At 49.7% G+C, this 57,397-nt stretch carries 50 protein-coding genes and 16 pseudogenes (2 of these 66 cut by a window edge); 39 read left to right on the forward strand and 27 right to left on the reverse strand.

The features are described 5' to 3' along the window. The 4 genes from SYMBAF_RS17055 to SYMBAF_RS17070 form a co-directional block, all read right to left on the reverse strand. Window positions 1-108, reverse strand: the start of a protein-coding gene (locus tag SYMBAF_RS17055; protein ID WP_040264789.1) for a hypothetical protein. Its footprint begins 207 nt before the window's first position; 108 of the gene's 315 nt are visible here — the first part of the coding sequence; its start codon is at window positions 106-108; its stop codon lies off the left edge, out of view. Between the two features lie 707 nt (window positions 109-815). Then, window positions 816-1,106, reverse strand: coding sequence for a helix-turn-helix domain-containing protein (locus SYMBAF_RS17060; protein WP_040264788.1), 291 nt, complete (start codon window positions 1,104-1,106; stop codon window positions 816-818). Further along, a complete protein-coding gene (locus tag SYMBAF_RS17065; protein WP_040264787.1) occupies window positions 1,103-1,435 on the reverse strand; it encodes a type II toxin-antitoxin system RelE/ParE family toxin in 333 nt (110 codons plus the stop codon). The genes SYMBAF_RS17060 and SYMBAF_RS17065 overlap by 4 nt, the downstream gene beginning before the upstream one ends. Before the next feature lie 195 nt (window positions 1,436-1,630). Further along, window positions 1,631-1,822: a plasmid SOS inhibition protein A gene (locus SYMBAF_RS17070; RefSeq protein WP_040264786.1), complete on the reverse strand. Its 192-nt coding sequence runs from the start codon at window positions 1,820-1,822 to the stop codon at window positions 1,631-1,633. 116 nt (window positions 1,823-1,938) lie between these two features. Here SYMBAF_RS17070 and SYMBAF_RS18635 point away from each other — a divergent pair, with 116 nt between their 5' ends. The 3 genes from SYMBAF_RS18635 (at window position 1,939) to SYMBAF_RS17080 (ending at window position 3,295) form a co-directional block, all read left to right on the forward strand. Then, window positions 1,939-2,019, forward strand: a complete 81-nt coding sequence (locus SYMBAF_RS18635; protein WP_419789513.1) for a helix-turn-helix domain-containing protein — start codon at window positions 1,939-1,941, stop codon at window positions 2,017-2,019. Between the two features lie 290 nt (window positions 2,020-2,309). Beyond that, entirely contained in the window at window positions 2,310-2,963 is a 654-nt protein-coding gene (locus SYMBAF_RS17075; RefSeq protein WP_040264785.1) for an AAA family ATPase, read from the forward strand. Window positions 2,964-3,010: 47 nt separating this feature from the next. Next, on the forward strand, window positions 3,011-3,295 hold the full coding sequence (locus tag SYMBAF_RS17080) for a ribbon-helix-helix protein, CopG family (RefSeq protein ID WP_040264784.1): 285 nt from the start codon (window positions 3,011-3,013) through the stop codon (window positions 3,293-3,295). Window positions 3,296-3,892: 597 nt separating this feature from the next. Here SYMBAF_RS17080 and SYMBAF_RS17085 read toward each other — a convergent pair. After that, window positions 3,893-4,068, reverse strand: a pseudogene (locus SYMBAF_RS17085) (ATP-binding protein); the annotation flags it as partial. Window positions 4,069-4,218: 150 nt separating this feature from the next. Here SYMBAF_RS17085 and SYMBAF_RS17090 point away from each other — a divergent pair. The 4 genes and pseudogenes from SYMBAF_RS17090 to SYMBAF_RS17105 all read left to right on the forward strand — a co-directional run. Continuing rightward, complete coding sequence (locus SYMBAF_RS17090; protein ID WP_040264782.1) at window positions 4,219-4,800, forward strand: recombinase family protein; 582 nt, start codon at window positions 4,219-4,221, stop codon at window positions 4,798-4,800. Window positions 4,801-4,858: 58 nt separating this feature from the next. Continuing rightward, a pseudogene (locus SYMBAF_RS17095) lies at window positions 4,859-5,083 on the forward strand (ATP-binding protein); the annotation flags it as partial. Window positions 5,084-5,342: 259 nt separating this feature from the next. Further along, window positions 5,343-5,855 (forward strand): hypothetical protein, encoded by a 513-nt coding sequence (locus SYMBAF_RS17100; protein WP_040264780.1) that lies wholly within the window; start codon window positions 5,343-5,345, stop codon window positions 5,853-5,855. A gap of 861 nt (window positions 5,856-6,716) precedes the next feature. Then, window positions 6,717-7,805, forward strand: a pseudogene (locus tag SYMBAF_RS17105) (TerB N-terminal domain-containing protein); the annotation flags it as partial. Between the two features lie 43 nt (window positions 7,806-7,848). Here SYMBAF_RS17105 and SYMBAF_RS17110 read toward each other — a convergent pair. Continuing rightward, window positions 7,849-8,463 carry a recombinase family protein gene (locus SYMBAF_RS17110; protein ID WP_040264779.1) on the reverse strand — a complete coding sequence of 205 codons (615 nt, stop codon included), beginning with the start codon at window positions 8,461-8,463 and terminating at the stop codon, window positions 7,849-7,851. Between the two features lie 159 nt (window positions 8,464-8,622). Between SYMBAF_RS17110 and SYMBAF_RS17115 the strand changes: the two genes are divergently transcribed. Both SYMBAF_RS17115 and ltrA read left to right on the forward strand, forming a co-directional pair. Next, the gene (locus SYMBAF_RS17115; RefSeq protein WP_040264778.1) at window positions 8,623-11,652 is read left to right on the forward strand and encodes a Tn3 family transposase; all 3,030 of its coding nucleotides are present in this window, start codon (window positions 8,623-8,625) and stop codon (window positions 11,650-11,652) included. A 563-nt stretch (window positions 11,653-12,215) separates the two neighbouring features. Beyond that, the gene (ltrA, locus tag SYMBAF_RS17120; RefSeq protein WP_052447675.1) at window positions 12,216-13,478 is read left to right on the forward strand and encodes a group II intron reverse transcriptase/maturase; all 1,263 of its coding nucleotides are present in this window, start codon (window positions 12,216-12,218) and stop codon (window positions 13,476-13,478) included. A 109-nt stretch (window positions 13,479-13,587) separates the two neighbouring features. Here ltrA and SYMBAF_RS17125 read toward each other — a convergent pair whose 3' ends face one another. Together SYMBAF_RS17125 and SYMBAF_RS17130 are read right to left on the reverse strand one after the other, a co-directional pair. Then, window positions 13,588-16,092: a fimbria/pilus outer membrane usher protein gene (locus SYMBAF_RS17125; protein WP_040264777.1), complete on the reverse strand. Its 2,505-nt coding sequence runs from the start codon at window positions 16,090-16,092 to the stop codon at window positions 13,588-13,590. Window positions 16,093-16,104: 12 nt separating this feature from the next. Next, complete coding sequence (locus tag SYMBAF_RS17130) at window positions 16,105-16,878, reverse strand: fimbria/pilus periplasmic chaperone (protein ID WP_052447716.1); 774 nt, start codon at window positions 16,876-16,878, stop codon at window positions 16,105-16,107. A gap of 156 nt (window positions 16,879-17,034) precedes the next feature. Between SYMBAF_RS17130 and SYMBAF_RS17135 the strand changes: the two are divergent. From SYMBAF_RS17135 to SYMBAF_RS17145, 3 genes and pseudogenes are all read left to right on the forward strand, one after another. Continuing rightward, window positions 17,035-17,568 (forward strand): annotated as a pseudogene (locus tag SYMBAF_RS17135) (IS6 family transposase); the annotation flags it as partial. A 57-nt stretch (window positions 17,569-17,625) separates the two neighbouring features. After that, a protein-coding gene (locus SYMBAF_RS17140; RefSeq protein WP_152609084.1) for an IS1 family transposase occupies window positions 17,626-18,317 on the forward strand; the annotation gives its coding sequence in 2 pieces (ribosomal slippage) (window positions 17,626-17,872 and window positions 17,872-18,317; 693 coding nt in all). Between the two features lie 13 nt (window positions 18,318-18,330). Next, window positions 18,331-18,504: pseudogene (locus SYMBAF_RS17145) on the forward strand (IS6 family transposase); the annotation flags it as partial. A gap of 130 nt (window positions 18,505-18,634) precedes the next feature. Here the strand turns inward: SYMBAF_RS17145 and SYMBAF_RS17150 are convergent. Beyond that, complete coding sequence (locus tag SYMBAF_RS17150) at window positions 18,635-19,153, reverse strand: hypothetical protein (protein ID WP_040264772.1); 519 nt, start codon at window positions 19,151-19,153, stop codon at window positions 18,635-18,637. 327 nt (window positions 19,154-19,480) lie between these two features. Between SYMBAF_RS17150 and SYMBAF_RS18645 the strand changes: the two are divergent. Further along, window positions 19,481-19,555 (forward strand): annotated as a pseudogene (locus SYMBAF_RS18645) (IS6 family transposase); the annotation flags it as partial. A 529-nt stretch (window positions 19,556-20,084) separates the two neighbouring features. Here the strand turns inward: SYMBAF_RS18645 and SYMBAF_RS17155 are convergent. Then, window positions 20,085-21,107 (reverse strand): IS110 family RNA-guided transposase, encoded by a 1,023-nt coding sequence (locus SYMBAF_RS17155; RefSeq protein ID WP_040264770.1) that lies wholly within the window; start codon window positions 21,105-21,107, stop codon window positions 20,085-20,087. Window positions 21,108-21,621: 514 nt separating this feature from the next. Between SYMBAF_RS17155 and SYMBAF_RS17160 the strand changes: the two genes are divergently transcribed. Beyond that, window positions 21,622-22,635 (forward strand): SIR2 family protein, encoded by a 1,014-nt coding sequence (locus SYMBAF_RS17160; RefSeq protein ID WP_040264769.1) that lies wholly within the window; start codon window positions 21,622-21,624, stop codon window positions 22,633-22,635. Between the two features lie 8 nt (window positions 22,636-22,643). Continuing rightward, window positions 22,644-23,078, forward strand: a pseudogene (locus SYMBAF_RS17165) (ATP-binding protein); the annotation flags it as partial. A 7-nt stretch (window positions 23,079-23,085) separates the two neighbouring features. Here the strand turns inward: SYMBAF_RS17165 and SYMBAF_RS17170 are convergent. The 7 genes and pseudogenes from SYMBAF_RS17170 to SYMBAF_RS17200 all read right to left on the reverse strand — a co-directional run bounded on the left by SYMBAF_RS17170 (window position 23,086) and on the right by SYMBAF_RS17200 (window position 30,199). Then, window positions 23,086-24,254 (reverse strand): IS3 family transposase gene (locus tag SYMBAF_RS17170; protein ID WP_152609001.1). Its coding sequence is split into 2 segments (ribosomal slippage): window positions 23,086-24,005 and window positions 24,005-24,254, totalling 1,170 coding nucleotides; the frame shifts between segments, so codons are not numbered across the junction. 204 nt (window positions 24,255-24,458) lie between these two features. After that, a complete protein-coding gene (locus SYMBAF_RS17175) occupies window positions 24,459-25,442 on the reverse strand; it encodes a fimbrial protein (protein WP_082026904.1) in 984 nt (327 codons plus the stop codon). A gap of 553 nt (window positions 25,443-25,995) precedes the next feature. Next, window positions 25,996-26,730 carry a fimbria/pilus periplasmic chaperone gene (locus tag SYMBAF_RS17180; protein ID WP_052447722.1) on the reverse strand — a complete coding sequence of 245 codons (735 nt, stop codon included), beginning with the start codon at window positions 26,728-26,730 and terminating at the stop codon, window positions 25,996-25,998. 100 nt (window positions 26,731-26,830) lie between these two features. Continuing rightward, window positions 26,831-27,609: pseudogene (locus tag SYMBAF_RS17185) on the reverse strand (fimbria/pilus outer membrane usher protein); the annotation flags it as partial. Between the two features lie 33 nt (window positions 27,610-27,642). Next, complete coding sequence (locus SYMBAF_RS17190) at window positions 27,643-27,885, reverse strand: hypothetical protein (RefSeq protein ID WP_152609081.1); 243 nt, start codon at window positions 27,883-27,885, stop codon at window positions 27,643-27,645. A gap of 157 nt (window positions 27,886-28,042) precedes the next feature. Beyond that, the gene (locus SYMBAF_RS17195) at window positions 28,043-28,603 is read right to left on the reverse strand and encodes a fimbrial protein (RefSeq protein ID WP_040264764.1); all 561 of its coding nucleotides are present in this window, start codon (window positions 28,601-28,603) and stop codon (window positions 28,043-28,045) included. A gap of 693 nt (window positions 28,604-29,296) precedes the next feature. Next, window positions 29,297-30,199, reverse strand: a complete 903-nt coding sequence (locus SYMBAF_RS17200; protein ID WP_040264763.1) for an IS110 family RNA-guided transposase — start codon at window positions 30,197-30,199, stop codon at window positions 29,297-29,299. A 752-nt stretch (window positions 30,200-30,951) separates the two neighbouring features. Here SYMBAF_RS17200 and SYMBAF_RS17205 point away from each other — a divergent pair. The 8 genes from SYMBAF_RS17205 to SYMBAF_RS17230 all read left to right on the forward strand — a co-directional run bounded on the left by SYMBAF_RS17205 (window position 30,952) and on the right by SYMBAF_RS17230 (window position 35,468). Continuing rightward, the gene (locus SYMBAF_RS17205; protein ID WP_082026903.1) at window positions 30,952-31,803 is read left to right on the forward strand and encodes a ParA family protein; all 852 of its coding nucleotides are present in this window, start codon (window positions 30,952-30,954) and stop codon (window positions 31,801-31,803) included. Beyond that, window positions 31,804-32,097 (forward strand): hypothetical protein, encoded by a 294-nt coding sequence (locus SYMBAF_RS17210; RefSeq protein WP_082026902.1) that lies wholly within the window; start codon window positions 31,804-31,806, stop codon window positions 32,095-32,097. Between the two features lie 102 nt (window positions 32,098-32,199). Further along, window positions 32,200-32,301, forward strand: coding sequence for a hypothetical protein (locus tag SYMBAF_RS18725; RefSeq protein WP_473967809.1), 102 nt, complete (start codon window positions 32,200-32,202; stop codon window positions 32,299-32,301). Then, window positions 32,298-32,363: a DUF7706 family protein gene (locus tag SYMBAF_RS18655; protein ID WP_419789514.1), complete on the forward strand. Its 66-nt coding sequence runs from the start codon at window positions 32,298-32,300 to the stop codon at window positions 32,361-32,363. The genes SYMBAF_RS18725 and SYMBAF_RS18655 overlap by 4 nt, the downstream gene beginning before the upstream one ends. A 170-nt stretch (window positions 32,364-32,533) precedes the next feature. Then, complete coding sequence (locus SYMBAF_RS17215) at window positions 32,534-32,878, forward strand: hypothetical protein (protein ID WP_040264762.1); 345 nt, start codon at window positions 32,534-32,536, stop codon at window positions 32,876-32,878. An 11-nt stretch (window positions 32,879-32,889) separates the two neighbouring features. Beyond that, a complete protein-coding gene (locus SYMBAF_RS17220) occupies window positions 32,890-33,333 on the forward strand; it encodes a hypothetical protein (RefSeq protein ID WP_185899944.1) in 444 nt (147 codons plus the stop codon). Window positions 33,334-34,024: 691 nt separating this feature from the next. After that, the gene (locus SYMBAF_RS17225) at window positions 34,025-34,735 is read left to right on the forward strand and encodes a tyrosine-type recombinase/integrase (protein WP_040264760.1); all 711 of its coding nucleotides are present in this window, start codon (window positions 34,025-34,027) and stop codon (window positions 34,733-34,735) included. A gap of 196 nt (window positions 34,736-34,931) precedes the next feature. Further along, a complete protein-coding gene (locus SYMBAF_RS17230; protein ID WP_052447714.1) occupies window positions 34,932-35,468 on the forward strand; it encodes a stationary phase growth adaptation protein in 537 nt (178 codons plus the stop codon). 277 nt (window positions 35,469-35,745) lie between these two features. On the opposite strand, the gene SYMBAF_RS17235 is transcribed toward SYMBAF_RS17230, so the two are convergent. Continuing rightward, window positions 35,746-35,925: a hypothetical protein gene (locus SYMBAF_RS17235; protein WP_152609079.1), complete on the reverse strand. Its 180-nt coding sequence runs from the start codon at window positions 35,923-35,925 to the stop codon at window positions 35,746-35,748. A 160-nt stretch (window positions 35,926-36,085) separates the two neighbouring features. Here SYMBAF_RS17235 and SYMBAF_RS17240 point away from each other — a divergent pair, with 160 nt between their 5' ends. The 4 genes from SYMBAF_RS17240 (at window position 36,086) to SYMBAF_RS17255 (ending at window position 38,428) form a co-directional block, all read left to right on the forward strand. Then, entirely contained in the window at window positions 36,086-36,730 is a 645-nt protein-coding gene (locus tag SYMBAF_RS17240; RefSeq protein WP_040264759.1) for a DNA methyltransferase, read from the forward strand. A 16-nt stretch (window positions 36,731-36,746) separates the two neighbouring features. Further along, window positions 36,747-36,968 (forward strand): hypothetical protein, encoded by a 222-nt coding sequence (locus SYMBAF_RS17245; protein ID WP_040264758.1) that lies wholly within the window; start codon window positions 36,747-36,749, stop codon window positions 36,966-36,968. A gap of 196 nt (window positions 36,969-37,164) precedes the next feature. After that, a complete protein-coding gene (locus SYMBAF_RS17250; RefSeq protein ID WP_040264757.1) occupies window positions 37,165-37,590 on the forward strand; it encodes an antirestriction protein in 426 nt (141 codons plus the stop codon). A 610-nt stretch (window positions 37,591-38,200) separates the two neighbouring features. Next, window positions 38,201-38,428 carry a hypothetical protein gene (locus SYMBAF_RS17255; RefSeq protein WP_082026901.1) on the forward strand — a complete coding sequence of 76 codons (228 nt, stop codon included), beginning with the start codon at window positions 38,201-38,203 and terminating at the stop codon, window positions 38,426-38,428. A gap of 440 nt (window positions 38,429-38,868) precedes the next feature. On the opposite strand, the pseudogene SYMBAF_RS18035 reads toward SYMBAF_RS17255, so the two are convergent. The 3 genes and pseudogenes from SYMBAF_RS18035 to SYMBAF_RS17270 form a co-directional block, all read right to left on the reverse strand. Then, window positions 38,869-39,114 (reverse strand): annotated as a pseudogene (locus SYMBAF_RS18035) (Tn3 family transposase); the annotation flags it as partial. Between the two features lie 80 nt (window positions 39,115-39,194). After that, complete coding sequence (locus SYMBAF_RS17265; protein ID WP_040263633.1) at window positions 39,195-40,514, reverse strand: IS4 family transposase; 1,320 nt, start codon at window positions 40,512-40,514, stop codon at window positions 39,195-39,197. 120 nt (window positions 40,515-40,634) lie between these two features. Continuing rightward, window positions 40,635-40,799, reverse strand: a complete 165-nt coding sequence (locus tag SYMBAF_RS17270) for a hypothetical protein (protein WP_160289787.1) — start codon at window positions 40,797-40,799, stop codon at window positions 40,635-40,637. Between the two features lie 218 nt (window positions 40,800-41,017). Here SYMBAF_RS17270 and SYMBAF_RS17275 point away from each other — a divergent pair. The 3 genes and pseudogenes from SYMBAF_RS17275 to SYMBAF_RS18660 all read left to right on the forward strand — a co-directional run. Beyond that, window positions 41,018-41,119, forward strand: a pseudogene (locus SYMBAF_RS17275) (IS5/IS1182 family transposase); the annotation flags it as partial. Between the two features lie 337 nt (window positions 41,120-41,456). After that, window positions 41,457-41,555, forward strand: a pseudogene (locus SYMBAF_RS18040) (IS5/IS1182 family transposase); the annotation flags it as partial. Between the two features lie 29 nt (window positions 41,556-41,584). Beyond that, entirely contained in the window at window positions 41,585-41,773 is a 189-nt protein-coding gene (locus SYMBAF_RS18660) for a hypothetical protein (protein WP_419789510.1), read from the forward strand. 100 nt (window positions 41,774-41,873) lie between these two features. Here the strand turns inward: SYMBAF_RS18660 and SYMBAF_RS17285 are convergent, their stop codons facing one another. The 4 genes from SYMBAF_RS17285 to SYMBAF_RS17300 are packed head-to-tail and all read right to left on the reverse strand — an operon-like array spanning window position 41,874 to window position 44,568. Beyond that, entirely contained in the window at window positions 41,874-42,815 is a 942-nt protein-coding gene (locus tag SYMBAF_RS17285) for an RnfABCDGE type electron transport complex subunit D (RefSeq protein ID WP_040264756.1), read from the reverse strand. 46 nt (window positions 42,816-42,861) lie between these two features. After that, window positions 42,862-43,383 carry an iron transporter gene (locus SYMBAF_RS17290; protein WP_040264819.1) on the reverse strand — a complete coding sequence of 174 codons (522 nt, stop codon included), beginning with the start codon at window positions 43,381-43,383 and terminating at the stop codon, window positions 42,862-42,864. Between the two features lie 26 nt (window positions 43,384-43,409). Then, a complete protein-coding gene (locus SYMBAF_RS17295; protein ID WP_040264755.1) occupies window positions 43,410-44,222 on the reverse strand; it encodes an FTR1 family iron permease in 813 nt (270 codons plus the stop codon). A gap of 4 nt (window positions 44,223-44,226) precedes the next feature. Then, entirely contained in the window at window positions 44,227-44,568 is a 342-nt protein-coding gene (locus SYMBAF_RS17300; protein ID WP_052447713.1) for a cupredoxin domain-containing protein, read from the reverse strand. A 355-nt stretch (window positions 44,569-44,923) separates the two neighbouring features. Here SYMBAF_RS17300 and SYMBAF_RS17305 point away from each other — a divergent pair. The 5 genes and pseudogenes from SYMBAF_RS17305 to SYMBAF_RS17325 all read left to right on the forward strand — a co-directional run. Beyond that, a pseudogene (locus SYMBAF_RS17305) lies at window positions 44,924-45,010 on the forward strand (IS6 family transposase); the annotation flags it as partial. Window positions 45,011-45,206: 196 nt separating this feature from the next. Further along, complete coding sequence (locus SYMBAF_RS17310) at window positions 45,207-45,830, forward strand: recombinase family protein (RefSeq protein ID WP_040264753.1); 624 nt, start codon at window positions 45,207-45,209, stop codon at window positions 45,828-45,830. A gap of 191 nt (window positions 45,831-46,021) precedes the next feature. Further along, a protein-coding gene (locus SYMBAF_RS17315) for an IS3 family transposase (protein ID WP_152609001.1) occupies window positions 46,022-47,190 on the forward strand; the annotation gives its coding sequence in 2 pieces (ribosomal slippage) (window positions 46,022-46,271 and window positions 46,271-47,190; 1,170 coding nt in all). A gap of 12 nt (window positions 47,191-47,202) precedes the next feature. Beyond that, window positions 47,203-47,557 (forward strand): annotated as a pseudogene (locus SYMBAF_RS17320) (transposase); the annotation flags it as partial. Window positions 47,558-47,708: 151 nt separating this feature from the next. Next, complete coding sequence (locus tag SYMBAF_RS17325) at window positions 47,709-47,864, forward strand: hypothetical protein (protein WP_160289786.1); 156 nt, start codon at window positions 47,709-47,711, stop codon at window positions 47,862-47,864. Between the two features lie 95 nt (window positions 47,865-47,959). Here SYMBAF_RS17325 and SYMBAF_RS17330 read toward each other — a convergent pair whose 3' ends face one another. Further along, window positions 47,960-50,260 (reverse strand): autotransporter outer membrane beta-barrel domain-containing protein, encoded by a 2,301-nt coding sequence (locus tag SYMBAF_RS17330; protein WP_152609078.1) that lies wholly within the window; start codon window positions 50,258-50,260, stop codon window positions 47,960-47,962. Window positions 50,261-50,794: 534 nt separating this feature from the next. Here SYMBAF_RS17330 and SYMBAF_RS17335 point away from each other — a divergent pair. From SYMBAF_RS17335 to SYMBAF_RS17345, 4 genes and pseudogenes are all read left to right on the forward strand, one after another. Then, window positions 50,795-51,715: pseudogene (locus tag SYMBAF_RS17335) on the forward strand (IS5 family transposase). Between the two features lie 169 nt (window positions 51,716-51,884). Continuing rightward, window positions 51,885-52,013, forward strand: a pseudogene (locus SYMBAF_RS18045) (recombinase family protein); the annotation flags it as partial. A gap of 288 nt (window positions 52,014-52,301) precedes the next feature. After that, window positions 52,302-56,015 (forward strand): S6 family peptidase, encoded by a 3,714-nt coding sequence (locus SYMBAF_RS17340; protein ID WP_082026898.1) that lies wholly within the window; start codon window positions 52,302-52,304, stop codon window positions 56,013-56,015. A gap of 300 nt (window positions 56,016-56,315) precedes the next feature. Further along, window positions 56,316-56,576: pseudogene (locus tag SYMBAF_RS17345) on the forward strand (IS481 family transposase); the annotation flags it as partial. A gap of 396 nt (window positions 56,577-56,972) precedes the next feature. Here SYMBAF_RS17345 and SYMBAF_RS17350 read toward each other — a convergent pair. Further along, window positions 56,973-57,397, reverse strand: partial view of a UvrD-helicase domain-containing protein gene (locus SYMBAF_RS17350; protein ID WP_040264752.1) — the final stretch only. 1,531 nt of this gene lie beyond the right edge of the window; the window shows 425 of its 1,956 coding nt (coding positions 1,532-1,956); the start codon falls outside the window, past its right edge — the gene reads right to left on this strand; it ends in the stop codon at window positions 56,973-56,975.

Consider the following 57,397-nt stretch of genomic DNA (forward strand, 5'->3'; position numbering starts at 1 on the left):
ATACACCTGGTCATCAGACAACCCGCCGTTTTTGAGTGCTGTTTTTTTCCCATATCTTTCAGAGCGTTCCTGAGCGGCGGTGTTGACGTTGACGTTTTGTGTGTTCATGCTGGCACTCCTCTTAGTGGTTGATTTATCTCTCGTCGGAACCTTTCGCGGCGAAAAAGCTGACGTAGCGACGGCGAACGGGGGAACGCAAGGGCGCCGCTTGCGGCGTGCATTTCACCCTTGCGGGCACGCGGGCGACGGTGCTACAAAAGCGGCCGCGTAAGGGGCTGACGAGAGATAACCACCGGTGAAATGAGCATGAACACACCCGACACGGCGGCACGCCGGGGCGTCCTTGACGTTCGCCGGTTAGCCGGCGAACTGTGAAAAGCGGCGGCGGCACAGCCGCCTGCAAGCGTGCCTTTCGCGTCAGCGATGGACGCCCGCAGGGTGGCGACGGCTCGCCGGCGCCATGCGCAGCACGACAGCGCGCCCGGACGCACACCACCGCATAGTCTCGCCAAGCAAATCATTCAGAAGCAGCACATCCATGCCCAACTGTCGCCGTGACACCGTCAACAGGCGTCGCACCTCCTGTCGAAAGAAGAGGCATACCTGGCATAGGAAGCAGGGTACCCCCCAGGGGCAGACGCCCGGCGTGTACCCTGCCAGACGATGCATAACAGCAGATAACAGGGTGGAAGGAAGAAGATGAGAAAGAGGATGAGGGGTTAAACGGAGAACGTCGGGCAGAAGAGACTAAATCCGGTCCTTCAGCAGGAGAACTGCCGCGCCGCAGGCGCGGCAGTCCGTCCCTGAAACGCGGCTCAGGCGGCCACGGCCTCGCTGATTTCAATGGTGCCAATCTGCATACCGGCATGCGCCAGCATGTTAATCAGCTTATCCACGCTGAACAGCTGAATTTTTCCGCTGGCAAGCTCGGACACGCGCGGCTGGCTGACGCCCAGCAGGGCGGCAGCCTGGCGGGTATCCAGCCCGCGCTTTCCAATCAGCCCGTTCAGCGCCATCACCAGCTGAGAACGGACCTTCATGTTTTCTGCCTCTTCAGGCGTGGAGCTGATGGCATCCCACACGCTGTCAAATTTCTGGATTTTCATGCTTTACGCTCCTGAACAAGTTCTCTAAATCGTTTACAGGCCAGCTGGACGTCAGGCTGGCTGGTTGCCTGCGTTTTTTTCTGGAAGCAGTGCAGGACGTACACTGATTCTTCGAATTTCGCGACGTACATGGCGCGGTAGATGCCATCCGGACCCTTCACGCGGATTTCCCGCACCCCCTGCCCCACGGTACTGAACGGCTTCCAGTCGTCCGGATCAAGCCCCTGCTGGACCCTGTCCAGCTGGTGACCGATTTCGCTTTGCATCTCGCCCGGAAATTTTTTCAAATCCTCCAGGCTGCTGTCGATAAAACTGAGTGGCTTACGCATCCGCTGCCTTAATCACATTTACGTAATTGCGTATATTTTTATTTTACAGCACTGGCGGTAATCCGCCAGGACTATTTTTAGCCGGTACATAATCTGACGGGCAGCGCTCGCACCGCGTGCGGATAAGCACGTCCAGTGCGCGGAGATAATCGGCGGCGGCGGGGCCGTGCCGGTCTCTCGGCGAGTACTCGGGCATCACGCGGCGCAGGTGTTCTGAGCGGATTTTTTTGTGCCGCAGAAGTGGCGCAGAAAGGCGTTTGCCCAGGGGTGTTCACCGCAAAATGCCCTGCCCTGCTGGCGTTTTTCGACCTCTGCCGTGGCGGCAGCAATGGCCTGACGGTACGGGCAGGCCGGAACGAGTGAAAGATGGCGCGGAATGTGGCTCATGGTGGCTCCTTTATGAGAAGAAGCTGCCCCGCAGCCTGGTGTTATCAGGCGACGTCATGATCCCCGCCGAAAAATCGTCATAACCCGCCGTTTCCGCCTTATAAAGGACTTCAAACATGTCCATCCGCGCCATTGCCCGTCATTTACGTTGCTCTCGCCAGACCGTTCGGCGGTTTATCAGCTACCGTGTTGAGTAAAGAAAATATCGCTTTAGATTTCGGCGTACAGCCCCCTAAATGCTGTCAGCAGGCTGCCAGCAACAAAGTCCCCAGCACACCACGACTACGTCGCCCTAACGGGTTTAAAAGGGCATGCTTCCGTATGAATTTAAATTTCACTCTCACTATCATAGTGAAATCATTTTAATATTAAAGTAAAATCATATAGATATTATTATGATGTCAATATAATCCCGCCACCCACTTGACACAAGTGAGTTTTAGTTACTACTATTTTGAAGTTTTATTAATATTAAAAAGAGATTAAAATGATACTAACAATTGCAAATACGAAAGGGGGAGTAGGAAAATCTACTCTCGCGGTTAACATCGCAGTAGCAAGGGCTAGACAAGGCAGGAAGGTATGGTTAGTTGATGGTGATAAACAGGGCTCGTCACAAACAGCTATTTTGGTTCGTTCAGAAGACGGTGTTGAACCAGGCATCGCTTGTTCGCATTACCCTGAAGGCCCGGTGTTAAGGAGTCAAGTTCTACAACAGAAAGATAACTTTGACGATATCATCATTGAATGTGGAGGCCGAGATTCCACTGCTATGAGGGCTGCTCTGACAATCACAGACGTCCTTTTAGTTCCTTCAGCACCGGGAAGTTTCGAAGCTTGGGCAATGGATGCCAACGCCGATCTAATCAAAGAAGCGAGGAGCATTAGAGATGGGTTGGTCTGTTATTCGCTTTTGAACAAAGCGGATACTCAAGCTAGATCCTCCGACAACAGAGATATGCTTGAAATGATGGAAGAGTACAAAGAGGATATCCCAATCCTCGACAAAATCATCTATCAAAGAAAAGTCTACGCCAATGCTGCAGGCAGTGGAAGAACCGTAAGTGAACTGAAACTACGTTCGCATGAAAAGATAGCAGTGCAAGAGTTAGACGCTCTCATATCAATACTGTTTAAATAGTTAAACGCAATCAAAATAATATTAAATTAATGTATAGGTGATATGAAATGGCGATCCAAAAGAAACCCAAAATGCAGCTACCTGATTCAAAGAATGAGGCAGTAGAGAAGTTCATAAATTCCGCCCCCGATGCAAAAATTCCCGCCACGAAGGGAGTCGTAAAAGGTAAAAAACAGCAGATCACGATCACGATGGACCCCGAGCTGATTCAGCGTATAGATGAAGCTGCTGCGGAGAACGGGCAATCGCGCGCTGCCTTCATCAATATGTCATGTATCAACATATTGGACTATGGTTTGCAAATTGCTGGTAAGAAAAAGATAAGCGAATAGGCAATATCATAACACAATGACTTTAGTCTTTATTTGATGTTGTTTTAATATCAAAACAACATCAAATGTATATTGTTTTAATCTAACTGTTAACTTAGCTGCTAGCTTTTAAGATTTTTTTTTAATCAATGCAACTGCCTCTGTCATTTTCAGAAGATGACTGCACGGAATGTCAGCAGTCAATAACGCTACGGATAACAGAGCGTCATCGTGTTCTTGCCGCATTCCAGAAGGCATGGCAAACCAACCGCAATCCTAGCCACCAAGCATAGATAGCCTCAATAGACTGGCAATCAGGACCAGCGGTAGCATTTGAACAAAGATTTACGGTTTCGCGCTATTGCTGGCCTGGTATACCCCCGATAAGAGGGTTGCGGTATCTTTTCTATCAAAACTCATGCAGGCCGGGACAATTGAGAATTTTGTTTTGAGAATGGATTTTGAGTATCGTAACATGTTGATATTACAATATGAACAGAGACGCAGTTTAGGTTCTCACAAATCCTCGTTTTAGTAGCGCCAATGGTTGGCAGTTATCGCAGTTACCCGGTCGTTACCCAAACCGTAAGTTTCTACGCTAATGCTCCCGCTGATCCTTTTACCAACGCCAGATGGGCCCAGGAACACGATGTTCTCCTGCCGTTCGATGAACGCCAGGCTGGCCAGTTCCTGTATCTGCGTCCGTGGAGCACCGCTGGCAAACTTGAAGTCAAACTGCTCCAGTGTCCTGACCGCCGGTAAACCGGAAGACGTAACAGAGTCTGGGGTCGGCGATCATCCCGGCAGTCAACCTCCAGCTTAGGTAGGTATCAAATATTATGATATTTGATACCTACCTAAAACAGTATAAAAGAAGGTTTCAAAAATCGCTTTTCGAGCATTATGATACCATGGAGTATCAAAAACGATAAGTGAGACTAAAAATGGCATTACTGGGGTACGCGCGGGTATCGACCAGCCATCAAAGGCTGACGCATCAAATTTCGGAGCTGAAAATTGCAGGGGTGCGGGAAGATCGTATTTTTACAGACATGATGACTGGTGCAACTGATGAGCGTGAAGGGTTGCAGCGACTGCTGGCCCGGGCAGAGAAAGACGACGTAATCATCTGCACAAAAATGGATCGCCTGGGGCGTAACACTGCTGACATGATCCGTGTTGTTGATGGCTGTTACAAAAAGGGTATTGCAATCCGATTCCTGGAGAATGGTCTCAGTACTGAAGGGACTATGGGAAAAATGGTTATCCAGATCCTTGCCGCCGTGGCTGAAGCAGAGCGTGAGCGTATCCTGGAGCGGACGAATGACGGCAGAATAGCTGCACTTGCTGCAGGTGTAAAATTTGGCAGAAAGATTCACCCCCGAACGCCAGTAGCGCTGACGCTTATCCTGCAAGGCGAAACACTGAGCAGTGTGACAGACAAAACAGGGATCTCCCGGGCGACGTACTTTCGGTTGAAAAGAAAAATAAAAAACGATGCTAAAAATGAGCATATTTCTCAATAACATTCAATATGATATCTAAATAAGGTGGGACTTTTGGAGGAAATGGGCGCGGAACCCCTTACTCCGTGAGCTGCCTTCATTGCCATCCCAACATGCAATACCGATGGGCTGGGCATCTGAACTTCCTGTTCTGGTTAAAATGAAAAATTTGACGAAAGAGCAGCAACCACATTCTGATGACCCTGACTTCTGGGATGTTTGGACAAGAAAGGATGCTGATGGGAAATCGGTTGAGAGAACTGTCGATTGGAAAACTGTTGTAAAGGAATGGCAACAAAATTGAGCTGGAGCAGAAAATGAAATCGGAAGGGCAGATCGGAATTTAAGGAACTTTATGCCATCAATCTACTTGGTATTGCGTTCCATTATTTGTAGATATAAAAACTAGATACTTAAAAGTTAATGAGGGGGTTAGGCCTTAACGTAGGTTTTCACCCCGTTGGCCCTCAAACCCCAATAAGCTTGAGAATGATCGCGATATTACTCCGCCACGATGAACGTGTGCTAGCATCCCTGGCAGTACGATTATCGAGGGTTTGAAAGTGCAAGGTAAAAGCTGGCGTGATGTGAATCTCAATGGGAAAACATACGACCTCAAACATCTACACCCATTCAGCTTTATGGCGGATATTAAGGGCGCTACGGTGAATATCTCCGTGGCGTTCTCTAACCACTGTTTCACAGACAAGAAGGGTGAGGGGAAAACGTTGATGAGCGGCCGCTATTTTTGCGAGTCACGCTATCAGCGAAGCCTGGAACTGCGGAAAATCTTAGTTGATCACGTAGTCAACGGCCATATCGTGCCGCACTTCGACCGTAATAGTAACGAGGTGTATTACTACGCGGCGGTTTACGATTACATAGTGTTCTTCGACCTGCGACCGGATGCAAGCAACCCTGGCGGGCTGATTATGTTCGTCACGTCTGCTTATGAGCTGGATCAGTGGGGAAAAGAAACTGTGCCGAAAGGTTCGCGCGTTCGCTTCGACCACATCGGCCAGCTGCGCCTCAACGGTCAAACATTCCTGTTGGGCAAGAAGCAAAAGGGGCGCTGATTGCTCAGCGCCCCTATGCGAAAGTAATATCGATTTTTACTCTCAAACGTTTCCGGCCTACACCTTTGGTTATCCCGCTCTAGGCTGGGGGTAATTAATTTCTTAATCACCGGTATCAATACCCCGATTTCTCGGTTCCGGTCAGTATCGACAACCCAATATTAGTTCAGTAATACCGGTATTGCAACCAGAATTGATACTTTGAAGTATCGGTGCATCACCGGTAAGCGAAGATCTTGTGGCAGCCCTGTCCGATAAGTGCCATTTTTCGATTAAAAGGACGTCATTTTCATGGCGTTTCATACGCCCACTATATCCTTATATATCAAATATTTAATTCACTGACGTGCGTTTTCGTACGATTTGGCTACAGACCTCGACATGGCGTTGCCATCCCAGCATCGCTGCATTTTCTGAAACTATTTTTGATAAAAGCTGGTTGTTTCCCGCAACTGACTCAAGGAACGAGATAGTCACAGATCATGATGGTGTATTCCTTGTACCTAAAAGGTACGTTGCCGATTATGTAGCAAAATTTCAACCTCAGTGTTTGCGGATTACAGCCAGTTCAGGCAAAGAGTTTCATCTTAACTTCATGAATTTTAAAATTTCCAGCAGATAGTGAACTAACATATAAACCGTTGAGTAGGGCAACATTCATTTTGGTGAATTTTAACTATATCAACGGATATGTTACGCATAAGAATCGGTATTGACTATTGAGGGATTTCCTTATAGGCGGTTCCGGCGTAGAATCCCTTCTAAAATAATTTTTAGGATTTAGTTTTAACTCTATGTATATAGAACTATTATCTTAGGTTTAATCAATCTGCATCACTAGTCACGGCACGGTCCTTGCTTATGGAGTTATGGGTATTAGTAGCGGCAATTTATTTAATTTATATATTTTTTTTTAAAAAGAAGAAACATAAATCCGGTGAGTCATATAAAGCTGTTAAAACGCCTACAAGAGGGTTGAAAACTGATACCAAGAACAATAAGAATATTGTCTCAAAAGATGACAGTGAAGATGATGCGCTCGCAACCTTTACGTTGACTTCAAGACGGACTGTCGAATACCGGATATCGGCTACTCCACGACAGGCTTCTTCAAAAAGTACAGGTGCCCTGGCTCAATGGGTACAGCCGGGTAATGAGATCTCTGCGGGAGGGGTGGTTATTGCTGGCGGTTACCTGTATTTCGGCCAGCGGATGAAGCCCCCTGGGCAAAGCCTGAGCGGATATTATAACGATGGTGGTGAAGCATCACTCATAGACGCCACGCTTAATGTACAACCCAGGCCCTATCACTACGAAGACGGCTCTCTAGGATACCGGCCTGATTATAGCTCGCTTTCCCCTGAGTCTCGCGGAGCATATCTCAGCTGGCTGGCAAGCGACAGAGGCGATGTATCATGCCCTATCGGTTACGTTTTTATCTACCTTTATGGCTTGGAAAGAAGGGCGCTTGTTGATAGCAGGGATGAAAATATCTCTGACGATGAATTTCGCTCGCTGTTTTCTGAGGTTGAACGGTTAAGGTTAGTATTCTTTGATAACCGCTCCTTCCGGCATTACACATCGCAACTGCTAGAAGCCATGACCATTTTACGCCTGGGTATGGAACTCTCCACTGATACCTGCAATGAGGTCGGTTTCAGTAATGGCATGATTTTTAAACTTTCCCTCTCAAAGGCGGTGGATGCAGGAATGCCCGTGTCAGCCGGTCAGGCTCTGACTTGGGTTAAACACCACGCGGAATATGCGCTACGTACCCCTGCCCGTCGCTGTGCGAAAGAGTTCGCGGTGCTTTTCAAGCAGCGTTATACCATTAAATACGGTGACGGGATGATAATTAAGCCAAACAAGACACGGTTGCGTCTGGATTATAGGCCAGCAAGTCCGAGCTTGCCCGGCGTTAGTCTCCCGGTTTCAGATCTCCCCGATCCTAGGGGTGCTACGCCGGAACCCCAGATTTTTCCGTCCGCCAAAATTATCCCCGGTTGAGCAGCTTTATACCGTCAGCGCGCAGTTGACCATCCGGGGATATGTGGCGGTACAGCGTTTGTCGGGTTATCCCCAGCTCCTGGCATAACGTACTGACTTTCGTCTCTGGCCGCCCCATTGATGCCATTGCCAGTCGCAATTTTATTGGCGTCATTTTGTAAGGCCGCCCGCCGTTCCTCCCGCGGGCTCTTGCTGAGGCAAGGCCTGCAGTCGTTCGCTCGGCAATCAGTTCGCGCTCAAACTCGGCCAGTGCGGCAAAGATCCCAAAAACAAGCTTGCCGGCAGCTGTCGTGGTATCGATAGTCGCTCCGTGACCGGTCAGTACCTTCAGGCCGATCCCGCGTTCGGTAAGGTCATGCACCGTATTAATGAGATGACGAAGGTCGCGACCGAGTCGATCCAGTTTCCAGACAATCAGGGTGTCATCTGGCCGTAGGGCTTTCAGACAGGCAATAAGTCCTGGGCGATCTTCTCGCTTGCCCGTTGCCCGGTCTTCATAAAGATGGGCAACATCAACGCCGGCTGCGATCAGCGCATCACGCTGTAAATCATTAGTCTGAGAACCATCTGCTTTTGACACCCGCATATAACCAATTAACATTTTATACCTGTCACATATACGTTCGATTATGTGACATTTTGGTTTTGGTGCTGATGTCTGTCAACAATAGTCACATTACCCGTCATTTAATTTATGACACGTAAAGGCTGAATTTTAATGATAATGTTACACTTGCGTATATAAGCATAAGGATCAGGGATGGCCAATAAAAATAAACTCCTCAGCATTCTTTCGGACGCCGAGCAGGAAGCGCTGTATGGCCTCCCGGATTTCGATGATGCTCAGCGACTGGAGTTTCTGGCGCTGGATGAATCTGAACTGGCGCTGGCCTGCAGCCGTAGGGGGCTTCACGCTCAGATTTATTGCATCATCCAGATCGCTTACTTTAAAGCCAAGCACCTGTTTTTCCGCTTCGGGTGGGATGATGTTCCGGACGACTGTAGCTTTGTCCTGAGCCGTTATTTCCCCGGGGAGTCACTTCCTGACAAATCACCCACTAAGCACGAGCGCTATGCTCAGCGGGAAAAAATCTGCGCGCTGTATGGTTACCGCCCCTGGTCATCAGCACTGTCTTCAGCGCTTGAACAACAGGCCGCCCACATTGTTCACCGCGATGTCACTCCCGGCTTTGTAGCCACAGAGTTGATCATCTGGCTCAACGCGCACAAAATCATCCGACCTGGCTATACCACGCTCCAGGAGCTGGTAAGCCGGACGCTTTCTGATGAAAGGCAGCGGCTGGGGCGTATCCTGATGGAGCGGCTTGATGATGCCACCATCGATGGTCTGAACACGCTGATTGAACGTGATGATACCCTTTCCCGGCTGGCGATCCTCAGGCAGGATGCACGTGATTTCGGCTGGCGTCAGATGGTCCAGGAGCGGGAAAAATGGGCCATACTGGCGCCATTGCACCGCAAAGCCTGCGACATCCTGCCGGCACTGAATATTTCTCAGCAGAATCTGCTTTACTACGCCAGCCTGGCAAATTTCTATACCGTTTATGATCTCCGTGAACTAAAGCCCGATCAGACCCGCCTTTACCTGCTGTGCTATGCATGGGTTCGTTACCGCCAGTTCAGCGATAACCTGGTGGATGCGATGTTTTTCCATATGAAACAGCTCGAGGATGAGAGCCGTAGCGTGGCCAAACAGCTTCTGGCTGACGTCCAGGAAAAACACCGGCGTGAAACGTCTAAAATCGGACGACTGTTATCGCTTTACGTTGATGACAGCGTTCCGGACCCCACCACCTTTGGCGAAGTCCGCCGGCGTGCATGGAAAATCATGCTGCGGGAGGCGCTGAAAACCACCGCACTGCGCATGAGTGTAAAACCTGTCAGTAAACTGGCGCTGCAGTGGCAGGCCGTGGACGGTATGACGGCATTAATCCGGCGTCACCTGCGGCCATTATATTTGTCACTCGATCTCACCAGCGTAGTCCACGACAGCCCGTGGGTTGAAGCGCTGAGCTGGCTCAGAATGGTGTTCAGCAAAAAGCAGACGCTTTCACAGCGGTCACTGGCGGAATGCCCGCCGGGTACATTACCGCAACGGCTGCGCCCTTATCTGCTGGAGTTCGGCGAGGATGGCGAGCCTACAGGCCTGAACGCCGGGCGGTATGAGTTCTGGCTCTACCGCCAGATAAGAAAGCGTTTTCAGACGGGTGAATTCCACCTCAATGACAGTCTCCGCCACCGCCATCTTTCTGATGAACTGGTACCGGAAGGGGAACAGGCCGCTGTCCTGGCTGAAATGAACATCCCGTTTTTGCAAAAGCCGGTTAAATCGCAGCTCAGGGCGCTGGAGTCCGAATTGCACCTGCAGTGGAAAGCCTTCAACCGCGAGCTTAAGCAGGGGAAGCTGAAACATCTGGAATACGATAAAGAAACGCAGAAACTGACCTGGCATAAATCCGGGGTCAGCCGTCATAAGGCGCAGGAGACGCGATTTTATGAGCAGTTGCCATTCTGCGATGTGACCGACGTCTTCCGGTTTGTTAACGGGCAGTGCCGGTTTCTTCATACCATGAAGCCGCTGCAACCCCGCTATGCCAAAAAGAATGCCGATGCAGACAGCCTAATGGCGGTCATCGTTGCCCAGGCGATGAATCACGGTAATCATGTAATGGCACGAACCAGCGATATCCCGTTCCATGTGCTGGAAACCACGTACGAACAGTACCTCCGCCTGGCGTCACTGGTCACGGCCAATGACTGCATCACCGATGCCATAGAGGCATTGCCGATTTTCCCGCACTATTCGTTTGATCCCGAAACGCTTTATGGTGCCGTTGACGGGCAGAAGTTTGGCGTCGAGCGACCGACAGTAAAGGCCCGACATTCGCGAAAATACTTCGGCCGTGGTAAAGGCATGGTCGCCTACACGCTGCTGTGTAACCACATCCCGATAAACGGCTACCTGATTGGCACAAACGACTATGAAGCCCACCATGTCTTTGATATCTGGTACCGCAATACCTCAGAGGTGAAACCCACGGCCATCACCGGCGACATGCACAGCATCAACAAAGCCAACTTTGCGATCCTGCACTGGTTTGGCCTGCGCTTTGAACCTCATTTTACGGACCTGAACAGGCAGTTGCAGGAGCTGTACTGTATCAGAGATCCGTCAGCCTATAAAAAAGGCCTGATCCAGCCCGCTGGACAGATTGACCGGGATCTTATCATCCGCGAGAAAAGCAATCTCGATCGCATCGTCGCCACGCTGGGGCTTAAAGAAATGACGCAGGGGACGCTGGTCCGCAAACTGTGCACGTACACCACGACCAATCCGACCCGGCAGGCCCTCTTTGAATATGACCGGTTGGTACGCAGCATCTACACGCTGAAGTATCTGCGCGATCCGCAGTTGGAACGCAACATCCGGCGTTCCCAGAACCGGATTGAATCTTATCACCAGCTGCGTGCCGCAGTGGCCAAGGTCGGCGGAAAGAAGGAGTTAACCGGGAAAAATGACATTGAAACAGACATCAGTAACCAGTGCGGGCGGCTGATTTCTAACGCGATCGTGTATTACAACTCGGCGATCCTGTCGCGATTGCTGGAGCGGCTGGAAGCGGAAGGTAATGCCAAGGGCATTGAGGCTCTGACCCGGATATCACCGGTGGCCTGGCAACACATTTTGTTGAACGGACATTATACCTTCCAGAGCAGCGATGAGATTATTGACCTGGATGCGCTAGTTTCCGGGCTGAAGCTGGGGTAACGGAAATTTCGGCGGTTCCGGCGTAGGTGTGCCACGAATGTACCCTATGGCAAATAAGGGTGCAATGCTGTGCGAGAGATGAGGGGCGGCCCCTCGGAGGCGGTGTCCAGATGCAGCCTTCAAACTACCCTGAGCTGCTGCCGTTAAGAGCGGTGGTGGTGAGCGTCAGGGAAAAGGCGCAGTCAGATGCGTCATGTATGTGTTGTGAAGATGAACGAGAGTGAACTGTAGATGCAGTGTCGAAAGGAACAAGATGATGTCAAAAACGCGCTTTCTAAGCGGTGCGTGATAAGTCCAGCGGTTATCTGGTTACTGGCTGGTCGGCATCCGGCATATAGACAGCATGAGCACAACACAGGCTCTGGCATGGAACGTGGGAACCTGTCGTCCCGATGCGAAGGGAGCGGCGTCGAGCAGAAACCCTGCGAGCGCCAGAGTACCAATGCGGGGCACAGGGGCAGATGGTTCCGTAGTAGTGATGAAGCGTCTGTAATGGACGTGGAGCGAAGGGGGCCAGTCGTTGGGGCTGTACTGCAGGCCAACCGCATAAGCGGGAGGAGCCTGTGAACCAGTCCAAACCGTTTGCGTTATCCAGACATGCCGTCTGGAGCGCGTACAAGAAAGTAAAAGCCAACAAAGGCAGTGCTGGGATCGATGGTCAGTCGATTGAGGAATTTGATAGGAACCTCGTGGGGAACTTGTACAAAATCTGGAACCGAATGGCCTCGGGCAGCTATATGCCGCCAGCGGTTCGGCGTGTTGATATACCCAAGGCGACGGGTGGAACGAGACCCCTGGGGATCCCCACAGTCTCGGATCGCATTGCGCAGATGGTTGTCAAAGACATGCTGGAGCCGATTCTGGAGGCACTGTTCCACAATGACTCTTATGGCTATCGCCCGCACAAATCTGCGCACGATGCCCTGAGGATGGCCCGGCATCGATGCTGGCGTACTGACTGGGTGCTGGACGTGGACATCAAGGGGTTCTTCGACAATATCGATCACGAACTCCTGATGAGAGCGGTGTGCAGGCATACGGACTGCAGATGGGTGAAACTCTACATTGAGCGATGGCTGACCGCATCGGTGTGTATGCCGGACGGAACGGTGCAGATGAGGGACAAGGGAACGCCTCAGGGCGGAGTCATTAGTCCATTACTTGCCAATCTGTTTCTGCATTATGCATTCGATATGTGGATGACGCGGGAATTCCCCGTCGTCCGGTTCGAGCGATACGCTGATGATGTAGTCATTCACTGCAAGAGTCATGCTCAGGCAATGATGCTGCGTGGCAGGCTCAGAAAACGGCTGGCTGAGTGTAAGCTGGAGATGAGTCCGGGCAAGACTAAAGTCGTTTACTGCAAGGACAGGGAAAGAACGGAAGCATATCCTGAAATCAGCTTCGACTTTGTGGGCTATACGTTCAGGCCAAGAAAGTCCTTCTCGAAAGAGGGAGAGCTGTCGGTGAATTTCCTGCCAGCAATGAGCGGCAGAGCTGCGAAGGCAATCCGGCAGACGGTACGGGGCTGGGATCTGAGCCACAAAACGCCGTTATCGCTGGAAGTCATGGCCCGTTGGCTCAACCCCATGTTACGGGGCTGGGTTAAGTACTATGGTCACTTTTATCGTTCAGCAATGAACTGTATAGCCACTCATGTAGATCTGCACCTTGCGAAATGGGTCGCCCGCAAATATAAGCGGGTCCACGGTAGTCTGGCTCAGGCATATGAATGGTTAAGACGGATACAGCGCGCCAGGCCCGGTCTGTTTGCACACTGGGAAATTTGTACGCGGCGTGAGTGGTCAACGACAAGAGCCGGATGACGGGAGACTGTCACGTCCGGTTCCGTGGGAGCGCAGGGGGGAAGTTCCCTTGCGCGACCCGATAACCCCTAAATCCGATTTATTCAACAAAGCCGTGGTATGACCGAGTTCAGCGGCACACCGCCTCCGTCATATAAAGTCCGGCCTCTGCCTTCACTCCCGGAAGGAGGTAGTCCGCACGGCACTGCTGCCCCTCTCCCCACTGGACCATCAGTTGCCCAGCATCCGGCAGCCCGGTCAGGTAAACCTGCCCGCCGTCACCCACGACACCGCTGGTTCCGCCGTCCTTACTACTCAGCGTGGCCAGCGCACCAAAGGAAAGCACCTGACCGTCCGGGCGTTTCAGTGAAATCAGTGCGCGCCCGCCTACATGCGTGGCAAATGCCGCCCGCGTGACGGCCCCTTTCGTCGGGATAACCTTCACGTCCGTCTGGGTGATTTCCGCATCCGCAGGCAGCCTCGTCGGGTCCAAGCTGACCGTATTTTGCTGATACGGGATGAGATAGGATAGGGTGGTATACCCCCGGTAATCCGTTTTCACCCCGGGCCAACCGTTCACCGGCACGCCGGAGGCACCGGGGGCGGCAACCAGTGCCACGCCGTTGTTCATATCCAGCGGTTGCGCCAGTGTCATGCCCTCGCTGCTGATAATTATCCCGCCCGCAGCATCCATACCCGTCTGGCTAGAGGTATCGCTGTAGCTGTAGCTGCCGCTCAGCTGACCGCAGTTGCCACTCCAACCTAGACGCGCCATACCGGTACTGTGGTTACTGCTGTTCTTAACGGAACGCCAGCTCTGGCTGACGTTCCAGTTAAGCTGCCGATCAAACGCCTGTCCGCTCAGCCCCACCTGCTGAGTACTGCCACCTGAAGACGGTGACGTCATCTGATAGTTTGCCCGCGTATTGCCACCTAGCCACCAGTCCAGCGGCACGCTGGCGCTGATGCTGAAAAGACTATTGTTTCTCTGCTGTTCACCGTGGCGACTGTGACTCTGTGTCCAGTTCAGCGACAGGGAGACGTTTTTAATTGTGGTGCCGTAGCTGCCTCCCCATGAATCCTTGTGGCCACTGTGGTTCCGGTAAGTTTCCCGGCTGCCGTTCAGGCCGATATATCCCGCGTCGCCCAGCGACTGGCTGAGGGTAACAGTACTGAGGCTTTTGCTGCGCTCACGCTGGTTGTCATTCCGTCCGCTGTGATAAACATCCAGCACATCAGACAGCGTATTATACCCGGCAGAGGAATATTGGTAGCTCTCCAGCGTAAACGCACTGTTCGTGGTCTCAACGGAATTGCTGTAGCGCAGCCGCCATGAGGCACCTGTCTCATTTTTACTATCGTTTCTTTTTTGGTCAGATTGTGTGCCGTCAAGCGACAGGGCGCCCCAACGTCCCAGCGATGCCCCCAGGCCTGTCGTCACGGCGCGGTAGTTTTCGGTGGCCTGGAGTCCGCCATACGCCGTCAGGCTCCGGGGCAGACCATACATCACCGTCACCTGCCCCACCGCAGGTGCCTCCCCCTCACTGTGGGATGACCGATACTGCCCTACCATCACGCTATAGCTGAGATAGCCAGTCTTTAAGGCAATGGCGGGCGTCTGCCAGGGAACGGTAAACACCTGTGGTTTGCCGTCGGTTTCCCAGACTGTGACCTCAAGTTCCCCACCCGAATTGCTCGCAGAAAGGTCAGTCAGCGCAAAAGCACCCGGGGCAACCACAGCATTATAAAGAGTGTAACCGTTCTGCTTTACCTCAACCCGGGCATGCGTCCGGGCAATACCGCGCACCACGGGCGCAAAAGCCCGCATACTCGCTGCCACCATGGTGTCATCAGAATGCAGCATCACGCCACGGAAGGGGAAGCTGTCAAAAACGTTTGAGGGAGTAAATTGCTCCCCAAGCGTCAGTCGGCTTTTCAGCCGATTGAGCCCCCGCTCAGCATAGGTGTAAGACTTCTGCCACCGGACAGGTTGCCCCTGACTCTTGTGCCAAGCCGTGTTATTCCTCAGCCGCCATGGGCCGATGTTTGCACCCGGTTCAAGCTGTACATACTGACTGCTATTACGACTGCGGTAGTTCCCCTTGTACTCAGTCTGTGTATTGCTGAACCGATAATTCATCAGAAACGCTGGCAACCCATCATCCCAGAGCGACTCCGGGGCTATCCCCCATACTATCGGGCGCATGGCCACTTGCGGAATGCTCAGCAGCAGTTGCTGACTACTGAACTGAAACTCTACCTGCGCTTGCGGAATGGCCGATAAGTCGGCACAGTTTTCGTCCGGGGTACCCGTTAGGCCGGGATGGTCTTCCACCTTCACGCCATAGCGGGACAGTTGTTCCACACTCAGGCAGGCTTCCAGCCCGCTCTTTCCCTGTTCTGTTTCACGCGAACGAAAAACAATATTCTCCGAGCCAACATGCTCGCGGTTAACCAACACATCAACGGTATAGGTGCCTGGCAACTGCCTGCCCTGATTAAACAACGCGATATCGGCATTGCTGACATTTTCTCCCAACTGGCTGGCATCAAAAACGTAGTTTTTTGCTACCGCACAGACCGGTAGCAAGGCTGACCATACAGTCAGAGCTATGAAAGAAATCCAGAAGCGCATCGTGATTCACTATCAGACGGAAGCGGACGACTGGAACACCCGGCTTTCACCACCGACATCAGTAATGATTTTCCATTCAACTTTTCCTGATGCCCCTTCCGGCAGGGTAAAGCTGCGTTCAGCAAAGGGAGCAACATAATCCAGGTCGTTTACAGGTTTTCCCCCAACGGTAACGGACAACAGATTCATGTAAAACGGCGAGCTGTTGTGCACAGAAATTTTATTTCCCCGCCGCCTCCAGGTTAGGTCAGCCGCCACATCAGTCGGCATGCCTTTCACACCACTGGGGCGAACGAGCAGCTTGATGCAGCTATGCACGCTAACACCCAGATTGACAGTAACTGGGGTGGAGGGTCTGGAATTATTGTTTTTTTCATCTTTTGCCCAGACGTCGACGTCTTTGGGGGGTATTCCGGCAACGCAGAGCCACTGCAGGCTCTCGCGGTCTAAAACATCCGCGCCGCCAGTATGGATGATGCGCATACGGCTCTGCTGTCCGGCCTCCAGCCGGAACAGAGGAGGAGTGACAATAAAAGGGGTGGTCGATTTTTTATCTTCGGCATAGACTTTGCCCTGAACCAGAATGGGATAGTCCTGCTCATTAATGACGGACAGCATTGCACCACTGGAGTTGGCGTGATAAATAACTCGCGAGGTACCCAACTTTAGCGTAAATTCTTTTGTGTTTGGCGTAAGAGAATAAGCCATAGAATATAACGGTATAGCTATAATGTTCATGCTTAGTAGAATTGTAATAGTAACCATTTTTTTTGAAAAAAAATACATCACTTAACCTTTATTAATTAAAATGTTAATGAAATTAAGGCTGGCGTATGGAACTTCCCCTCCCCGATAAACTATCTCTCCGTATAATATTAGACGGCTCTGTCGCATTAAGGCGTTGTTAGATAAAATGTTGTTTTTTGATATTATTACCTGCCCATGTCTCTCATTCGAAACGCTTTCAGTCGCCTGCATTATCCCGTCGATATTATGGCTCAGTGTGTCCGCTGGTACCTCGCCTATGCACTGAGTCTGCGAAACCTCGAAGAGATGATGGCGGAGCGCGGTATTGTCGTTGACCATTCCACGTTGCATCGTTGGGTTATCCGCCTGGTACCGCTACTGGATAAGGTTTTTCGCCAACACAAGCGCACCGCAGGTCGGCGGTGGCGAATGGATGAAACCTACATCAAAGTCAAAGGCCAGTGGAAATATCTCTACCGCGCGGTGGATACTGCAGGCCAGACAATCGACTTTTTGCTGACTGCCAAACGGGACTCTGCAGCCGCATTGCGCTTCTTTCGCAAGGCTATTCGCCATCACGGCGAACCCGAAGTTGTCACTATCGATAAAAGTGGTGCTAACACTGCAGCTTTGGCCACGCTCAACGCCGACAAACCCGATGAGGAAGCGATTACCGTCAGGCAAAGTAAGTACCTGAACAACCTGATTGAGCAAGATCACCGAAATATCGGTGATGCCTCTAATTAGTTGAATCTGATGTATAATACGGGCTTTTGAGGTTATCTCATGGCCAGCGTTAACGTTCATTGTCCCCGTTGTCAGTCTGCTCAGGTTTACCGCCATGGTCAGAACCCTAAAGGCCATGACAGATTTCGCTGCCGTGACTGCCACCGTGTGTTTCAGCTCACTTATGCTTATGAAGCACGTAAGCCGGGTATTAAAGAGCAGATCACTGAAATGGCCTTCAATGGTGCCGGGGTTCGCGATACCACCAGGACACTGAAAATTGGCATTAACACCGTCATCCGGACTTTAAAAAACTCGCGCCAAAGCGAATAACGTCTTCGTCTGTTGCCAATGCTGATGTGGCGCTTATCTGCGAACTTGATGAGCAATGGAGCTTCGTTGGCAGTAAAGCCCGGCAGCACTGGCTCTGGTACGCGTACAACACCAAAACAGGCGGTGTACTGGCCTACACTTTTGGTCCCCGAACCGATGAAACCTGCCGGGAGCTACTGGCACTGCTTACACCATTCAACATCGGCATGATCACCAGCGACGACTGGGGCAGCTATGGCCGCGAGGTGCCGAAGGATAAGCATCTGACCGGCAAAATATTCACCCAACGCATTGAGCGTAATAACCTGACGCTCCGCACCCGCATTAAGCGGTTGGCTCGTAAAACAATCTGCTTCTCACGCTCAGTTGAGATCCACGAAAAAGTGATCGGAGCGTTTATCGAAAAACACATGTTCTAATAATTGGATACATTACCGAAATATCAAACGTCGGATATGGCCGATGCTGGGATTCAAATCGTTTCGACGGGCACAGACGATCCTGACCGGCATCGAACTGAGTAACATGATACGAAAAAGGCAATATCAACACCCGCAAAGTGAGGGATTGTCACCCGCGAAACAATTCCATTTGCTGGCTGCCTAAATAACCAACAACGCAACTTTGGCCAACTTCATGTCTCTAATGCGACAGAGCCCAAAAATTTCCGATCTCCAAACTGACCCCAATAAGACAAAAGGCACCTCATCATGAACTTTGCAACAGTGCCCCAAAATCACTCATTATAAACATATGCTTCCGACTGAATGGTGTAAACATCAGCATTAACGTAATCCTGTTTGCTGTATGTATTTATCCGGTAAATTGTTGATGCAATCGCGTTTTGTGTTACCATGAACCCATTGCCATTTATACGTTCCCAATCGGATCCTACATCTAAATTCAACGAAACTGTTAACTTATTAGAAGTATTATTATTGCCAGTAAGCTCATACACCCCCCCCTCCCCTGTTTCCAGCGCACGAGAAACACCGCTTGCAAGTCTTATGGCATAACGATGAACACTGCCATCCACACTTCCGATTGAACCTGTAGCAATAGTAGTGTGAGGTGCTACGTTACCGGCAACCAGGTCGCTCACCGCACTCAATTTATTGGCCACCTGAGTTGGACTATTGAAAACAGCATCATCGGATGCTGTGGATGCATCGCCAACCAAGGATCCAGCATGCACTATATCTGCAAACCCTGCGCCAATAAAAATAGTAGTTAAAGCTAATTTACGTAAATTCATTATGATAACCCCCTCTTTATTTAAAAGATAACAAAAAATCCCAATACCAAAGAAATGCGTTTATTTAATCACAAAAGAAATTGTTTCAACATGACATTATACTATCCGCCTTTAAGTAAAATCCATCACTTAGCACCATCGCAATCATTCCCACCTAGGTGGCTCTATCGCATTAAGGCGTTGTTAGATAAAATGTTGTTTTTTGATGTTATTACCTGCCCGTGTCTCTCATTCGAAACGCTTTCAGTCGCCTGCATTATCCCGTCGATATTATGGTTCAGTGTGTCCGCTGATACCTCGCCTATGCACTGAGTCTGCGAAACCTCGAAGAAAGGGCAATATCAACACCCACAAAGTGAGGGGTTGTCACCCGCAGAACAATTCTATTTGCTGGCCGCCTAAATAACCAACAACGCAACTTTAGCCAACTTCATGTCTCTAGTGCGACAGAGCCAAATAAAACCCCTGCCAAATTAATTTGCTTATTATCGATATTAATTTTTATCGTGCTTCTCGAAATACGCGGTGCATTCTATGCAAAAAAAAACGAATCAACAAGGCTAATAAAGAGAAAGGCCATAGTTAATTACTATCAAAATAACAAAATTAATCGATAAAAGTTTATTTATGGTATACATAGGGGTCAGTTTGGATATCGAAAATTATTGTACTATAAGGGCTTCCCCGGCATGTCAACGCCGGTGTTTACGGTTTCTTGTCTGCACTTCAGTAAAAATAAAGGGGAGAGACTGCGGTACTATAAACGGCCATGATGAATCGTTATCGATTCGGGCCCTGATGAAAGACGCGCGTGAGGCTCTTGTTCGTTAAACGGATACGTATATCCTGTACAATATTCAGATATACCTCACGGGGTCTAACCCTTTATCATCAACGAGTTGCAGGTAAGATGGTTATTCCGTTTCGTGCTTTAGCTGGCTGAGTACAGCCTGAAATCATCCCCGTAATGCAATGATGCCCAGCACAGCCTCGCATTTTTGGCGGCAATGGCCACAACAGCACGCCAGTATCCTCTGCGCTCAACCAACGTACAAACCCAACGGCTGAATGAGTCAGTCCTTTTCTCTGCGCTAATCAGAACCGAACGGGCACCCTGAACCAGAAGCGTTCGCAGATATGAATCGCCCGCTTTCGTTATCCTGCCAAGCTTTGATTTTCCGCCACTACTGTACTGCGATGGTGTAAGCCCCAGCCAGGCGGCCAGTTGACGCCCATTTTTAAAATCATGCGCATTACCGATACTGGCGACCAGCGCACAGGCCGTTGTGGGACCAATCCCTTTCAGTTCCATCAGTGGCTGGCTGCGGTGATCGGATTTTGCCATACGGGACAGAATTCGGTCATATTCAGTAATGTTATCATCAATGCGATCAATGTGTTCCAGCAAATCATCAACACATTGCTGAACCTGAAGTGGCAAAGAATTCTTCTGTTCAGCAACCATGTGGCGCAGGGCATCTGTACTTTGTGGGGCAATGACGCCGAATTCAGATATCAATCCTCTTAATCGGTTATATGTTGCTGTTTTTTCCTCGATAAAACCTTGTCGGGTACGGTGGAGACATTGCATCGCCTGCTGACTCTCATCCTTTACTGGCACAAACCGCATATGCGGACGACGGACAGCCTCGCAGATAGCCTGGGCATCAGCCGCATCATTTTTCCCTGATTTACCGGCCATGCGATAAGGAGATACAAACTTTGCAGCCATCAGACGGGGTTTATGGCCATACTGCTGAAACAGTCTTGCCCAGTAATGCGCCCCGGAGCAAGCTTCCATCCCGATAACACAGGGTGGCAAACCAGCAATCAGTTCAGGAAGTGCTGCACGCGATACCCTGGGTTTTACCAAAACAGTTTTTCCATTCTGGTCAACGCAGTGGACAGCGAACACATTTTTAGCAAGATCGATACCGACAGTGGTAATGGTCATAACGAATCCCTCTGGAGCTATGTTTACCCCATGATTGCACAAGAGTTAATCAGGCGCATATCCAGGGGAAGTCCCTTCCATTCGTTAAGGCTATTATCTGGACCAGCGGTAGCATTTGAACAAAGATTTACGGTTTCGCGCTATTGCTGGCCTGGTATACCCCCGATAAGAGGGTTGCGGTATCTTTTCTATCAAAACTCATGCAGGCCGAGACAATTGAGAATTTTGTTTTGAGAATGGATTTTGAGTATCGTAACATGTTGATATTACAATATGAACAGAGACGCAGTTTAGGTTCTCACAAATCCTCGTTTTAGTAGCGCCAATGGTTGGCAGTTATCGCAGTTACTCGGTCGTTACCCAAACCGTAAGTTTCTGCGCTAATGCTCCCGCTGATCCTATCTATACTTTTCTTTAGCAGAATTTTGTGGGGATTTGCAGCGGTACAACCCCGCGAAGTACATATGTGCGGACGGTGACTATGATGATCACGACACAAAATTAGGAGTTTTCGATGCCAAGGGTTGATTATCAAAAGCAGGCTCAAGACTACTATGGTAAGGCTCCTCTCATTATCCTAGGCAGTGGAGCATCAGCTGCCCATGGCATGCCTGGAATGGGTATGCTTGCGACGTATTTGGTGGCAAATACCGACACTTCGGGCTTGTCTGCTTCCGATATTTTGGCTTGGGATAAATTCTGTCAGGTCTTATTAGACGGTGTTGATCTGGAATCTGCGCTGCATCAGGTGGCTGTTACTGAAGAGTTGACCTCAAGAATTATCACAGCAACCTGGACGCTCATCAGTTTTGAAGACATTCGAGTCTTCCACTATAGCCTTCAGAACAAAGCAATGTTTCCGCTGAGTCGCCTGCTGAACCACATGTTTAAAACAAGCCTCCCCCAAATAAATATCGTCACTACGAATTATGACAGGCTGGCAGAATATGCCTGCGATCAGGAGGGGGTCCATCATTATACGGGCTTCTCACACGGATTTTTTCGGCAACGTGCTGCACCGGATGGAATCAAGTCTGCACGCAGGGTCAATATCTGGAAGGTTCACGGTTCTCTGGACTGGTTTAAATCGCCCCTTGAAGACATCGTCGCCCTTTCAAATATTGAAGGGATACCGGCTAACTATAGGCCGGAAATCGTGACCCCGGGCACTCAGAAATATCAAACAACACATTTAGAACCATATCGCTCGACTATTGACAATGCCGATTTGGCCATCAAAGCTGCCAATTCCTTCCTGTGCATTGGCTACGGCTTCAATGACGAGCATATTCAGCCAAACATCATGGCCAAATGTATTCGTCAGAATACCCCTATCACGATTATCACCTATGCACTATCAAACGCTGCAAAAGAGCTCATCCTTGATGGCAAGGCGCAGAATTACCTGGCAATCGAACGGGGAGAAATAGATGAGCAGTCCTTCGTCTACTCCTCTTTGGATAAGACTCGACTGATCGTTGAAAAAAACATATGGAGTCTTGAGAGTTATCTGTCACTCATCATGTAGGAGAAGAGATGCCGATTTTTAATTTTCGGGATGAAGACGCGCTTGGAAAGGTGGCTTCCGTTGATACAACAAACGTTATCGTGGACGTGGAAAATGTCGAGCAGCTCAAAAGGTTGCAAGTCAACCATCTGGCCGTGCTCCAAAGCAGCAGACCTGGACAGCATCTCATCGGTCTTATCACTCAGGTGACCCGCAAGCGTGGCATCGAGGACATCGCCAACGATGGTATTAGCGAACAGACTTCAGAACTCAATCTGTGCAAAATCGCCCTTATTGGGACGATGTTGGATCGTGACGGAGAAAGAAAAAATGTATTTCGCCGCACTCTGGAAAGCGTTCCAGAAATCGATGCGAATTGTTTTTCGCTAGAGGGGAAAAACCTTACCAACTTCATGAGTACGCTCTCCAGCGTCTCAGCCGATGGCAACGCTCTGACGCTGGGTGTAGTGGTCAACTAAAACTGGCCACCGCGTTAGAGTTTTTCCAGTATCGGTTTTCCGATTCGTTTGGTGGTAACCCACCGTTATATTCATGCGGCCTGAGCGCGCTGTAATACCCAACGATATAGTCCGTTATTGCGTGGGCTGCATCGCTGAAGTTTATGTAACCCGTCACCGGTACCCATTCGTTCTTCAGACTCCTGAAGAAGCGCTCCATTGGGCTATTATCCCAGCAGTTTCCACGCCGACTCATACTCTGTCTGATCCGATACCTCCACAGTGACTGCCGGAACTGTCTGCTTGTGTAATGGCTGCCCTGATCGCTGTGGAACATCACTCCGGCTGGTTTTCCCCGGGCCTCCCACGCCATCTCCAGCGCTTTGATGGTCAGCCTGCTGTCCGGTGAGAACGACATTGCCCAGCCCACCGGTTTTCTCGCGAACAGGTCGAGAACAACGGCGAGGTAGGCCCAGCGCCTGCCTGTCCAGATATAGGTCACATCGCCACACCACACCTGATTAGGCTCTGTCACTGCGAACTGCCGCTCAAGGTGATTCGGGATAGCGATGTGTTCAAGGCCACCGCATTTATACCGATGAGTGGGCTGTTGACAACTGACCAGCCCCAGCTCTTTCATGAGCCTGCCGGCGAGCCATCGTCCCATCCTGAAGCCCTTCATGGTTGCCATAGTTGCGATACTCCTTGCGCCAGCAGAGCCATGGCTGACGCTATGCAGTTCCAGTACCTGGCTGCGTAATACAGCTCGTCTGCCATCTGGTTTTTCAGGACGGTTTTTCCAGTATTTGTAGCTGCTGCGATGAACCCCGAACACGTGGCAGAGTGTGACCACCGGATAATGCGCTCTGAGTTTCCCGATTATCGAGAACTGTTCAGGGAGTCTGACATCAAGAGCGCGGTAGCCTTTTTTAATATTTCGTTTTCCATTTCAATACGTTGTATTTTTTTCCTCAGCTCACGTATTTCAATTTGTTCAGGAGTAATGGGAGAGGCTTTAGGTATTTTTCCCTGCCGCTCATCACGCAACTGCTTCACCCATCGCGTCATTGTGGAAAGGCCGACATCCATAGCACTGGCTGCATCTGCCACGGTGTAGTTCTGGTCAACGACCAGTTGAGCGGATTCGCGTTTGAACTCTGCACTGAAATTTCTTTTTTTCATTGAAGCACCTGTAATGTCCTGAGGTGAGCATATCACCTCTGTTCAGGTGGCCAAATTCAGTGTGCCACTACACATAAAGGAAATAAACGGATCCAATTTCCTTACCATGAACTGTCAGACCACTGACAGACCGCTGACCACCACCCAGCGTGCCGGGCTCGGTGTACTTTCATTGATGCTAAACGTTAGCCCGCCCCAAAAGATCTAATCCGCACTCATCACCAGCACCGCTCTGCCAGTAAAATCGCCGGTGTTTACCGTACTGTTAGCATTTTTAATCAGTACAAACTCAAACTGGCTGCTGCCGATACCCTTGACCAGTTGCGTATGTACTGAATCCCCCGGTTTCACCAACTGGCCATTCTCGAACATCTGTACACCAAGATTGTCATTGGAGGTTTTAATCGCATCATTGGAGAATGTGGCTCTGTCAGCCGAAAGCGTAATAGCGATCGACATTGATACCGGGTTCGTACAGTTATAAGGGACGTCCACCTGCCTTCTGAACTGGCTGTCAGAACTGTCGCTGATCAGCGACCATCTGTTGACACGGCCAAAATCAACATCAATATTGCGGCCATTGTTGATTTCGCAGCTTCCCGAGGTAAGGACAGCATCATTATCGGCGATAATATTCCAAGTGAAGTCATGTAGATCTCTCGGGCCGCCGGTTGTGGTGGCGTATTTATGCAACTTCAGGATAGCCAACGTTTCTCCTTTGCTGATTTTCACCATCTGGCCAGGGTCTTCTTTCATCGTATAAAACACCTGTATCGGGACAATATGGTAGTTGCTATCGCCCCCTTTCGGCAGGGTAAGGACGTTTACCTTGGGTAACGGGAAACTGTATTTTCCGCCGTTAATATAGGCCCCGGTTTCAAATTCGGGAGGCAGATTGGTAGACGAGGCATTGTCCTGGGTATCCATATAGTCGCTGTATTCACGCGGATCAGTGTTTTTACACTCGTAATACTTCCCAACATCAATAACCACCTGTTCGCCAGGCGTAACAGTTCGGCTTATTGGCACGGTGACCGATGAATCTCCCTCTATAATGGTTTTTCCAGTCTGCTTATTGTGGCAAAGATATGCCGATGTATCAAAGTTGAAAAAGAATAATAAAGCAGTAGCGATAAGGCTGGGGGTAATACGTATCGTTAATCGGATAAATCGCATCGGTTTTTCCATTACTCATAGCTCGGTCTGAAATTAATGACCGCCCAGTATCCCTGGCGTTCGGTGTTGCCGGGGTGGCACGGTGTAGTAGGTCAGTTGCGCATTTCACAGGGTAAAACTGGGAGTCCTGCGGTTCCCCCCTGGATGACATCACGGCTCTGACCGTCCAGTATACGCAGTACGATGCCGGAGACACAGTTGAGTTACATCAGCTCCGTTTTTTGCAGGTCGTTATTGCCAATAAAACTTAGTGCCTATCCCTGTTTCTGCCAGTCTAGACCAGGACAGCGCGCAACAACCGCAGCGTACACGAAGTCCATGAGGATGGTACTTGCCCAAGGCCAGATGGGATAGGTTCTTAGCGTCACCACCGGCTGCTGGGGATCTCATACCCAATAGGAGGTTCTGCAGACTTTCTCCCACCATTACACAGTGACGCAGATAAAGCTGAAAGGCGACTAACGTGCTGCCATCGTTCTCTCCTCCGCAATGGCACCGTGGGCTGGTGCCCACATCCCATCTGTGTTGCCCGTTAACTATCCGGCAACCTCAGCCAGCGTTCTACTTAGCCTGGCAGGTTCTCTTTCACGCTACAGGTAGCTGCGTTGCAGTTAAATATCAGCTTCGGACGCCCGCCAAAATCGTTGATATAGGTGAGCACCGGGCTGCTGCCGAGGGCTTTCGCACTCAGGTTAAGCAGCGCTGAACTCTGTGGAGCAATCATCAGCGGATTAAAGCTAGCGATATCTTCCCTGCTCTGAGCGGTTTGTGCCGCGACAATTGTGACGAAGTAGGGTGTTGGGTTAGTTATACGATACTTATCGCCTTCCCGCGTCAGCGTCAGCTTTTGCTGCCAAAGGCCACTGTAACCATTCTGGCCCGCTTGCAGTTTGGCTGGTCTGAAGAACAGCTTGATGCGAGTCTGTAGTGCAATTTGCAGCATATTAGGTTTTTCACTGCGTGGTGGAATTTCGCGCAGATTGAAGTAAAACAGGGATTCGTGATCCTGCGGCAGCGCATTTATCGCCGAGGTAGCTTGGATTTTTACCTGGCTTTTTCCCCCCGGCTCCACACGTTGCAGGGGGGGAAGTACCATCAGGGGAGACTCAATTTTATTCCCTTTGTCATCTTCAATCCATCCCTGCGCCAGATAGGGCAGTTCTCTATTCTGATTGCTAAGATTCAGGCTAATAGAGTGATTTTCGCCGCCGAAAATTATGCGGGTGCGATCGAGAGCAATGGCCGCGCTGGCTTGCTGTACGCCCGTAAGGAGGGCGGCAGTCGCCATGGCCGCTGCCATCAAAAATTTTATCACTGTTTTGCTCAATTTATCACCTCATTAGCTTTTACCAGGAAAAGGGGCTTAACCCGGCGCGCGTAATCTTTTATCTGGCCGACACTTACAGGCCATTCTCTTTTTCCTTAGCAGCATCCGCTGCCACGTTGCTTCGGGCTGAGTTGCACGGCAGCAGCAGGTTGCTGGTCAACGGCGGTAACTGTTCAGGCAAAGAAATGGCACACTGCGTTTTACCATCCCAAAGTACATGCATTGTCTCTCCGGGTTTAATACCGATTATCCACACACTACCATTATCGTTAACAATCCCGGTTTGGTAGTGTTTTTTGTTCACCACGGTGGCACCAAAGGGGGGGGATCCATCGGTTAGCCTGATGGTAGCTATCGCCTTCTCTCCAGAAAACACGCCAAAGCGGCGGTAGCCAACGGCACCTTCAGTGAGCGTGGCCTGCACCACTGAACGCGTGGCATCAACATTATCTGGCAGAGCATTGATATCCACCGAGAGGCTGTTACGGTAGTAACTGTTCACGTCACTGATAACTGCTTTACCGAAGTGGTTGCTGCGGCTAATACCGCCATAGCCACGTATCGGAACGTCATTGACTCCGCGTCGGCATCCACCATTATTCGTGTGCCTCCCAGCGCATTAATCCGATGCTTCACGGCACCCTGCGGCGTCGCAGTAATCCCCCCCTGTAAGCCAAGCCCTACCGAGGAGTACTGCCCACTCTAGTAGCTGGCATTCGCGATCAACTGTGCCATATCACCGTCATGGGTAAAGTAGCCACTGGTCGCTCCACGCCCCTGCTGGCTTACCGTTACTTTTGCATTGGTTTTGGCCACGCCGGAGACCTTAGGCGCGTAGCCGCGCAGATTGGGGGCGTACAGCAAAATAGCGATAGACATTCATCATTAATAGCCCAACTTGGATCGAATAATGCCAGCGTAGGGGCTGGCAAGCAACGTCTGGCGATGGTTGACCAGGCACAGCGTGTATTCAATATTTACATCACTGGGTTGCAGTTTGCCAACGGTCAAAGGCTGACCGGGATCGGCGAGGTTGCCATTGGTATCAGCAATTTGTAGTCCTACAGCTCTGCTCTCCGCATATTGCAAACAGGCTGTTGTTTGTGGTCGAGCCCTCGGAAGTGGCACTAAACTTGGATATCCTATGCTGGCCATGCTTTAACGGTGTCAGAACATAACTGAAGATATCAACACGACATGTTCTCATCGCTTTTTCCTCTCCTTTGATAACCGCAAATATCAGTAAATCAGGCGCGCAGCCGCGCCTGTCACGATGTTGTTGGGTTTACTGGTAGGCGAGAGTGAAGTTAGCAACCGAAGAGAAATCACCAGGTACTATAGCCACCTTCTCAGAATCACCTTGCAGGTATGCAGCGTAAGAAAGCGTGTTGTTACCATTATGAACAGAGGTTGGCTGTGTTGGGCTACCCAGACTGACAGAGGCACCATCGCCGTTAGTGATAACCAGCGCTGCTCCAGATACCTGGCCAACTAACGCCAGGTTTGTCGGCTGTGCTTTAGACGCGGTGCCGGTAAAGGTGGCGGTAACGGTTTTATTCGTCAATGAAGAAACATCGCAGTTTTCCAGCTTGATAGAGAAAGGACGCGGAGTTGACTTACCAGCTTTCTTCAACGCTGAATTTGAGATCTGGCCCATATCAACAGTCTGGTTCGCTGTTTCAGAGGTGATAGAGCAAGGTGAATCAATAACAGAGCCTTTAAAGGTCACCGTACCCTGACCCTGGCTACCAGGAGCTGGAGCTGGAGCTGGATCAGCAGCAGAAGCAGCACTGCTGGCTAATACGAAACCCAATACTACAGCGGCTGAGCGATTATTCAATTTCATTAAACTTTTCCTCTTGATAAAACACATTAATGCAATATTTTGAAAACAAGACGAGCTTCCCCCGATCCAGCAAGAAGGTCGATGAACATCTCATGGAAATTTGTATATAAAGCCATACGTTATGAGTGAAATTTTGAACTATAAATAGACCCATTTATTAAATAATGGGGTGTTAATATATTTACATAAGGCTGGAAAAATAATATGACTGCGGAGAAATAAAACCCCTGCCAAATTAATTTGCCTATTATCGATATTAATTTTTATCGTGCTTCTCGAAATACGCGGTGCATTCTATGCAAAAAAAAACGAATCAACAAGGCTAATAAAGAGAAAGGCCATAGTTAATTACTATCAAAATAACAAAATTAATCGATAAAAGTTTATTTATGGTATACATAGGGGTCAGTTTGGATATCGAAAATTATTGTACTATAAGGGCTTCCCCGGCATGTCAACGCCGGTGTTTACGGTTTCTTGTCTGCACTTCAGTAAAAATAAAGGGGAGAGACTGCGGTACTATAAACGGCCATGATGAATCGTTATCGATTCGGGCCCTGATGAAAGACGCGCGTGAGGCTCTTGTTCGTTAAACGGATACGTATATCCTGTACAATATTCAGATATACCTCACGGGGTCTAACCCTTTATCATCAACGAGTTGCAGGTAAGATGGTTATTCCGTTTCGTGCTTTAGCTGGCTGAGTACAGCCTGAAATCATCCCCGTAATGCAATGATGCCCAGCACAGCCTCGCATTTTTGGCGGCAATGGCCACAACAGCACGCCAGTATCCTCTGCGCTCAACCAACGTACAAACCCAACGGCTGAATGAGTCAGTCCTTTTCTCTGCGCTAATCAGAACCGAACGGGCACCCTGAACCAGAAGCGTTCGCAGATATGAATCGCCCGCTTTCGTTATCCTGCCAAGCTTTGATTTTCCGCCACTACTGTACTGCGATGGTGTAAGCCCCAGCCAGGCGGCCAGTTGACGCCCATTTTTAAAATCATGCGCATTACCGATACTGGCGACCAGCGCACAGGCCGTTGTGGGACCAATCCCTTTCAGTTCCATCAGTGGCTGGCTGCGGTGATCGGATTTTGCCATACGGGACAGAATTCGGTCATATTCAGTAATGTTATCATCAATGCGATCAATGTGTTCCAGCAAATCATCAACACATTGCTGAACCTGAAGTGGCAAAGAATTCTTCTGTTCAGCAACCCATTGCATCGTCTGCTGACTCTCATCCTTTACTGGCACAAACCGCATATGCGGACGACGGACAGCTTCGCAGATAGCCTGGGCATCAGCCGCATCATTTTTCCCTGATTTACCGGCCATGCGATAAGGAGATACAAACTTTGTAGCCATCAGACGAGGTTTATGGCCATACTGCCGAAACAGTCTTGCCCAGTAATGCGCCCCGGAGCATACTTCCATCCCGATAACACAGGGTGGCAAACCAGCAATCAGTTCAGGAAGTGCTGCACGTGATACCCTGGGTTTTACCAAAACAGTTTTTCCATTCTGGTCAACGCAGTGGACAGCGAACACATTTTTAGCAAGATCGATACCGACAGTGGTAATGGTCATAACGAATCCCTCTGGGGCTATGTTTACCCCATGATTGCACAAGAGTTAATCAGGCGCATATCCAGGGGAAGTCCCTTCCATTCGTTAAGCTCGTTTTTTGAGCACAATAACGTTGCACAGAAGCTTAACTGACACACCGCTATGCAACGTAGGTCATGATCAATCGACTAATGAAACAATGCCTTCAAGAATGTCTATAAGCTCAATTTTGTCATTATTACCATCTCTATAAGTAGAGCATTTTGGGGTTATCGGGTCGCGCAAGGGAACTTCCCCCCTGCGCTCCCACGGAACCGGACGTGACAGTCTCGGTACAGCCATCGACTGGAGTGATCGCAATGTTGGCCTGCGAATGGAAATACCGGACAGTGAAAAACCTAGACGCATTCCGATAGAAAAATGTGAATCCAACGCAATTGAACACCAGATATGACGACAAGCCAGGATAGGGTGATGCCCTCTCCTACCGTATCTGGGTTCCGGTTCTGAGGAGGGGCCCGTCCAGGTAACTGGCGGGTCTATTCAACCGGAACCCCATTTACGGGAGGAATGTCACAGAGTTGCATAACTCTATATACCGTATAGTAATTTTTCAACTGAGGTAACTATTTGATCTTCACAAATGAATACACTAGCAATTCAATAAAAATACTTGTGTATTACATTTGTAATGCTATAGTAATCGTGTGTGGCGATAGATCGCTGTTGCCAAAACGTAATACAATAGTATTTCATTGAGAGAGGAGTTCCCGATGTCAGAAGTCCCTATGCAATCCTTACTCACGCCCCTGGCCAATACGTTGGCCAGCATCATCGCCATCATGAACAACAAAGGCGGTGCAGGTAAAACTTCCACGATCACTAACCTCGCCATGACGCTCGCTCAGGCTGGCCGTCGCGTACTGCTTATCGACGGTGACCAGCAAGCCAACTCGACAGAAGTGATGGCCAACGGCAAAAAATACTACGCGCAATACGGTCACACCATTTGCGATTTGTACAATAACCCGCGCTTCAACATTCTTGATGCCATCATTCCGGCCGTCAGCGGATCAGATGTGATCGACAACCTTTTCATCATCCCATCTGATCCGTCGTTTGAGCGCGTGATGGAAAATTGCCTGACCCGTCACCACCGGGAAAAAATTCTGTCCCGTCATCTGCAGCCTGTGATGGCTAAATTCGACTACATCCTGATCGACTGTTCACCGGGACTGAACCTGTCCACCACGAACGCCGCCTTCATGGCAGATCATGTGCTCATTCCCGTCGATGGCGGTAGCTTTGCCCTGACTGGCTTGGATGTCGTACTCGACTACCTGGACGAAATCAGGGAAACCCACTTTACCCAGTTCAGCGTGTTCCGCAATGAGTACAATGGCACCAAGAAGAAAATGAACACCTATCTTCACGATCAGTTGGCCAGTAACGAGCGAACCCAAGACAATTACCTGCAAACCCGTATCCGGGCCGATGAGAACATATCTCAGGCACAGGTGGCATGCGTCCCACTCTACTTTTATAACAAAGGGTCCCTAGCCCTGAACGATTACCGCGCACTGATGCGTGAACTTGAAACTGTCTTATCGAAAGAGGCTGCATAAATGGCTAAAGGCCCCCTCACCCGCCCCGCTATGGTCAAACCAGAACCCGTCCCGGGAGAGGCGAAAACGCGTCTTTCCAATGTGAAGGTCAACCGAAACAGAACGACCAGCGAAAACCCAAAAACTATCCGCATGACGCCGGCTGAGAAAATGATGTGCACCGCGCTGGTCGATGAGATCCAGGATATTACGACCAAAACCATCACCGACTCGACTGTGCTGCGTGCCGCATTGTATCTGGCCAAAGAAGTAGGGCCGGAAAAGATACTGGAAATGATTAAGGAAAACTTGTAATACATGGGGATTACATAAGTAATCTTTTTGAATTACATAAATGAAAGCAAGACCATTATCGCTACAGTTACCACCGAATTAACCCAGAATCAGGCACTGGCATTGGTACAATTTGTAAATCGCTTAGCCTGGTCTGTTATTCAGGCCTGCGCTATCGGGGTAATGGGAGCGAAGCTACTATCGATGAAGATGAAACCTGGGTGATTAAAGATGCTATATCTGGATTGCAGAAAGCGTTGGCGGAGGCCGGATTCAGCCCTCGTTAAAACAACAGTGCTTATCGCCTCAATATGTAATCTTTATGTATTACATGTAGATTACATAATCATTGCGCCGTTGTAAAGCTGTAGTGACTAACGATACTGGTCACCGCATTAGACTTTTCGTAAAACAATCGCTCTGGTACCTTCACTACTCTAGCCAAATTGAGGAACGCATGAATCTGTATCATTACACCGGTATCACAATGCTGCACGGCACTCTTACGTCGAAAGGAATAAACAGGGGTTACCTTCAGCTTTCGGACGGAAAAATGCTTTACGGTCATAGCTGGTATACCACCTCGCCGTTACCTTACGGTCATGGCCTGAGCGACGGAACTGAAATACTGAACCAAAGTGACAAAGATTTCGCAATAAGAGCAGTGGGGAAATTTGCATTAGATACCGTACATTCATTACACAACAAACGGCTTATCCGCCTAAGCGTGGATGCCACATGGCTTAAACAACAGGAAGGGTTTTACTCATTCAGACAGCTCCTGCGTCATTACGTTGGATGAAAAGTCCCAGGTTGAAGCATGACACCTGGTATGTGAATACAGGAAAACTGCCACCTGACCGCATACTTTCCGTTGAGTATATGGAGAAACCGGATGTTTACGTCCCCTACGATTTCGAACTACACGGTCGGCGCCAACTAGAGAAAAACGGATTGTTCTGCATCACGGCATCAGAAAATAATGAACTGAATACCGATGAACTTAATACCCCTTATTTACCGGGTTCAATTTGTGTTATTTGTCCTCACCCTGACGCCCCACCCGCGATTATATTCAGGAAGCCACGAGGAATTCTTGTTTTATCCGTTAATAACGGAAAAAAATTACAGGAGGAAGGAAGTGCTTTTTCCGAAGAGGAAGTTAACAAACTTTCAACCTGGGTAATGAGTAAAACGGACAGCCTGATGGGCATGTGGGAAAAGAGTAATGCGAACTGGCATCGCTTTAATAACTGACTGTCGGCGAATTGATGAATGTAATACACAAGTATTTCATTCGTCACCACGGATCGTTCCTTCTGTCTACTTATCTCCGCTATATTCAGTGGTCTTTCCAGGCCGTCAGTTCTTTTCTTATTTATCTCAATTTTCTGCCGGTAAGCGAAGCGTAATAGCAGCCGACGAATCCGTACCGAGTGACTGTAACCGAACAGGCAGAGTGTTTCGTCGGCATGCCTGCGACCGCCGATAGCCGCAAGCCCGTTCCAGCCTGACGCGCCGACATAGCAGGATACTTTTTGCACTCCGCTCGCCCCAGGTTGCTCAAAATAGAGTGGTAACAACCTCCGATTATTTCGATTTTTGTTACCTCACCAATGGCACATCGGCGATTTATTCCCGTGGCGTCCGGTCTCCTGGGCTGTCAAAATAGACCACATCGGCAAGATTGCGCTACGCGAAAAATTTTTAACAGGCAGAGGATTTGCCCTGTAGATTTTTCACAGTGCACCGATGTAATACATCTGTAATTCAATTAAATCCGTCGCCAAGGGAATGCGATCATCGGCAACTGGCCAGGTACAGGCAAAATTTCGGTGCCCAGCGCACCGGTGGCTTTCGACCTGTGTGATCTGCATATAATGTAATTCAACAGAATTACTAATGTAATACAAAAGAAATACAAAAGATATTATCGTGAGGGGGAACCATGTTGATGACCAGCAGCGAACGGCCGGTTGCCGTGACGCAGTATGAGACCGCCCTCACGCTGCGGCGCATGGCGATGCTGCAGCCCTACCTCCCCAAATACCTGCTGGCACCCGAGGTGGCGGTGCTACTGCATTATCTGCCGGATGAGCGGCAGCGCATGTTGTATGCCACGTTGTGGAACACCGGTGCCCGCATTACCGAAGCCCTGACGTTGACGCCGGAGGATCTGCAGCTCGAGGGGTCGCGCCCATGCGTTCGATTGCGCACGTTGAAACAACGCCGACGGGGCAGGGGACGGCCATCGGCCGATGAAAAGATCGCCCGGATAGTGCCACTGCTCGATGTTGACTACGTCGAGCAGCTGCACCGGTTCTTGGCCACCTTCAGGCCCGGCCGTCGGCGCCCATTATTTGACATCAGCCGGAAAACCGCCTGGTTGTGGCTGCAGCAGGCAGTCGACAGAGCAAGGGAGGAGGGGATTGAATTTACACTGCCGGCCATCAATCCCAAGACGCTGCGGCACAGCTTTGCGATGCACTTGTTCTTCAACCATGTGCCACCGAAAGTGGTGCAGACCTACATGGGCCATGAACGCTATGAAAGCACGGAGGTGTATTTGAAGGTATTTGCGTTGGACGTGGCACCACAGTTGGGGGTGACGTTCTCACTGGATCACCGCGAGTACACGCACCTGCTAATGCGAGAATAGAATATCCATGTATTACATTATAAATACATAATAACGCATATTTGTATTACTATCGCCAGCAATCGCGTTGATGATCCGTGCGACAATATTGCCCGGGCAAGAACATCTGCACCGCCTGTGCTAGCATGACGGCCATTCGCTACAGCTTCGGGGCATCGGGATTATCAAGGAGAGTCATGTTGGGAGAAATTCAAACGTGAAAATTGATGAGGTGGAAAAATGGCGGCCTTTCACCGATGTGGAGGGGATCACCTGGGATCTTTCCTTTCTTGACGCCCACGAGGTGCTCTACACGCACCACTGCGAGGATAAGCCAGACAGGGTGTACAAATTTATCGTCTCCTACTCGTTTCACTGTTTTTGCAAAGATTACCCGGAACAGAGCGAAGATAAGAAGATGGCGCTGATGTACCACTCGCCTAAGGAGTCGCGCCCGTTCTGCAAAAACCGTTACCGCCTGGCGCAACGCTACCTTAAAGACATGATACTGTCGCTGGATCGTCAGCGAATTATCCATGCCGGCTATGGCAGCTATGCGGTGATCGATGTATTGAATGACGAGGGCGAGCGCTGCTATTACCACGTACCCTTCAGGGCATTCCGGGAACGGAAAAAACTCCGGATACATGTGACCAGCGCCTATCCGGTTGATGCCAAACCCGGGGGCGGAAAGGTGGGATTCTTTGTTATTGCTCGTAATTTGCTCGCTGGTAAGCCGTTACCACACCCCTGATATAACAAAACCCACCTTAAGGTGGGTCTCGCCAGAAAACTACTCTGGTATTCAGAAACGCCTTTACCGGACTTGGCCTGACCAACTTATGTTGGTAGCGGGATGTCTGGATAAACCAGTCTGCTGCATCCTTGACCATATTATAGTGACTTCATACGTTATTGCAACCGAATAAACCTGACATGGCAGTAGTACTGCGGGGAAATACGCCGGAAACCCAGAAAATTCTGTCAACAAAGCTAATGACGGAGCCCGGAGGAGTGTATAACGTTATGCATTAATTAGAGATCACGCCCAGCCAGCAGAGAACGATAATGATATCGCTATGCTCCGCTTTCCTCGCCGCCTGACGGCGGTCAATAAGTTCACCGGGCTTTTCATAAAACCAAACCTGCTGCCCGATGACATATTGGCAGCCCCCGCTGAGGGCGTGGCGGCGGGCATAGCCCGCCTTCAAGCCGCTTTCGCGGCATAGCCTCGCCGGTTATACGGCCACCGACTCGGTATTTCACGGTCGGCCTGACACGCGGCGGGGCCTGCCTGCCATGACATCGGGCCGCAGGGAACGGGAGCCGTACCGGCTCCCTCCTGCACCCCTCGAATGGCGAGGTGTTTTTATGTCCCGATATATCCTGGGTGACTCCGTGCAGGTGATGGCTGGCTATCCGGCCAACAGCATTGATTTTATTTTGACCGACCCCCCTTATCTGGTTGGTTATACCGACCGCAGTGGCCGCAGCATTGCCAATGACAAAAAAGATGACTGGGTGCGGCCGGCGTTCCGTGAAATGTTCCGGTTGCTCAAGCCCGACAGTCTGGCGGTGAGTTTCTACGGCTGGAGCCGGGTAGACACCTTTATGGCCGCATGGAAGCAAACCGGGTTCCGCGTTGTGGGTCACCTGGTGTTCACCAAGCCCTACGCCTCGAAATCGGCTTTTGTCGGCTACCAGCATGAATGCGCGTACATTTTGGCGAAAGGACGCCCGGCACTGCCGGCACAACCGCGCTCTGACGTTCAGCCCTGGGAATACACGGGCAATCGTCACCACCCAACGGAAAAGCCTGTGTCCATTTTGCAACCGCTGATTGAGTCGTTCACGCAGCCCGGCGCGATAGTCCTTGACCCCTTTGCTGGTAGCGGCTCTACCTGTGTCGCCGCTGCTCGGGCAGGGCGTCGCTATATCGGTATTGAGCTTTTGGCGCAGTACCACACTATCGGTCAGCAGCGGCTGCATCGTATGCGCCCCCTGAGCGCGGCATAAACGAGGAAAATCAGCGATGAATTTCACCGGAAATGAAGTTCTAAGCGCCGCGATTGCGGCGCTGTCCAATGACATGTGCGATTTGCACCTGCGATTGCGGGGCCTGGTGAGTACGTATTACTGGAACAGTGATGTGCTGGCCGAGCGCCTGGCCGGCCATATCCTGCGGGACGCGCACGACCGTTACGTCGAAATTTACAAGACGATTAACGAACTGGAGCACCATTTCAAGGATTGAACGACAGGCAGGGGAAATCTGCCTGGGTTGTCTCGCTGCAAGCCTGCGGACGCCAGGGCGCATCGAACGCCCCGCGTCCGTTGAACCGCCAAGGGGCAGGCCCAGCCTGCCCTACACATCTCTAAATCCTTTTCCTTTGCCACGCCGGTGTGGTGACGGCCGGTGCCGCGAACCCTGAAACTCTGGAGGTAGTTCCATGCAACATGCTCGTTCCATCACACTGCACGTGTGTGAGTCCGATCGTCTGTCGTTCTTGCCGCATCTGTTCGGTGACGATTTTTTGCCCGCCGAAATGCAGGTGTACTCCCTCGCTGCTCGCTATCTTCCGCTGTACACCGGGGGTTTCTGGCACTTCATCCGTTTGCCGGAAGGGGGCGGCTATATGTCGCCTGACTGCGACCAGGTGCATCTGAACAATGGTGACAACGGGTTTGACAATACCCTCAGCGGTGACGCCGCCGGTATCGTGTTGACGGCAATGGTGATTAATCGACGATGCGGGTTGCAGCACTTTCATGGTAATGCCGGACAGGCGGGGTTGCTTATGAAGCGGGCCGATCAGCTTTGGCGTTATATCGAGATGCATCCGGAACGGGCCGATATCTGTCGCGCGTTGGACTGACAGGTATTCGAATGCGGGCGGCTATGCCGCCCGAATAAACAACCTGAAGGTTAATCATGTACGGCAGCGCTCAGTCTGTTTGTGAATTCTGGTGCGAGAAAAACCCTGCCGGCCGCCTTTGGCGGCCGGCAACCGAGGGAGCGGCTTCGCCGCCTTCCCTCCGTGCCGTGCGGGATAGCATGTGTGCCTGCTAGCTGCTGAAGAGTGGTGTGTGAAGCCTGTTTTGCTTCTGCTCTTTCATGCTACTGCTAAAGACAACACCCCAAACCGGGTGCTTCCTGCGGTAATCGGCCATCTGGCCGGTTATCAGCCCCACTCGACTAGCCGTCCGCATGCGCCCGCCAAGTCTCGCCGAACCCGCAAGCGGTTTCGGGCCTAAGGCTAGGGTCTGAAAGCCAACATCAACAGACACGCTTGCAGGCGGCTGTGCCGCCGCCGCTTTTCACAGTTCGTCGGCTAACCGGCGAACATCAAGGACGCCCCGGCGTGCCGCCGTGTCGGGTGTGTTCATGCTCATTTCACCGGTGGTTATCTCTCGTCAGCCCCTTACGCGGCCGCTCAGGAACGCTCTGAAAGATATGGGAAAAAAACAGCACTCAAAAACGGCGGGTTGTCTGATGACCAGGTGTATGACCTTTTTTGTCATGTATGCCACGCCTGTGGTGGGCGAGCTATCGGCACCCTGGAGTCGCCGGCATTACCCGCAGATGCAGAGTATCTGTCCATCCAACTGGGTGATTTTGATTCACTGGCGGTCTGGCTCGTTGATGGCTGGCCTGTTGCCGCCAGTGATGAGGCCGTGTGGATAGATTGGTGTATCGCCGAGTGGCTTCCTTAACGCCCTCAAAGGTGATGATTCGTGCTTCATTCCCCTGTTTTTTTATCTCATTTCACAGGAAAAACACTTCTCTGGGCGTAAATCAAAAATGACCCTACAACTGACCTCAAAAACGGGCATTACCTTTGACATCATCAAGGCAACCGATCGCTATTTCCTGATGACCACCTCTCGGAGTGAGCGGGTTTTCACTTTGTATCACAGGTGCACTGTTAGTCTGGCAGAAGACAAATTTCCCTGTTAGGGGTCAGTTTGGATATCGAAAATTATTGTACGTTAAGCTCGTTTTTTGAGCACAATAACGTTGCACAGAAGCTTAACTGACACACCGCTATGCAACGTAGGTCACGATCAATCGACTAATGAAACAATGCCTTCAAGAATGTCTATAAGCTCAATTTTGTCATTATTACCATCTCTATAAGTAGAGCATTTTGGGGTTATCGGGTCGCGCAAGGGAACTTTCCCCCTGCGCTCCCACGGAACCGGACGTGACAGTCTCCAGTCATCAATGAACCGGATAGCTGACCTTTTGTTACCAGCTCTGCAAGCGTGAACGTGTAGTGTCCCAGCATGTTGATATGCGCGTGTCTCAGTGGTGAAAGTCTGTCTTCATCCTCTTCATTTATGGTTTCGCCTTCGTTACGTAAATGATCCAGTGCAGCCTGCATGGGGTTCCGCGCCCATTTCCTCCAAAAGTCCCACCTTATTTAGATATCATATTGAATGTTATTGAGAAATATGCTCATTTTTAGCCTAATGCTTGTCAGTTAAGCTTTTGAGGACGCCGCAACGGGTAACGTTGCGGCTTCTTTTTTACCGCTCTTGGATAATGTCTTTGCCGTCGGGCTGGCAGGACGAAGCTTTCAGCCATCGCCAGGATTTCATTCATCACTTTCGGCACCTTTCCCGGAGCCACCGCTGGCAGTATGCTCAGTTGCGCTGTTAGATACAGTGCAGCCTGTTTAAACCCTATCTGGTAAGGCTCCACGTTTTTCAGGCTGTAAGCCATCTGTGCCATCATGAACCTCAGCAGGTTATAAGCCAGCACTACACCCCAGAGTTCCTGTCTTATTAGCTCTGGCTTTCTGCTTCTCAGCGTCAGTTCATTTTGCAACAGATGCTGTTTCATTTCTCTGAAGCCCTGCTCGATTTCCCAACGCTGCCCGTAAAGGTCAACGATATCAGCTTTAGGGTAACGTAACGGATCGCACATTGACGTCAGGATCTGTATTGTTTTTCCGTTGATTTCTTTACTTATCAACCTCGCCGTCAGTGTTTGAGGCGCATCTTTCCATTTCTTACGGGCCTGAGGGGGTAAGCTGAGTTCGACCAGTTCATGTCCTGCACCCAGCTTCTCGCGCACCTGATACTGCGCGCCTTTGCGCAGTGGGATCATCCAGTGTTTTTCTGTTCCTGATGACCACCAGTGGTGAAGCAACCCGAGTGCATAGAAGCCTTTATCCAGTATCGTCAGTGAGTGGTCCTGCGTCTGCCCGGCCAATTGAGCGGCAAGGTCAACTTCGCTGGTTTCTGACACGCTGCCAAAGCTCACACCGGATAACAGATGACTGGTCACTTCCATCTGACAGACCATACGCAGCTGTGGCCAGTCGGACTGGGCATACTCATTAGCTGTTCGTCCAAAAGCAGCATCATTTTCCGGCGTGTCCGGTGTTCTCCACAGAGTGCCGTCTACAGCCATCAATGTCAGACCGTTCCAGTGGGATAACGGTGTTTTCTCGAACCAGAGTTGGCGTGTTTTCTCGAAAACCAGTCTAACCACATCTTCCCCGAGCCGCTGACGGGCTTGTACCACGGCGCTGGGTGCGACAAAAGGACGCTTACCCGGCAGCATAATATCGAGATGTGAAACCAACTGATTCATGGAAAATGAGCGGAACAAGGACATACCGGCGACAGCCCAGACCATCATCTCCATGGGGAGACGGCGCTTGCGAAGCGTCACGACCCCGGTATCAGCCAGGCACTCATCGATAAGCTCAGGTGAGAGCAAATCAGACAGTGCAGCAAACTCTTTAGGAGAGAATTTAAGAACGGCATCAAGCGCCTGACTCAGTAACATAAAAAAATCCGTAATCTCAGGGAGATTACGGATTTTCACACAGAGGTAGGATCGTTCAAGTGATCCTTAACTGATCGGCATTACGCTAAAGCAGGCCTTATAGTTTTGGTCATTTCAGTATCACTTAACTACAATGCAAATCCATTTGCCTGCAAGATCCAGTGCAGCAATTTCACCAGTCTGGCATTGGATAGGTGCAGGGACAGCATAGGAAGTAGCAGTTGCAGCAGAAAACGCGGAACCAGCAAGCAGCATAGCAGTGAGTAATTTGCTAAATTTGTTCATAACAATAAGTTCCTCTTTGATTTAATTGATGATTAGTAACATGATGTTTGAGGAATCACTTCCTCAAGAGATCAATTATAGTCAAAATTTACTATGTCGGTTAGCAAGGGCAATAATAGGTCTTTTGAAGCCACAAGTTTGAGCATAACGAATTAGGTTATCGTGTCAGTTTTCACATCCGTGAAATCCCTCCTCCTCAGCAAGACAGATTCGCTGCGCTGCGAGACTACGACGGTCAGGTAGAAGAGGCTTTGGCCATGGTGCGTGCCCTGAACAAGATGACGAAGGCAGGTATGCCAGAAAGCGTTCGTATTGCCTGAAAATCCGAACAGCTACAGGGACGCTCGCCTGGGATCTGATTTATTCAACAAAGCCGTTGGCTGCCTGCTTTTCAGGCAGCCAACAGACAGAATTGTTCTGCCGGGGACAATCTATCTCCGGTAGGATGATGAAGCTTAAAATCAACGAACTGATAGAACTGTATTGGTCAAGCAAGACTGGCAATCCGCAGCGCGGCGAATCTGTCTTGCTGAGGAGGAGGGATTTCACGGATGTGAAAACTGACACGATAACCTAATTCGGGCTTTGTTGAATAAATCGAACTTTTGCTGAGTTGAAGGAGCAGATCACGCATTCCCTGACAACGCAGGCAGTCCCGTGGCCAAGCAGAAGTTCAGAATCACCCACTGGCACACCTACAACAAAGCGCTTATCAACCGCGGCTCCATGACTTTCTGGCTGGACGAGGCTGGATTAATTACTATGGGCGCTTTTATCGGTCAGCGATGGACTGTATAGCCAGTCATATAGATCTGCACCTTGCGAAATGGGTCGCCCGCAAATATAAGCGGGTACACGGTAGCCTGGCTCAGGGATATGAATGGTTGAGAAGGATACAGAGCGCTAAGCCCTGCCTGTTTGCACACTGGGAAATTTGTACGCGGCGTGAACGGTCAACGACAAGAGCCGGATGACGGGAGACTGTCACGTCCGATTCCGTGGGAGCGCAGGGGGGAAGTTCCCTTGCGCGACCCGATAATACCATGAGAACTCATTCTATGAGCATGAACATATTCATGGATCGCTTATTCGCATAATGCGCCGATGAGATACGAGCAAAACCCCCGTCATCAGCTGTGCAGCAATAAGTGACAGCAAGGTACCTTCCGCAAACGGTCCGTAAATTCTGAACAGAACACATAGTGCCCCATAAATAAATGCATGGACGCACTGATATCCTACCGGTAACTGCCCGGTAAAATGGTTGCGGAGCATGAATACCAGAGCAAAAATAAAGCTCCCCATCAAAAGCTGCTGAAGGAGCACATCTGCCTCACCCCCTTTGCATATACACCAGACCAGGCAAAATCCCAGCATTCCCCACAGCATCGGCGACAGTCGTATCAGGCCGGAAAGGAGTAATACAATGGCTGCTACCATAATCGCTGTTTTAGGTACTTCCCCCGGCGCGCCATTCCAATGACCGGCAAAAAGCTCGCTGAGCGGATAAGCAATACAGGGATGCTGTATTGCCTGGCATATTTTCCTGGCCTGCAGAGGTGTAGCACCAGACCAGCCATCGGTTCCTGCCAGGTTAATCCCTTGCACTAAATGTGGCAACATGAAGAAGAACACAATCAGCCGGGCACTGACTGCCGCATTAAGTGAATGTGTAATACCGCCAGCCCTGAATGTCATGCGGGAAAATATAAAACCGCCAGTAGTGGCAAGGACTATCAGCCAGAAAGGCGTACTAAGCGGAGTGATAGCCGCAATAATTAGCCCGCAGCAAATTAAATTATTTCTGTTACTGGTCATACCTGCGCAACGGAGAATCATCACAGATAATACCGTCCCCAGCACTATCGCGCACAAAAAAGGCACCATCTGGCCGGACACATACCGGAGTAACGAATGTCCGGGGGACTCTGCAGCGGAATGATAAATACCAGAAAAACCGCAGACAAGAACTGCGGAGATGGACAGAAGGAAAATTAGAATATGTTTTTTATGCATACAACTCAGTTCCCGGCAGCAACAAGCGTGCTGCCGGGTGGCCATATCAGCTCTGGGGATAGGTAAATGTGAATTTCTCGACAAAAGGAGAAAACCATTGAGGCAACCCGGTTTCCTTGTCCGTATGGCGGGCATATCCTTTTTCATCCGGCGGGGTATATTTCAGGAATACCTTATAAGTCCCCGGACCTTTCATTTTCACCGAGTGGGCGTAGTGTGCACCATCGGCGGCTGACATAGGCAACATCTGACCGAACTCTATAAAGTCAGCATCACCTACTTTCTGAACCATATAATCCACGCTCAGGTACGGTATCCATGCATCAGGTGGGAATCCCCACTTGTTATCCTGTGTGGCATGGACATCGGTCTCTAGATGGATGACATCCTTTCCCATCACCATTGAGGAAGGCATCGGCTCAGTTTCAATATTCACTAGGTAAGAGGCGGCTATCTCCATACCCTCTTTCTGTACTGGCCCTCCCACCGGATATTCTTTTGCGAAAGCGCATTCTGTGGCAGCCAGACCACCCATTATCAACATACCGGCTATTACTTTCATTTTCATAAAGCGAACAATCTCCATTTTATTAATTAATGCTGCTCTCGGTGGAGCAAATAAAAACGCAGGAAAAAAATACCGACAAAAACAAGAAACCATGCGCAAAACTGTATTCCTGATGGTGTTGCGGTATATCCTAGAAGGGTATGAGAAAGAATACCGGCCCAACTGCTGTCAGAAAGAAGGAATGAGGTATCCCATATCTGCCATCCCAGCATCGGTAACACATCCACGCTGGCAAGAATACCGGCTGCCTGACTGGCAAGCCCTGCAGCAATAAACATTAGGAGAAGATTGCTGGCGGCAAAAACTGTCCGTAAGGAGATAAGTACCAGTCCCGAATATACGCTCCATGAAACAAGTATCCCGAGCAGTACTCCGGTAATACCGCCGACAAGCATGCCAACGCCAGCGCTCCCCGTGGCTGTCAGGGACAGGCTGTAAAGAAACAGAACAATCTCTGCACCTTCGCGCAGCACGGTGAGAGCAACAAGGATAGCGATGGAATAGTAACCCTGTTTTTCTGCTATCAGCCTCTCCGCTTCCCGGTAACAGGAGTTGGCGTAGCGTTTTCCGCTGGAAGATATCCACAATACCTGCCACGACAGCATCAAAACGGCAAGCAGCAGAACGCTTGCGCTGAATATCTCCAGTCCCCGTCCGTCCAGCATACTTTCCAGGTAATCAGTGAATGATGCCATGATAACGGCCCCTCCCATACCAGCCAACACGCCCGCCAGGACGTGTTTACGGACAGGGACGCCCTTGCAGGCGGCAAGAATAACCGAAATAATTAATCCGGCTTCCAATACCTCTCTGAAAACAATGATTAGCGCAGCAAGCATAGATTTATTCCTCCCTGACCGTCAGCCAACCGCTGTAACCAGAGATACTGTAATCATCAAAAAAGCGATATTTACCGGGACGAAGGGGGCCGGCAAAGACTGAAACAGTGTTTCCCTGTGGTGCTATTTTCTCAAATTTCATATCATAACTTTCCAGTTCGGCGACCCTGCTGCTTCTGTTTGTCATTCGGATGAGCAGTTTCTTACCGGCGGGAGCAGTCAGCTCCGTTGGTGAGAAGCCGCTATCATTCAGCGTTAATGACATAATCGTGCGTGCTGATATTTCAGCGACAGAAGGTAGGGAAAAACAGAGCAGTGATAAGCCCACAGCCAGCAATACGTTCATCTTAATCAATCCATAAATGCAAATCTGCGTTAGTGTGCCTCCATGTATGAGATGTTGACAAGTAAAAATCATTATCATTTGACTCTTATAAAGAGCCTGTATGCGACAAACCTGCGAAGCCCTGCAACCTGCCGCATCGGCGGTTTCGCGGACACTGAGCTTTTTACCTGCCGGTAGTACAGGACTTTCTGGTGACGTTCACGTAGGGGTTTGAGGGTCAATGGAACGAAAACGTACGTTAAGGAGATAATTCATTGTTTAAATTGAAATTTAGGGAGTGTTAGAAATTCAGCACTGCTGCTAAGATCAGCCGTGCTGATAGGTATTGCTACCATTTTTGCCAGTAACGCTAGCCATGAATGTATTCAAAGACCGACATTTCAGTCGTGACATTATTCTGTGGGCGGTACGCTGGTACAGCAAATACGGCATCAGTTACCGCTAAATGTAGGAGATGCTGGCTGAGCGCGGTGTCAGTGTTAACCATTGGGGTTTTGGAAGTAATGAAACACTAAACGCCGTTAATCGGTCATTTTAAATAGCCAAAAATAAAATAGCCAATTTACATCGTGGGTTGCCATTTTTAGCCACCTCTTTTACGATAGCCAAATTAACTATACTCATTTTGGCTATCGTAAATGAAAATTGCTCGCATCTATGAAAGAGTCAGCACAGCTGAACAGGACTTAACCCGCCAGGCAGGTATCGAGAAGATGGCCGTGGCCAGTGGTTTCTATATCGCGGGCATTTACCGGGAAAAAGCATCGGGAGCCAGGGCTGACAGACCAGAGCTTCTCCGTATGATTGCCGATCTTCAGCCAGGCGATGTGGTGATAGCTGAAAAAATTGACCGTATCAGCCGCCTCCCTCTTCCTGAAGCTGAAAAACTGATTGCTTCCATTAGAGACAAAGGTGCCCGGCTGGCCATTCCCGGCATTGTGGATTTGTCCGAACTCGTGGCAGAAAATGATGGTGTATCTCGTATTGTCCTTGAATCTGTTCAGGAGCTGTTACTGAAAGTTGCTCTTCAGACTGCCCGCGATGATTACGAAATACGACGTGAAAGACAGCGGCAGGGAGTTCAACTCGCCAAAGTCGCAGGCAAGTACGCAGGCAGAAAGGCCGACCTCGTAACCCACGAACGTATCATTACCCTCCGGCAGTCCGGGCTAACAATTGAACGTACAGCAACGCTGGCTGGATGCAGCATCAGTCAGGTCAAACGCATCTGGGCAATCCATCAGTCGCAAAAGAATTCGTGATTCAGAGCATTCACCAAGGATTGTTCGATATACCAGTTAGGGTTCCACGCCCAAATCGCTAAAAATCCCGTCAGACAGGCAAATACCGGATAAATAATGTGATGCATCACATTACTTATTGTAGTGGCACACTGAATTTGGCCACCTGAACAGAGGTGATATGCTCACCTCAGGACATTACAGGTGCTTCAATGAAAAAAAGAAATTTCAGTGCAGAGTTCAAACGCGAATCCGCTCAACTGGTCGTTGACCAGAACTACACCGTGGCAGATGCAGCCAGTGCTATGGATGTCGGCCTTTCCACAATGACGCGATGGGTGAAGCAGTTGCGTGATGAGCGGCAGGGAAAAATACCTAAAGCCTCTCCCATTACTCCTGAACAAATTGAAATACGTGAGCTGAGGAAAAAAATACAACGTATTGAAATGGAAAACGAAATATTAAAAAAGGCTACCGCGCTCTTGATGTCAGACTCCCTGAACAGTTCTCGATAATCGGGAAACTCAGAGCGCATTATCCGGTGGTCACACTCTGCCACGTGTTCGGGGTTCATCGCAGCAGCTACAAATACTGGAAAAACCGTCCTGAAAAACCAGATGGCAGACGAGCTGTATTACGCAGCCAGGTACTGGAACTGCATAGCGTCAGCCATGGCTCTGCTGGCGCAAGGAGTATCGCAACTATGGCAACCATGAAGGGCTTCAGGATGGGACGATGGCTCGCCGGCAGGCTCATGAAAGAGCTGGGGCTGGTCAGTTGTCAACAGCCCACTCATCGGTATAAATGCGGTGGCCTTGAACACATCGCTATCCCGAATCACCTTGAGCGGCAGTTCGCAGTGACAGAGCCTAATCAGGTGTGGTGTGGCGATGTGACCTATATCTGGACAGGCAGGCGCTGGGCCTACCTCGCCGTTGTTCTCGACCTGTTCGCGAGAAAACCGGTGGGCTGGGCAATGTCGTTCTCACCGGACAGCAGGCTGACCATCAAAGCGCTGGAGATGGCGTGGGAGGCCCGGGGAAAACCAGCCGGAGTGATGTTCCACAGCGATCAGGGCAGCCATTACACAAGCAGACAGTTCCGGCAGTCACTGTGGAGGTATCGGATCAGACAGAGTATGAGTCGGCGTGGAAACTGCTGGGATAATAGCCCAATGGAGCGCTTCTTCAGGAGTCTGAAGAACGAATGGGTACCGGTGACGGGTTACATAAACTTCAGCGATGCAGCCCACGCAATAACGGACTATATCGTTGGGTATTACAGCGCGCTCAGGCCGCATGAATATAACGGTGGGTTACCACCAAACGAATCGGAAAACCGATACTGGAAAAACTCTAACGCGGTGGCCAGTTTTAGTTGACCACTACATCCACTACAGGTCGCTTCTGCCGATGGCGCTTATGACACAAAACTTTGCCATGACGAGCGGCGGCGAAAAAAAATCAAGGCGCTTATCCCGCCGCGAACCCGGGCGGGTTACTGGGCGGCGGAGTATGCGGACAGAAATCAGGCAGAGGCTTACCGGGAGCAATGCTTACTGGAAATGGCACACGGCTTATAACCGGCGGTCGGTGGCCGAAACGGCGATGTACCGGGTTAAACAACTGTTCGGTGGGCACCTGACGCTGCGTGACTACGATGCGCAGGTTGGTGAGGCTATGGCCATGATCCGTGCCTTAAACAAAATGACGCGTGCAGGGATGCCAGAAAGTGTGCGGATTGCCTGAGTAGGTCAGTGACGGGAGGCGCTTTTATCTAAATCCGATTTATTCAACAAAGCCGCGTAACGGATGTAAAATTTAGATATAAATAAAATTATCAATCATTGTGCTACACTATAAAAAACTTATTATCCTTGTAATTTAATGCGGGGTTTTTATGAGTACTTTTAAAAAATTAATAACTGTCATATTGCTTGCTAGCTCTGTGTTGTCTGCTGCTGCATATGCCGAAGAAGAGATTGTACCTATCTTCTGCATCGGCGACGAAGTTCCGAAGGAGATTGATGGCACCTGGTATTGTGTTGAGAGTTAATGATTATTAGCATGGCTTTCTGCGCTTTAACAAAAATTTGAGTGTTCTTTAAAAACTCCCCGTCCTTAATAAAGGCGGGGAATCTCTTAAAAGTTCTAGAACCGATACCTCAAGCCCAAGGTACCTTCAGTATCATTGTAGCCTTTACCACTCAGTTGTTGGGTCACACTTGCCCATACACTCAAGTTGCGGTTTAGTTTTCCTTCTACACCCGCTTTCATCTCAAGCGTATTGTGTCCGCCATCCACACCAACCTGCTCATCGTTCATCCGCACCCCGTCATTTTTACTGTTATAAACCCAGTTTGCTTCAATGAAAGGCCGGAAATTCGCCTTATCGTTGTCTTTTAGGCTTCTGTTATCCAGATACGCCCGCAGGCCCAGCCTCGTTAGCACGTTGTCTGAGCCGGTACCCTGGACATCTGTACCGTTCTGCTCGGTGTGGTCATTCGCCTTGACGCCCACCCAGATAACCTGTGCATGCGGCTGCAACCAGATGCTGTTTTCTCTTTCCTTTTGGGTCAAAAAGGTAGCCAGATGCTGGCTGTAGCCGATCTCAAGTGAGGCGCTCAGACTGCGACTTTTGTAAGTCTCCGGTGATAAATCCTCCCCTTTCACCTCATTGTTGAACCAGCCATGCTGTAGCCAACTGTCTATGAACAAACCGGATTTGTCAGACCAGTTCTGATACCAGGTCCCGTAAAGCCCAGTACTGTAACCACTCACACTGTTCTTTGCGCCATGATCGGTAAGGTGGTTGTGCGTGCTACCATGTTGGACGGCATAGCCACCCATGACGCCCAGCACGGCCTTACCGCCCTTCCCTGACTCCCACGTCAAAACGTCGCCACCGATCTGCATGACATAGCGTTTGGCTGTTGTCGTATTCTGTCCATCAGACAGTTCGGTCTTATTTCGTCCACCTTCGTTACGTATCCACATTGAGGTTGTGTGGATCCCCGCAGATCTGTCGTGCAGTGAGACATTAAAGAGTGAGCGGGATGCCTTCAAGTTATCCGTATAGGCACCTGTTTCCGGACGTACCATTAGCGCTGGTTCCGCATCCTCCGGTAAATCTGGCGTTAACGGCACGACAACAGTGGGTTCGTTCGGAACAGTGGGATTGGGCTGTGGGATGGCGCTAGTCAGATACCAGCCCTTGTCGTCAGCCGGGTCGGCCAGGCTGCCTTTATGCAAACTATAGTCATAGGCGCCGGCCACTACGCGGTTGCCCAGGATGAAAATACCATCGGATTTGCCCCCTACGGATACCACTTGAATACCTCTCAGCGTCTGTGCCCCTGAACCATTCTCATTGAAAATGTTTAGGATACTGCTGCCCGTAGTGTCACCGGTGATGACCAGTTTGTCGGTCAGGGAGTCATCATCGGCCAGTACGCTGCCCAACGAGATGACGCTACCTTCAGTCCCAGTATAGTTTCCATTGATGGTGAGAGTATTACCGGCACTATAGCTGGTAGGGTTAAGTACAATTTTCCCGCTATTCACCATATCCCCGGAAAGAGTTGCACTCAGGTATTGCTGGTCACCCATTATCAGGGTGCCACTATTGGTTAGATTACCGCTCAGGATACTGTCGCTGTTCATCACCAGGGTGCCCGCGTTACTGAAAGCATCGTCCTGCGTAGCCAGTGCATGCCAATCGGCCTCTTGCGATACGATGAGTGTGCTGCCTGATGCCACAGCAATATTATCCGCGTAGACCGAACCATCCGCTGTGTATGACGCTGATTCAGTGTTATCACCCACGGCCACCTTACTGCCATGGCCAACACTGACATCCTTATCACCATTCCAGGAAATAACCCCACCAACTTTTGCACTGTCACCTGCGAAAATCAGCTTGGCACTACCAAGCGCAACATTGCCGGTAATGGTGCCATAGTTGATGATACCGCCAGTCATTGTTCCTGTATTGGTCAGGCTATCCAGCTGACCCTGGTTGACTGCCGCGTATTGCCCCCCGGATAGCGTACCATTATTCGTCAAACTCCCAATATATCCGTCGCTCAGGTTGATGATAGCGGCTGTTTTGCCTTCTATCATACCGGTATCAGAGTTTGAAATTATATTGAGTGTTCCGGAGTTCCAAATCTCAGCGTCAGCCCCCGTGGCGCTGCCTTCATTTTGCAGGGTGCCACTTATCGTACCTTCGTTATACAACATAGCGGCATCGCCGGAAAAATGCCCCATCTGGTTATAAAAGTCGGTGAGGCCCCCGGTATTGCTAATGTGGTAAAACACCGCTCCTTGTGACACCAAATTCTGTGGACTTCTCTCTACTTTACAGACAGTACAACTGGTGGTGGTGAACTGTTTGTAGTTCGACTCGAGAGGGGCGAGGATATTGAACCCCGAATTACCATTTAGATTCACGACGGGTATATCTTCCTCATCTGTTGCTATAAATGGCAAGCCTTGCCCACCTCTTACGTTAACTAGGTACCTTATAATATCCTTATTTCTAGTGGTTCCTGGAGTAATATGTGCTATCCCGCCTGCTACAGAGTAATAAGCACTATTAGGTAATTCTGGTGGGGGATAATAATTCAAGTAACACCTCCAAATAAAACTTATTTTATGTGGATATCATAGGTTTTAATAGGATATAAATAAGCCCTAAAATATCCTTATGTCTGGAGTGATTGCTATTATATTACCGCTGCTCTTGGCCTGAATGAGGTGCTCGGGTAGTCTACCTAACCTACCGACTTACCCGCCGCATCTGTGAATAATCATCCCAGAATATGGTCTGAGCTTAAGTGTGTCTCACTTCCAGTAGTACAATATTAGTGGCTTTGCTGAATAAATCGAACTTTTTCGGAGTTGAAGGGGCTTTGTTGAATAAATCGAACTTTTGGCCGTAGTCAGGATCAGATCACCACACTCCTGATCCTGCAGCGATATCCCGTGGCAAAACAAAAGTTCAAAATCACCCACTGGGCTACCTACAACAAGGCGCTCATCAATCGGGGCTCACTGACATTCTGGCTTGATGAGTCGGCCATTCAGGCCTGGTATGACGACCCCAACACGTCTTCACGTGGTCGTCCTCAACGCTATTCTGAGCTCGCTATTTCCACCGTACTGATGCTCAAACGCGTCTTTCACCTCACACTACGCACCGCTCAGGGATTCATTGATTCCATTTTTACCTTAATGAAGCTCCCGCTCCGTTGCCCAGATTATTCCTGCGTCAGCAGGCGGGCTAAGTCTGTCTGTATCCCTTTCAAAAACACCACGCGCGGCGAGATTGCCCATCTCGTTATCGATTCCACCGGCTTAAAAGTCTTCGGTGAAGGCGAATGGAAGGTGAAAAAGCACGGTCAGGAAAAGCGCCGCGTCTGGCGGAAATTGCACCTTGCGGTGGACGCCGGTACGCATGAGGTTATCTGCGCTGACCTGTCACTGAATAATGTGACTGACGCAGAGGCATTCCCGGAACTTATTCGTCAGACCCACCGGAAAGTTAAGGTCGCTTCTGCCGATGGCGCTTATGACACAAAACTTTGCCATGACGAGCTGCGGCGAAAAAATCAAGGCACTTATCCCGCCGCGAACCCGGGCGGGTTACTGGGCGGCGGAGTATGCGGACAGAAATCAGGCGGTGGCCAGGCAGAGGCTTACCGGGAGCAATGCTTACTGGAAATGGCACACGGCTTATAACCGGCGGTCGGTGGCCGAAACGGCGATGTACCGGGTTAAACAACTGTTCGGTGGGCACCTGACGCTGCGTGACTACGATGCGCAGGTTGGTGAGGCTATGGCATGATCCGTGCCTTAAACAAAATGACGCGTGCAGGGATGCCAGAAAGTGTGCGGATTGCCTGAGTAGGTCAGTGACGGGAGGCGCTTTTATCTAAATCCGATTTATTCAACAAAGCCGGTGTACGCCCAAAACCTGGATTTTTTTGCAGCTAGTTTCGGCTGGGACTGCCTTACAAATCAGATGGTCATAGCTTTGGTGACGGAATTTTCTGGGTTTCCGGCGTAGAACCCGGATTTTACCGCCCAACAGGAAGCGCTGGTAAGACTGGGCGTCTCCCTGGACCGGATTTACCTTGACAAAGGGCTAACGGGGTCAAACCGGCAGAGGCCTGGTCTGGAAATGAAAGCGTTTCGAATGAGAGACATGGGCAGGTAACAACATAAAAAACATTTTATCTAACAACGCCTTAATGCGACAGAGTCCAAATTTGTCCTAAGTCAGGTCGGTACGTACTAGGCATTATCAATGAAATATCTGAATGTTTAGATATAATAAAAATATTATACTAACGTCCATCAGAAAGACGAATATTTCTGGTATAGTTTCAAGTACACTGCGGAAAAAAACCATCAGGTGTTCAATGAAAAGCCGCGATTTACTCAGAGAGTCATGTAAATTTTTTAACGGGACTATTTTTTAGTAAAACATATGAAATCCTTTTTTAGATTAAGACTCAATACATTATTACTTTGCACCTCCATTTATTATCCCTCCGCATATTCAGGCATCATGAGGCATGATATTGAGGTGCAGGATTATCGTGACTTTGGCGAAAATTTGGGAAAGTATTCGGTCGGCTCTATGCATATTCCCGTTTATAAGAAAGATGGCTCCTTATCAGGATACCTTGACTTTCCCATGCCAGATTTTGGCATGGTCGTGACCACTGGTATTAGCACGCTAGTAGCTCCTTCTTACATAGCCAGTGTTCGACATAACACCGGCTATAAAACGGTATCTTTCGGCAATGGCGCTCAGTACGCTACCTCTTACAAACTAATAAACCGTAACAATTCAACCGATTCAGATATAGATTTTCATCTGCCACGTTTAAGTAAAGTGGTTACGGACGCTGTTCCCATTGAGGCTGTAAATAAATCTGAAATTCGTAAAGGCAATACTTCCCGCTATTCTTGGTACGCGCGCGTGGGTGGTGGCAGGCAGAGTCAGGTCAATGACGATCAAACGGGGCGTATTGTCCTGAGCGATGCTTACAAATGGGTCAGCGGGGGAACGATTAATACCGCTGCCGTGACCTTTCCTTCCGGTACCCTACGTGCGCCAGACTATGGCCCAGATAGTCCTCTCACCTCACCCCTATCCATTGGTTCAATGGCAGGCGACAGTGGGAGTCCTATCATAGTGTACGACGAGGTGGACAAGCGATGGAAAATTGCAGGCGTTCTGCATGCAGGTACTAACACAGATGCTTATAACAGTCTTACCTTTTGGGAGTACATACCTGATGGCTATATTCAGGGCATCACAACGGCAAACACCACACCAGAGGTTACTGACACCGTGGATGATGGAGTACTTATCTGGGGTCAGGACGCGATTACCCAGAATGGAAGCGCCTGGTCATGGGAGGGATTGAGTAGTGCCTATAACAGACAGGCCCCCTCAGTAGCAACTGACGAAGAACTGGATGCCACGAAAGACTTACACTTTAACGGTACTGGAGGAGTGATCGAACTCAGCGCCCCCATCAACCTAGGGGCCGGTAAGCTGCAGTTTTCGAATAATTACACGCTAAAATCAGCCGGTGGGGCAGAGGCCACGTGGGCGGGAGGGGGGGTTGACGTTGATGCAGGTAAAGAGGTTCTTTGGCAGGTAAATGGGTTATCCGAGGATGCGCTGCATAAAATCGGTGAGGGAACACTGCATGTGAATGCTAAAGGTATCAATCCAGGAAGCCTCAACGTCGGTGCGGGTACGGTCGTCCTCGATCAGCAGGCCGACGCAGCCGGACATAAACAGGCCTTTTCATCGGTCACGTTGGTAAGTGGTCGCCCGACAGTGGTGTTGAATGATGCAGATCAAGTGGCTACCAGCAACATCAATTTTGGCTATCGTGGCGGAATGCTGGATCTGAATGGTAACGCCCTGAACTTCAAAATGATCAACCATACCGATAGCGGTGCGACATTGGTTAACCACAATGGTCATGAAGTGGCAAATCTTGCTATCACGGGCTTTACTCCCGAAGATGTCCCCTTTAACCGGTGGGATGGCAATAACAATAAGGGAACGCCGGGTTCAATTTATGTTTATGACAACCCATATACCAAAGATACCGAGTATTTTCAACTGAACACCAGTTCATACGGGTATTTCCCTACAAATAAAAGCAGTACATCAACCTGGACTTACCTAGGAACCGATCCTGATGCGGCCGTCGAGTACCGATTAACACAACTAGACCAACAGGTTTTTCGCGGTTTTCTGGGCGAAACAGATGAGAGTAAAAATAATGGTAAAATGAACGTTACGATACGTACTGTTAGAAATACGGCGCTTACAGACCTGACGGGCGGTATGAATATAGCTGGCAACCTCAATGTTGGAAGTGGAACAGTGCTTCTCTCTGGACGACCTATTGCTCACGCGGGTGGTAAAGTGATTGAAGACGACTGGTCAACATCCTTGTTCAGGGCTAACCAGATCAGAGTAGATAAAGAGGGGGTTTTCCAGGTTGGTGAATATGCCAGCGTGACTGCAGATATCATTGCGGATGAATCGGCTCGACTCTCGTTGGGTTACAATGACAGCAAACAGGCGGATGAAAAGAGCTGGCGTTGTTATTCGGTTATCTATAGAAATAATGTCACATGTAGTCAGCCGATACGTGACACAGAGGCATTGGCGCTACTGCCCGCTAGTACCGTGACGGGTGATATTCAACTGGCCAGTAACGCCAGCCTGTACCTCGGTAAAGTACGTTATCAGGGGACTGTTGCATCATCCGGTAGCTCCAGCATGACGCTGGATCCTAATGCTTACTGGGAAATGATGGGCAATAGTAACGTCAGCAGTCTAAGGGCCGAGAGCGGCGCTTTACTGTCGATGGTGCCTATGGGGCGTTGGTCTGCAAAAACGCTTGAAATCGATTCCCTTGATGCGTCTGGCTTGACGATAAGCATGGGTATAAAGCCTTCCATGGCAGAAAATGATAGGCTACTCATTAAAAAATCGGCAACTGGCAGCAGTAACCTGTTAGATATGGCGCTTATGGTAGATGCCGGGCAACAGGTCATTCTGAAACAGGATCTGGTGATAGTTGATGCGCCAGTCGGTACTACACATGACTACTTCACATTTGCTAGTACTTTTAGTGGCTTCAGCATTTACACGCCAAAGTACCAGGTAAAAGATGAGTCGGATCGTGTGTTATGGATACTTGAGAAAAACAATGAAAATGAACTCGATAAAGAGCCGACTTTCAATCCAGATAAGTGGTTTACTGTTCAGGATAATCAGCCGTTGATCCAAAGTACACGCGCGATGATGGCATCGCGTCAGTATATTTTCAGTGAAGCCCTCACTCAACTTTATGACCGTTCAAACCTGCTTCGTATAGCACCGCAGAATAACGGGGAATGGGTTACTGTTGAACACAGCAAAGGCCGTTTCTTTGATCTCAGTACGAACCAGCAGACCCTGAATGTGGGCTGGGATGAAAAGAGTGATATGCAGATATTCGGCATCAGCGCCAGTTACACGCAAGGTCAGGTTAAAGGGAACGGCAAGGAGAATCACCACTTGGCAACAGCAGGTGTATATTACTCATGGCAGCCGCGTGAGGGATGGTTTGTTGACACCGCTAGCCACTATATGTATCTGAATCAGGAACTAACCCTTGACCCTATGCTAGGTGTTAACGGCGCAACACGCGATACTCACATTCTAGCTGGTAGCGCAAGAACAGGGTATCAGTTCAGTTTAGCTGATGACACATTGCTAATTTCACCTTATATCGGGGTCAGTGTTGGTGTGCTCTCTGGTTATTCTCTGAAAGGCAATGATGTAGTGGTCTCTCTCAGTTCGGCAACCCCTTATTACGGTACCAATGGCATTCTGGTGCAAAAAAAGGGGCTATGGCAAGGCTATAAAAATATAACGCTAACTGCGGGGATTGAGTATCAGTATTCCCCGGAAGGAAATGGCTCAAGGATTACTCTTTCAGACCATAGAGCAAACCATCAATATGCACCCTGGTTTGACAACCGCTACAATACACATCTGGGCATAGAAGGGAGCCTCAATCGCAACTTGTCAGCCAGTGTAAAAGTTAAAAACAGCTTCGGCAGGACATTTAAAACTGACTATAGCGGCATTATCGGCATTAATTATCGCTTCTAGGATCAGCGGGAGCATTAGCGCAGAAACTTACGGTTTGGGTAACGACCGGGTAACTGCGATAACTGCCAACCATTGGCGCTACTAAAACGAGGATTTGTGAGAACCTAAACTGCGTCTCTGTTCATATTGTAATATCAACATGTTACGATACTCAAAATCCATTCTCAAAACAAAATTCTCAATTGTCCCGGCCTGCATGAGTTTTGATAGAAAAGATACCGCAACCCTCTTATCGGGGGTATACCAGGCCAGCAATAGCGCGAAACCGTAAATCTTTGTTCAAATGCTACCGCTGGTCCAGGAAGTGGCGTTCGTTCTGTCTGGCTGCGCCACAATCTTGAAAACTTCAAAAAGCGTCTGAAAGCACTGGAAGAGAAAGTGGCTCGTGAGGGTATCGAACTGACTGACAGCCAGATCGCAGCACTGGAACGTAAAGCCAGTGATGACGAGGTCTGTGGCGAAATTGAAACCGCTCATCCGGGTTATCTGGGCTCTCAGGATACGTTCTACGTGGGGAACCTGAAGGGCGTCGGACGTATTTATCAGCAGACGTACGTTGATTATTAGGCGACAATTACTCTGGCCTGTTTGTAACCTTGGCGTCCTGTTTTTTCCCTCAAGGGAGAGATTGTGGCGCTGAATATCAGGCAGGTCAGTTTTTACATGACTCAACGTAATAAAGGTCTTACCCAGGAAGCCGCTGCGGCTACTGCGGGCATATCGGTCCGTTCAAGGGTCTAATGCTCAGTCGAACGAAAACTCACGTTTAGGCGAGAAAACCGTCTGAAAAATCGATTAATAGGCATGCGTGTACACTATTTGCCGTTTTCCGACTTAAAAGACTTCATTTCTACCCTGGTATTTACTGTCCATATTATTATGATTTATCGGAAAAAAATCCTTAACGTGTGAAACCGTTCTGTTGAGCGTCAAACCCCTTTTCCAAGCGGACCCCATTTATGCCGTCTCGAAAACACCTTGAGTGTGGATGGCTTCATCTTCAAAAAGATCAAGCTGCCGTATATGAGCCACTGCCTGTTCAGGATCGGCGGTAAAAAGAACAACCGCCAAGTCTTTTAACGCCCTTGTGCAGCTAACATAGAAAAGCCGGCGCGTTCGATCCATAGTTGTTTCTTCGCCAGCATCGATATGTTTCTGGTCGTTATCTGAGGGCTCCTCAAGACCGAGGTACTTCTCGTAGGAGAATTGGAAATGGTTACTTTCGGCGTCATCCAGAACAACAAGTACCCTATCGAACTCAGCGCCTTTTATGCCTTGCTGAGTCCAAAAAGGAGAACGCTCCGAAATGTAGGTATGGTATGGCAAAAGCTGGCTAGCAGGGCATGCCAGAAAAGCATCCATTGCAGCCATTTCCTTATCAG

Source organism: Serratia symbiotica, from assembly GCF_000821185.2.
Taxonomy (GTDB): domain Bacteria; phylum Pseudomonadota; class Gammaproteobacteria; order Enterobacterales; family Enterobacteriaceae; genus Serratia; species Serratia symbiotica.

Excerpts from the sequence above, each read along its gene's own strand:
- SYMBAF_RS17155 (WP_040264770.1), bottom strand. The coding sequence starts at position 21,107 with ATGACCATTACCACTGTCGGTATCGATCTTGCTAAAAATGTGTTCGCT.
- SYMBAF_RS17130 (WP_052447716.1), bottom strand. The coding sequence starts at position 16,878 with ATGTATTTTTTTTCAAAAAAAATGGTTACTATTACAATTCTACTAAGC.
- SYMBAF_RS17290 (WP_040264819.1), bottom strand. The coding sequence starts at position 43,383 with ATGAAAATGAAAGTAATAGCCGGTATGTTGATAATGGGTGGTCTGGCT.
- SYMBAF_RS17270 (WP_160289787.1), bottom strand. The coding sequence starts at position 40,799 with ATGAACAAATTTAGCAAATTACTCACTGCTATGCTGCTTGCTGGTTCC.
- SYMBAF_RS17310 (WP_040264753.1), top strand. The coding sequence starts at position 45,207 with ATGAAAATTGCTCGCATCTATGAAAGAGTCAGCACAGCTGAACAGGAC.
- SYMBAF_RS17250 (WP_040264757.1), top strand. The coding sequence starts at position 37,165 with ATGCAACATGCTCGTTCCATCACACTGCACGTGTGTGAGTCCGATCGT.
- SYMBAF_RS17285 (WP_040264756.1), bottom strand. The coding sequence starts at position 42,815 with ATGCATAAAAAACATATTCTAATTTTCCTTCTGTCCATCTCCGCAGTT.
- SYMBAF_RS17195 (WP_040264764.1), bottom strand. The coding sequence starts at position 28,603 with ATGAAATTGAATAATCGCTCAGCCGCTGTAGTATTGGGTTTCGTATTA.
- SYMBAF_RS17210 (WP_082026902.1), top strand. The coding sequence starts at position 31,804 with ATGGCTAAAGGCCCCCTCACCCGCCCCGCTATGGTCAAACCAGAACCC.
- SYMBAF_RS17215 (WP_040264762.1), top strand. The coding sequence starts at position 32,534 with ATGAATCTGTATCATTACACCGGTATCACAATGCTGCACGGCACTCTT.
- SYMBAF_RS18660 (WP_419789510.1), top strand. The coding sequence starts at position 41,585 with ATGGACTGTATAGCCAGTCATATAGATCTGCACCTTGCGAAATGGGTC.
- SYMBAF_RS17175 (WP_082026904.1), bottom strand. The coding sequence starts at position 25,442 with ATGGAAAAACCGATGCGATTTATCCGATTAACGATACGTATTACCCCC.
- SYMBAF_RS17240 (WP_040264759.1), top strand. The coding sequence starts at position 36,086 with ATGTCCCGATATATCCTGGGTGACTCCGTGCAGGTGATGGCTGGCTAT.
- SYMBAF_RS18635 (WP_419789513.1), top strand. The coding sequence starts at position 1,939 with ATGTCCATCCGCGCCATTGCCCGTCATTTACGTTGCTCTCGCCAGACC.
- SYMBAF_RS17325 (WP_160289786.1), top strand. The coding sequence starts at position 47,709 with ATGAGTACTTTTAAAAAATTAATAACTGTCATATTGCTTGCTAGCTCT.
- SYMBAF_RS17295 (WP_040264755.1), bottom strand. The coding sequence starts at position 44,222 with ATGCTTGCTGCGCTAATCATTGTTTTCAGAGAGGTATTGGAAGCCGGA.
- SYMBAF_RS17070 (WP_040264786.1), bottom strand. The coding sequence starts at position 1,822 with ATGAGCCACATTCCGCGCCATCTTTCACTCGTTCCGGCCTGCCCGTAC.
- SYMBAF_RS17180 (WP_052447722.1), bottom strand. The coding sequence starts at position 26,730 with ATGGCAGCGGCCATGGCGACTGCCGCCCTCCTTACGGGCGTACAGCAA.
- SYMBAF_RS17265 (WP_040263633.1), bottom strand. The coding sequence starts at position 40,514 with ATGTTACTGAGTCAGGCGCTTGATGCCGTTCTTAAATTCTCTCCTAAA.
- SYMBAF_RS17340 (WP_082026898.1), top strand. The coding sequence starts at position 52,302 with ATGAAATCCTTTTTTAGATTAAGACTCAATACATTATTACTTTGCACC.
- SYMBAF_RS17160 (WP_040264769.1), top strand. The coding sequence starts at position 21,622 with ATGCCAAGGGTTGATTATCAAAAGCAGGCTCAAGACTACTATGGTAAG.
- SYMBAF_RS17080 (WP_040264784.1), top strand. The coding sequence starts at position 3,011 with ATGGCGATCCAAAAGAAACCCAAAATGCAGCTACCTGATTCAAAGAAT.
- SYMBAF_RS17075 (WP_040264785.1), top strand. The coding sequence starts at position 2,310 with ATGATACTAACAATTGCAAATACGAAAGGGGGAGTAGGAAAATCTACT.
- SYMBAF_RS17245 (WP_040264758.1), top strand. The coding sequence starts at position 36,747 with ATGAATTTCACCGGAAATGAAGTTCTAAGCGCCGCGATTGCGGCGCTG.
- SYMBAF_RS17110 (WP_040264779.1), bottom strand. The coding sequence starts at position 8,463 with ATGTTAATTGGTTATATGCGGGTGTCAAAAGCAGATGGTTCTCAGACT.
- SYMBAF_RS17205 (WP_082026903.1), top strand. The coding sequence starts at position 30,952 with ATGTCAGAAGTCCCTATGCAATCCTTACTCACGCCCCTGGCCAATACG.
- SYMBAF_RS17225 (WP_040264760.1), top strand. The coding sequence starts at position 34,025 with ATGTTGATGACCAGCAGCGAACGGCCGGTTGCCGTGACGCAGTATGAG.
- SYMBAF_RS17200 (WP_040264763.1), bottom strand. The coding sequence starts at position 30,199 with ATGACCATTACCACTGTCGGTATCGATCTTGCTAAAAATGTGTTCGCT.
- SYMBAF_RS17060 (WP_040264788.1), bottom strand. The coding sequence starts at position 1,106 with ATGAAAATCCAGAAATTTGACAGCGTGTGGGATGCCATCAGCTCCACG.
- SYMBAF_RS17065 (WP_040264787.1), bottom strand. The coding sequence starts at position 1,435 with ATGCGTAAGCCACTCAGTTTTATCGACAGCAGCCTGGAGGATTTGAAA.
- SYMBAF_RS17115 (WP_040264778.1), top strand. The coding sequence starts at position 8,623 with ATGGCCAATAAAAATAAACTCCTCAGCATTCTTTCGGACGCCGAGCAG.
- SYMBAF_RS17090 (WP_040264782.1), top strand. The coding sequence starts at position 4,219 with ATGGCATTACTGGGGTACGCGCGGGTATCGACCAGCCATCAAAGGCTG.
- SYMBAF_RS17125 (WP_040264777.1), bottom strand. The coding sequence starts at position 16,092 with ATGCGCTTCTGGATTTCTTTCATAGCTCTGACTGTATGGTCAGCCTTG.
- SYMBAF_RS17300 (WP_052447713.1), bottom strand. The coding sequence starts at position 44,568 with ATGAACGTATTGCTGGCTGTGGGCTTATCACTGCTCTGTTTTTCCCTA.
- SYMBAF_RS17150 (WP_040264772.1), bottom strand. The coding sequence starts at position 19,153 with ATGAATTTACGTAAATTAGCTTTAACTACTATTTTTATTGGCGCAGGG.